This is a genomic window from Clostridium sp. DL-VIII (assembly GCF_000230835.1).
Lineage (GTDB): Bacteria > Bacillota > Clostridia > Clostridiales > Clostridiaceae > Clostridium.
The window spans coordinates 4,428,779-4,486,449 of sequence record NZ_CM001240.1 but is presented as its reverse complement, the minus strand read 5'-3'; the positions used below and the strand labels follow the sequence as shown (position 1 = coordinate 4,486,449).

Sequence of the window (57,671 nt, the reverse complement as noted above, 5' to 3'; positions counted from 1 at the left end):
TCTTCCTATAATGGCGATTGCTATAGGATTTTATTTACCTATATCTACAACTACTATAATATTAGTAGGAGCATTACTTCGTTTATTTGTAGAGAAAACTTCTAAATCTGAGAAAGAAAAAGATGCTAAGGTTTCAAATGGAATAAGTTTATCTTCAGGATTAGTTGCTGGAGGTTCTATACTTGGGCTTGTAGGTATAATATTCCAGATAACAGGACTTATAAGTGGATTTGAGCCAAGTGGATTTGCTGCTTCTAATGGGATGGCATTTATACTATTAATAGTTTTAGTAATAGCTACCGGAGTGCCTATCTTAAAGAGTAAGGTAAAAAATGCTGAAGAATAATGAAGATGTTTTAAATTTAATATATAAAATATCTGCTGATTTAAAGTATGAAGTAGATAATGATACTATTGTGACTATACTTGTAAAACAAGATCACAAGGTTCAAAGTTTTTTTAGAAAACTTAAATTCAGGATTCCAGAATATAAAAAGATTACTTTAGATGAATATGGAAGCTGGATATTATTGCATGTAGATGGCAAGAAAAATGTAAGAGAAATTGGCGAAAGTCTAGAAGTAAAGTTTGGAGATAAAGTTCATCCACTTTATGAAAGATTATTATTGTTTTTAAATCATATAGATGTTAATTGTCACTATATAGAGAAAGTGAATATCTAAATTTTAACATCCCTCAAGCTTAAGATAGTTTGAGGGGTGTTTGTTTTATAACAAATATCATAAATTTTTACTTATATTATGTATTTAACTTAGATAAAAGCATTTCCCTAAATATCTAGGGAGATGCCTTTTTTGTAGAATTATTTATACTTGAGGAAGTTTACAATGAGCTTCAGTGTTAGCTTGAGATATACAGGCAAGTGGAATTTTTACCATCAAAGGAAAATTTGAATAAATACAAAAAATATGATAATATGTTTATTAATATATAGATAAATTAAATATATGTTTGTTAATATGTACTTAAATGTAAAAAAATAAATTTGAGGTGATTTTATGAATAAGATAACAGAGTATATCGAAAGCTTTATTAACAATGACAACAAATATCTTGAGGAAATTTTAAGACAGGATGAAAAAAGAGATGATATTCAGCCCTCTGTAGGAATACAAGCAGGAAAGCTATTGGGATTATTAATAAGGGCAACTGGAGCCAAAAGAGTATTAGAATTTGGTACATGCCTTGGATACTCTACTGTATGGTTAGCACAGGCATTAAAGGAAAATGGAGGGAAACTGGTATCGGTTGAATACAATAAAGAATTATATGAGACAACAAAAAGAAATATTGATGAGGCAGGATTGTCGGAAGTTGTAGAATTGATATTAGGAGATGCCGGTAAAGTAATTGATGAGCTTAAAGGCCCGTTTGATATGATTTTACAGGATTCAGATAAGTCTTTATATTGTGAGATGCTAGAAAAATGTATAAACTTAACTCGTAAAAATGGATTCATAGTTGCTGATGATGTTCTTTTTAAACCAATGGGGATACCAGAAAAATTTAGTGATCCTGTACATGAATATGTTGAAAAAATTTTTAAAGATAAGCGTCTTTATAGTACAATACTTCCAATAGGTGATGGTGTGGCTATTAGTGTGAAGCTCTGTGATTAAATAGTTATAGCATTAAATAAAGAATAAAAGGTATTATTACCAAAGATGATTCAGTACATTATGAAAAACTCTCTGGAAATATGTAACTTTAATTTGTAAAAAAAATCAATTATAGTACAATATAGGTATTGGCTGTAACGTAAGAGTAATTTATTGCAAATTAAGGGGGAAAAGTTATGGAAATTTATAAAATTGATTCTAAAAATATTTTTGCTGTATCTGAATTCATGGCAGATATTAAACCAGAATGGTGGGATGTGGAAGGAGCAAATGAACAATTAAGAAGCGGAATAGGATGGTATTGTGGCTCAAGTGAGTACAAGCCTAATGGATGGATACTTTGTAAGGCGTATGATTGCTACAAGACTGCTGAAATTGAATGTCTTGGATATGATAACGGAGGAACTTTTGAGATTGGAAAAGAATTACAAGCTTTAGTTGAAAAATCAGAAGATTGGGCAAGAGAACAAGGCTTTGTTATTATGAGATTTACAATTGGAACAAGGGGACTTTCTTGCCATGACAGAGAATTAAAGCAGCCCTGGGAAGAATTAAGAGAACTACATGCTATTGATAGGGAAGAATATAATTGGTTTTTAAGTATGGGGTATGTACCATCAGGTGTTCTTCCAAACATTTATGGTGAAAAATATCATGGTATATTATTAGTTAAAACTTTATGAATTAAGAAAAGGAGGAGAAAAGTGGAGATTATTGCTTACCATATGCAATACTTTGGAAATACAGTTGTTTCAAACATAGATGTTGTTGCTTATGAAGATAAATATTATAATTCATATAAGATAATTTATGAGCAATGTTTTTATGAAATGAGAAAAGCGTTGGAATTAACTCCTTACAATTGTTGCGACTCTAGAAGACAGCTTTCTGAAAAAAAATCAAATACTTTTTTGTTAATTGGTAATTATGAAATAATAGGTTCTGTTGTAATTGATGGTAATGAAATTGATGACTTGATTGTAAATCCTAAATATCAAGGTCATGGATATGGAAAAGAACTTCTTTTATTTGCAATCAATTATATGCAGAAAAATAAAATAGAACCTATAAAATTATGTGTGCTAAAGTGGAATGAAAAAGCTGTGAAATTTTATAAAAAGTATGGATTTCAGTGTGTTAATTCAAAGAGAATTAAAGAATAGAAGTGTCATAATTAAACTAGTTATAAAGTTAAGTAAGAAGAAACAGTAAGATTATAAGGCGTTTCAGATATTTTTAATATATGATTTGAAAACTGAATTACTTAATAAAATTTTATAAGAATAGTCACCTCTTAAGTATAAAAGCATCAAGTTTCATATTGTATATACGAATATAAAAATATGAGGTTATTTCCTTATATTGGATATATTGTAAAATGAATTCTGATTTGTATATAATTAAAAAACTATAGTAAGAGGTGATATATATTATGTCTAATATAAAAAGTTTTTCAACATCAACAAGCTTTAGCAATAATTTAATTAATAATAATACAGGAACTTCTTTAACAACTAATGATTCTCAGATTAAAGCATTGACTGAAGAAAAAGAAAATTTGGAAAAACAAGTGAAAGAGTTAAGAGATGGTTCTAATAAGAGCAAGAGTGCTACTAATATAAAAATTGTTGGTGATAATAGTACAGATGCTTTAATTAAGAATTTACAAGAGCAAGTAACTGAAATAGAAAAGCAGATTACAACATTAAAAACTGAAAAGATTACAAAGAAAGCTGAAAATATGGAAGCAAATACAAATCAGAATAGCAGCAGTTCTGGTGAAAAATTAATTTTCCTTGATACAAGTATGAACAGTATTAAAACCCAATTTTCTGTTAAACAAAAACTTACAGGCAGTTCTAAAGTATTAGAAAGTGAAATACAGATAGATAAAGGGCGAGGAGTAGATACAACAAAGAAAGAAGAAACTTTATCAAAGATAAAAGATAATATTAAGAAACTAAATGATGATATTGGAAGCAGATTAAAGTTTATTAACAATAATGCTGAAACGTCTAATGTAAATAAAGAGGAAGAGGATGAAAAAGCCGCTAATAATACTGATGGTAAAAAGTTATCTTCTCATGAAGAAAATAATCAAAATACATCTAAGAGTAAAACAGATGATAATTTGATTGGTAATTTTGTAGATAAAAAATCTTAAATTTTAATTTTTGAAAAAGTGCGAATCTTTGTGGAGTGGAGCACTTTTTTATATTTAACAAATCATACTTATATTCGACATATATAAGCAATAAGGTTAAAGAAAATCGAAAAATACTAATTAGCTGCATGGAAAACGTTGGTTTTGAAAATTATCCAACTGAATGGTGGCATTGGTCCTATGGAGATTGTTACTTTGCATTTTTAAATAATAGAGATGCATTCTATGGGCCAGTTGCTGAAAATGAAATATAATTAAAAAGAATTAAGACGCCTCATTATTCACATGAATTTGAGGTGTTTTTTGATTGTTTTAACTTTTGCATCTCCTTAATGCATGTTATTTGAGTTAAATTGCATCTTAAATAAAATCTATAGTTTTAAATTATATCCTTTAATAAAATAAAACTATAAAAAAATTGGAGGTATTAATTTATGAAGATAATTATTTTAAATGGGAGTCCAAAGTTAGAAAAAAGTGTTACAATGCAGTCTATGAAGTATTTGGAACAGAATTATAAAAAGCATGAATTTCAGTATGTTAATATTATAAAGGAACTAAAAGGTTATGAAGAAGATATTGAAAAATTAGAAGCTTTATGCAAAAAAATTCAAGAAGCAGATGCAGTTATCTGGGCATTTCCACTATATCATGCCTTAGTACATTCAGAGTATAAAAGATTTATTGAATTAATATTTGAAAATAGATTAGAAGACTATTTCTTAAATAAATACACTAGTGCATTTTCTACGTCTATTCACTATGCAGATATTCATGCTCATAACTATATTAGAGCAATTTCTGAAGATTTTGGTATGAAATATGTAGAATATCTATCTCATGAAATGAATGACTTAACAAAAGAAAAAGGAAGAAGGGAACTTAAGTTGTTTTTTGAAAACTTGGTCACTTACGTTAATGAAGGTTTAGTAACAGGAAAGTTATTTAATTCATTAAGTAAAAATACCTTTGAATATAAGAGCAGCATATCAGATAGATTTCTTGAGACGACTAAAAAAATAATCATTATAACAGATTCAGCTAAAGAAGATATTAATCTTAATGAGATGATTGATAAATATAAAAGCTATATACAAGGCTCAGTGGAAGTCTTCAATCTTAATGATCTAGATATAAAGGGACCATGTCTTGGCTGTTGCAGATGTGCTTCTGAAAATAAATGTGTCTATGATAATAATGATGACTATAGGGAATTCTTAGATTATGTTATTGAGAATGGAGATATAATAATTTTTGCAGGAACTATAAAAGACAGATATTTGTCTTCGAAGTTTAAGCTCTATTATGATAGAAGTTTTTGCTATAATCATGTCCCTATATTTAAAGGCAAACAAATTGGTTATATAATTTCAGGCAGATTAAGTGAAAATCAGAATTTAAGACAGATATTGGAGTTTCACACTCAAGGGGCTAATTTGATTGGGTTTGTTACCGATGAAGCTTATGATAATGCTGTACTAGATAATCAAATATATACTTTTGCCAAAATGAGTATAAGTTACTGTGAAAAAAACTATTTTAAATTAGAAACTTTTTTAAATGTAGCTGGTAACAAATTATTTGGAGATGCTATAGAGGGATTTTTAGGAGCCATCTTTTTAGAAGATTATAAGTATTATAAGAAAAATGGAATGCTGAATAAAGTATCTTTTAAGGAGAAAATACAAGGAAAAGTTATGAGATATTTTATGAAAAGAGAAAAATTTAAGAAGGCTGTACAGAAAAACATGCTTGATTTTATGATCACAGGGCATAGAAAAGCACTAGAAAAAGACAGGATGAAAAATAATGCGTAGCAATTTAAAAGCATTTTTTAATGTAAATCTAAGTTTTGTACCATTAATATTTCTTTGGAGTATTTCAAGCCAATTCGGAATAGCTTTAGGTTTTATATCTGTAATAGTATTACTTATAAAAGAAGTAATAAATAAGAATGTAGGAATTATGTCACGAGTATTATTCGTTTACTTTATTATTTATAATATATGTTATTTTTGTTTTAAAATAGATTCGGTCATTCAGTATAAATATTTAACATCTTATATAGTATTAGCTTTAATGGGATTCATTTCAATTATGTTTGGAAAACCTTATACAATGTATGAGGCTAGAAGCGGATATAATAAGGAATTTGGAAAGTCTTCATTATTTATAGAGGTTAACATTGTAATAACAAAAATATGGGCTGTAATTTATTTAATCAATGCTATTATAGAATTAGCAGGACATAATGTAATAACGATTATAATTATGAATGGACTTGTAATTATAGGAATAATATTATCCGTAGTGATTCCTAGTGCATTTCCTGAAGTTTAAGATAATAGGGGATGGTTATATGGAAGTAGAGTTAATTTGTAACGAAAGCTTAAGGAGAATGTTAGAAGAAATTCTTGAAAATCGTAAAATAAAGATACGTGAAGATTCTGATATATGTATAATTGAAAAAGATTTTGAATTGAAGAAAGGGAAAATAGGGATATATTTCGATATAGAGACAATAAATGTTTTAATTAATTATTTGGATAAAATATCTGGAAGTAAAGAGGAAGCTAAAAATATAATTACAGGAAAATGTGATGAGGACGAACTTAAAATACTAAGTTATGATGACATATATTACTTTGAAGCTATGGGAAATGATGTTTTTTGCATGACAAAGGATAAGAGATATAAGGTCAAAGAAAAGCTCTATGAGTTGGAAGAAAGATTAGAACAAAAAGGTTTTATAAGAGTAAGCAAATGTTTCGTTGTAAATATAGTAAAAGTAGATCGGATTATTTCATGGTTTAATAGTAAGCTTATATTAAAGCTCATAGATATAAATGAAGAAGTATACGTTACTCGAAAATATTTAAATGATTTTAAAAAATATCTTGGATTTTGAGGTGGAAAATTATGAAACAGAATTTAAAAGATTTTTTATTTAATCTAGCAATATCCATGGCTATTGGTATATTTGTTGGTATGATTCAAATTACGATAAAAAATATAAGTGAAGGGATTGTAAAAGAATTAATAATGTTCTCTATTATTGGAGGAGTTATTGGGACTATTTCTAGGTTTATTTTTATTTATATGGTTGCAATAAAGCAAAAACGTGCAGTAATAGCATATATATTGGTGTTTATTACAATAGGTGTTATTTCGTGTATGCCATTCTTTTATTATTATTTTCTCTACAGCACTGATATTTCTATAACAGAATTAGTATCAATTTTGATAACAGCAGAGTTTTTGGGAATGAGTTTTTGTTATTATTCATATAAAAAATATAAGGATATTAACTTTAAGCTTACAAGTAAGAAAAAGCAGCTATTAAGAAAAAATTAAAATATAAAGATAAGTTAAATATGGTATTATTTATATATGGAAAAATTTAAGAAATTATCATAAAAGAATAGTTAGATAAGTAAATTATTATTCAAGTTAATAATGTATTATGGTGTAAAAGAGGTGGAAAATATGATTTTGTTGGAAAGAATAAAAGAATTAGGTGATATTCACGGAATTGACTTTATTGGTGTAGCAGGAATTAGTCAGGTTGAAAATGAGATTAAAGCAATTGGTGGCGAATTGGTATCTGATTTCCCAAGGGCGTTATCTATTGGAATAGTATTACCCAATAGCATTGTAAATCTTTTAAATGATAGGGATACGTATGAAAATGTACTTCAATACAAAACTCATGCGTATGACGTAATAAATGATCGACTAGATAATTTTGCTTCAGTTGTCAGTTCTGTAATACAACGTAATGGTTATAAAGTAATGCCATTACCAGCCGCAGAACGTATTGATAGTAATAGAGTTTGCGCCTCACTATCACACAAACTCACCGCTAGACTAGCTGGATTTGGATGGATAGGGAAGAGCTGTCTTTTAATTAACCCTAATTATGGTCCTCGTATAAGATGGACTTCAGTATTAACTGATGCTCCTTTTGAAGAGAATAAAGAAATATTAGAAAGTAAATGTGGTAATTGTGATAGATGTACTAAAATATGTCCGGCTCAAGCAATACTTGGTAGAAATTATACAGAACATGAACCGCGTGAGTTAAGGTTTGATGTAAAAAAGTGTGAAGAGTATTTTTATAAGCTTAAGGAAGAAGGCAGACTTGAAATATGTGGTATGTGTCTTTATGCTTGTCCGTTTGGTAAAAAGTAATGCAAGATTTATTCACTATAGGAGAAATGGCAAGTCTGTTTGAAATAAATATAAGAACATTAAGATACTATGATGAGATAAATTTGTTAAAACCGGAATTTATAGACTCAAGTTCTAAGTATCGTTACTATTCAACGAAGCAATTTGAACGTTTGAATACTATTAAATATTTACGCACACTGAATATGCCTTTGAATAAAATTATTAAGTTTTTTGAAAATAGAGAAATAGAGACTTTAGTTTCTATGTTAAAAGAACAGCATGAAGAAATCACTAAGAAAAAGTATGAGTTAGAATTAATAGAACGAAAAATTAAAACTCGCATTATTCAGATTGAGGATGCAATTAGTACGGAATATAACAGGATAGAAGAAAAGTGGCTTCCAAAAAGAAATATAGGAATTCTTAAACGAAATATAAAAATTGGAGATGATATTGAATATCCAATTGCTGAACTTGGAAGAAAACATCATTTAAATACGGCGATTTTTTTAGGTAAGATAGCGTTATCTATTGATAAAGAGAATTTATTAGCCAATAAATTAGATGAATTTACTTCTGTCATTGTTATTATTGAAAAGGAAGATAAGAGCGGCAAAAAGAGTGAAAGTATCTTAGAAAGCAATTATCTGACCTTAAGGCTTGTTGGAACACATAAAGAAGCAAAGGAATATTATTTGAAAATGCTTAAATATGCAAATGAAAAGAAGTATATTATTTCTGGAGATGCTCTTGAAATAACAATGATTGATTACGGAATGACAAATGATACTCATAAATTTGTAACAGAAATCCAAATTCCATATAAAAAGGGTTGACTCTCCAGCTACTGGAGGGTTTATTTTATCTATATAAAAAACTTTATAGAGGTGGTTTAAATGCTAGGAACAATTGTTAATACGGGAGCTATTATTATCGGAACTACTGCAGGGTGTGTAGTTAAAAAAGGAATAAATGATAAACATCAAGAAACACTTTTTAATGCTATGGGATTTGCGGCAACAGCACTAGGTATTAATGCTATTGTAAGTCATATGAGTGGCAGTAATTATCCAGTATTATTTATAGTAAGTCTTGCAGTTGGCTGTTTCATAGGTTCTATACTAAACATTGATGAAAAGTTTCAAAAAGTGATAGGAAAATATTCAAAGTCTAACCTAGGACAAGGACTATCAACAGGAATATTACTTTATTGTATTGGGACATTATCTATATTAGGCCCAGTAATGAGTGCCATTTATGGAGATAATACTTATTTGTTTACCAATGCTACATTAGACTTAGTTACTTCAATGGTATTTGCATCTACATATGGAATAGGGATGATATTTGCAGCCCCTATTCTATTTATGTGGCAAGGAGGAATTTATTTGACAGCTAATTTTCTATCAGGCGCATTTTTCTCAGATGATTTGATAAGAGAACTTTCAATTGTTGGTGGAGTTCTAATAGTTAGTTCTGGAATCAGTATTTTAAAAATAAAAGATTGTAAAACTTTAAATATGCTGCCATCCTTATTTGTACCTATATTATTTTTTATCCTAAAAGGAGTTATAGGCTTCTAGAACAGAATTAAACATAGTCATAGTTTAAATACTCTTCTTTGAATATATTTAACCAAAACATAATGGATTCCTAACAAAGTTAAAGTAAAATTAGGATATGTAAAGATTAATTAATAATATATTTTAAGGAGCATCGTTATTATGGAAGATAGTATTGAAACCATAATTATTGACAATTTAATGTTAGATATTAATAGCGGTAAATATAAAGCTAATGAAAAATTACCATCTGAAAATGAATTGGTTGATAATTATGGGGTTCCTACAATTATAGAAAGAGAAATTTTAGATTGCTCAAATCTAGTGCCGCTTCTCATTTTAGAATGCAATTCCATTGATGATAACACAGGTAAGATCCTTCAGCATACAAAGATATTTTATAGAACTGATTGCTTTAAATACATAGTTTCATATGCATAATTCACTACACCTCTAAAGCCAGCATGTTTACTATAAATATTTATATATATGTTGCAATTAATTTTATGCATTTTACATCGAGATATCTACTTAGCCTATAGCCATTCCAAATGTAATTTTATTATTGCAACATATATATTTACATATTTTTATATGAAAATAATTTTCTTTGTATATATATTTCTAGATAAGTATGTTCCTAGAAAACAATTTATATAGAAATATTCAAACATACTTTCAAATAATCATAGCTTTATATGAATCTTTAAAAATGTGAAAAAAGTTTAAATTTTTCCTATTTAAGTATTTATATAAATTTCAATGATAAATTTCTATCACATATTTATTAAGTTCCAAAGGAAAAACAGTTAATCTATTGATTGGCTGTTTTTTTATGGAATTTAATATTAGATTTTAAAATAGCCTAATAAAAGTTGAAAATATGTTTAAACAAAAATTTAAATATTTAAAAAAATGCATAATAACGCCTGTTACATTAAAGAATATTATATGGCATTATAAGCTATTATAGCGCTATAAATTAAAGAAAGAGGTGTTCTTGTGTTTAAAGCTATTAGAAATCCTGATATTTATCATGGAAAGAATAAAAAGTTGAATTTTTTTGAAGGCTGGTATTTCAAGGTTGTGCAGCCATATACAGGTAATACATATTGCTTTATTCCAGGTTTATTTATTTCAAATAAAAAAGGATTTTCACATAGCTTCATTCAAGTACTTAAAGGAAATGAGAACAATTTTAAATATTTAAGATTTATGGAAGATGAGTTTAAAGCAAGTAAATCTAAATTTAATTTAAATGTAGGAGAAAGTTCTTTTTCAATTAATTCAATTAATTTAAATATTAGCCAGCAGAATGAAAAGATATTTGGAACACTACATTTTGACAACATTATAAAATGGCCAGATAGCATTATTAATCCTGGCAGCATGGGGTTCTATAATTATTTAGGTTTTATGCAATGCTATAGTCAGGTTTGTGCTAATGACGGAACTGTACGAGGGAAGCTTTGCATTAATAGTAAAGACATTGATTTCACTGGAGGAAAGTTATATATTGAAAAAAATTGGGGGAAAGCTTTTCCGTATTCTTATATTTGGGCGCAGGGAAATTCTTTCGAAAATGGAGATGGAGCAGTTACATGCTCTATAGGACAGGTACCACTTCCATTTAAACTCAAAAGTTTTACAGGTTTTTTAATAGGATTATATGTAAAAGGCAGATTTTATAAATTTACAACAATAAATAGAAGTAATCTCTTAATTAATTGTGAAAATGAAAAAATTATTTTAGAAACTTATAATAAAAAGTATTCTCTTAAAATTGAAGGATCTTATAAAGAAGAAGATTTTATGAAGTTATATGCACCTTGCAATGGCAGTATGATACCTATAGCAAGTGAAACTCTTCATGGAAATTTAAAGGTAATGCTTTATGATAAAAAAAGAAATTGTATAATTTTTAATGATACTTGCACTTCATCAGCTATTGAATTCTCTAAGGATTATATGAATTTAGTGGATAGATATTGAAAGAAAAATATTTAGTGATGAAGAAGTAAAGGAAGATATAAAAGCTATTATAGCAAATGGTGAAGGTTTTAGAAACAAAATTGCTTTTGATGGAATGGATTATTCGAAATCTAAAGAAGGTATTGATCCAAAGCTGGTTATGAAAATGCTTGGCTGGCTTACTGATGGATATATGAATCAATTATCAAATAAAACAGAAGTTAATTACGACGATTTTTTTAAGGAATTTGAGGAGTGTATTAATCTGTTTAGAAACAATTTTTATAAGGAGGAATATGAGCTTATATGTGTTAAGCTTCAAGGAAATTGATAAATCAAAACTTTCAGTAGTAGGCGAAATTTTGATTAGGCAATTTTTTAAGGTTGAGAAGTAACTAAATACATATTTTTTAAAATTATGTAAGTAAGTAAAAAAATATTAGATTCAAATATCACATTGCTTAGAAATGAGTTGTGATATTTTTTTATTTAAGATAATACTTAATTCTAATATTAAGAGGAGTCATTTATGGAAAAAATAGTGCTATACCAAAGAATTAATAAGCTATGCGTACGGTGTGGAAAACTGTTAGATAGAAAAGGTATTTACTGTACAGAGTGTAATGAGATTAGCAATATAGGTGACAAAGACAGTTAATGAGACACATGCACAAGGATTATGCACGGGCTGTAAAAAACCATTGGATAGTGAAGGTTGGTTTTTTACGAAATGTAATGAACAACTAAAGCAATGGGGAAAGCAAAGAAGATATAAACGAAGAGCCGCTGGTATCTGTGTTTGGTAAAGCACCAGATGTAGACGGACGGATTAGATGTCAATCATGCCTGGACAAGAATAGAATTTCATCAGAGAAATATAGGGCTAAAAAGAAGGTAGTAGCCTTTTAATTAGAAAAATTCAAAAAGAACAAAAGTAATTTACAATACTACTAAGAATGGGTGTAGATCTCTGAATCCAATGTAGATTTGACGAACTAACTTAAATGAAAAGTGATCTTTGAAAATTAAATAATATAATTTTTACAAAAAATGTTATAATTTATTCGTGATAGTAAATAATCTCCAGGTGATTAGATAATAGGAGGATATTAATTTGGGAAAGATTATTCTAATTATTAACAGTAGTTTTAGAAAAAAGAATACATATAATGTTTTATTGCAAATTGGACAACTATTGAAAAGAAATAATTTTGTCTTTGAAGTGATTAATCTATTCGATTACAAAATTAAAAATTGTTTAGGCTGTAGAAAATGTGTAACAGATGGAAAATGCTATTTAAAAGATGATATGAATTATTTGATGAAAAAGATGATAAATAGTAGTGGTATAATTTTAAGTTCCCCGATATATGTGGGTACTATAAGTGGTAAGTTAAAAACAATGGTTGATAGGACATGTATGTGGTATCATAGGCCAGAACTTGCAGGTAAACCAACTCTCTTTGTAGCAACTACAGAGGCAACAGGAATAAAAGAGACAAAAAAATGCTTTGAAAACATTGCAGTTCAATGGGGGACTCAAAGGGCTGGATTTATTGCAAGGTCATCTCGAAATATTACATCTCCTGTAGAAGAAAAGGAATTAAGTCAACTTCTTAAATTGCTTAATGAGAAAAAAGGTTACTACAGACCATCTTTAATAGAAATAAATATATTTCAGGTACAAAAGGTGTTGGCACTTAAAACCAATGAACGGGACAAAATATTTTGGAATGATAGAGGATGGCTTGATAAAGCCTATTATTATGACTGCAAAATGAACCTTATTAAGAAAATATTTTCAAAAGCAATTTTTAGACTCTTATATAAGGTTATGAATTAGTAGTATATATGTAATAAAATTATGTTTATATTTTACCTCGGAATCTTCTTATATCGTGAATCAAAAAAATAGCAAATTGTAAAATCGCATTATTCAAGAAGGATTGAATCTGCGATTTTCTTAATATGCAATTCTAAGATTTCATGCATCAATATAACAACTCTAATTCGACATTTATCAGTACATTTTCTGCATTACTTATAATTGAATGTGAATTAAAACTTTATAAGCATCCTTATTACCACAACATTCAGAAATGATGTTGTGGTATTTTTGTTACTAAATTAAAAATAATCCTATTAAAGCTTGACTTGGAAAAGATGATAAAATATAATAATGATATTCATTATCAATTATTATTACAAGGAGTAACAAAATGAATTTTATTTGTACATTAGTCTTAGTAACAGTTTTAGCAGTATTTTTCACAGAATCTATTAGAAAGCGCTATTATATTTATTACACAATAGCGGGAGTTATTGCAATAACCACATCTATCTATGAAATCTTAAGAATAACATCTAATGCAAAGCTAGATGGATTTCTTCTTGTACTTGAAAAAGTATCGATGCGAGGCTTGATATCTATAGCATTTTTTATTTTAGTAATGTATGCTGGAGCTTTGAACTCTAGATGGCAAATAACTAAAAAATTGAGAAGCATAAGAGCCGAGTTGGCTATCTTGGGATGTATTACCATATTACCGCATGGAACTATATATTTTGTTCGATTTCTAATATTGAAACTTCCTAAAATCATGAGTGAAGGTACATTTCCTATATTGTATTTAAGTTATATTTTAGTTGGAATGATAGGATTTATTTTGATGATACCATTGTTTGTAACATCATTAAAAAAAGTGAGACGAAAGATGAAGGGGATGCAATGGAAAAAGCTGCAAAGATGGGCCTACTTATTTTATTTGCTTGCATATGTTCATATAGTATTTATATTACTAAATGATAAGGAAATTGATTGGCTAAGATTAGCAACATATACATTAATCTTTAGCAGTTATATGATTCTCAGATTAATGAAGTATAGAAGCAGGAGTATATCAATAAGCCCTCTAGAATTTAGTAAAAGCAGCAATTAAAGTTACATATATATTAACTATTAATACCACATTATTCAGAAATGAAATTGTGGTATTTTTTATTAATTCCGCCGTTACTTTGATATTTTTATAGCATCTATATAAAAAAATAAAGTTACTATTATTATCAGAATATTATTAAGACTAATGAGGAAGAGGTGTAGTAATATATTCATAATGGAAAATATAAGAATGTACGACCATAATAAAAATGAGAAGAGACATTAATATAATGTTTCCTCTTATTTTTAAATTTATACTTAATAAATACAAAGAAGTTTCTGTTTGGGTTCTGATTAGTCATAATCAATTAGTATATCTATTGTAAGTTGAATATGTGTATTAAAAAGATCTACTGCATTATTGATATCACGATCTAGTGCAGCTTGCATTAATGCCTTATGTTCATTAGCAATAGGTCGATTATTATCACGGGGAACGGACCAGCTTCTGTAAAGTTCACTCATATTCCATAAACGATCACAGATATCTAGCAATATTTGATTATCACAAGCCTCAATTAATGTACGGTGGAATTTACTATGTAGTAAAGACCAATCATCACTTATACGAGTTTTATCATTTTGAGAATATTCCGGGGTTTGCTCTAATTGGTGTTGGAGTGCTATTATATTAGATTCCCATAAAATATCACCTTTGGAAATAGATAGCCTTAGAGCCGCCCCTTCGTTAATTTTACGTGCTTCAATAATGTCTTCTAAATCAGACTTAGAAAGTGTCATTACGGTAAATCCATAGTTTGGGCTTTGCTTAGCAAGTCCCTGAGCTGCTAAACGTGTTAATGCTTCACGCACAACAGCAATGGATACGTCAAAACGTATCTTTAATTCTCCGGGCATCAGTGGTGAGCCAGGGGAAAGGCGACCAGATAATATATCAGTACGAAGCTCAGAAAAAACACTTTCAGTTAAGGTTAATGATCCATTTCGTCTTGCCATAATTTATAAACCATCCTTTTGAATAAAAAATATTGTTTTAAATATAAAATAAACCGTAAGTACTACATATTTGTTCTAGAAATAAGATTTATATTATATTTGGTAATTTCATTAGACATTTTAAAGTATACACAATATTTCTTCAAAAGTCGATTATCGATTAAGAATCGATTTTGGTTGACTGAATCGATTTAAGAAAGTATACTAGTTATAACAAGATGAATATTGTAGTTTTTAGTTGCAATTAAAAAAAGTTAGGAGGAAAAAGACATGAGTAAAGATTTTTTTGAAAAGTTACCAAAGGTAGCAAGTTTTGAAGTTACAAGTAAAGATGTTAAAGATGGAGAGGCATTTGCGTTATCTCAATATTCTGGAATATTTGGTATCGAAGGAGGACAAGATGTCTCACCACAATTATCTTGGTCTGGAGCACCAGAAGGAACAAAAAGTTATGCAGTAACTATATATGATTTAGATGCGCCAACTGGTGCTGGATTCTGGCACTGGGCAGTTGCTAATATCCCTGCAATTGTTACTGAATTAGAAACAGGATCAGGAGATGCAGCTTGTTCAGTACTGCCAAAAGGAGCAATTCAACTTCCTAATGACGCACGTGCTGCAAGATATATAGGAGCTGCTCCACCAGCAGGACATGGAAAACACACATATGTAATTGTTGTTTATGCATTAGATGTTGAAGATATAGGTATACCTGTTGATTCAACACCAACATTTCTTGGATTTAATATGGGAGGTCATACTCTTGCTCGTGCAGTTATGACCGCAACAGCAGAATTATAATATAAAAGTTATAATAACTAGGCCTATTATAAAAAAAGGTGATGATAAAAATGAAGTTGATTAATTTTAAATTGGGAAAAGAAATACGATTAGGAATTAAAGTAGAACAAGGCATTATAGATGTAGAAAAAGCAGCAGCTATTAATTCATTTAATGTACCTAATACTATGGAAAAAGTAATTGAAAATGCAGAAAAAGGCTTATTACAATTAGAAGAATTAATAAAGAAGGAAGTAGAAATTATACCAGAAGAGCAAATAATTTATGCACCATGTGTAAATAATCCCGAAAAGATACTTTGTGTTGGTTTAAATTATTTAAGCCATAGGGAAGAATGCAATATCGTTACACCTGAGTTTCCAGTTATTTTTAGTAAATTTAATAATACATTAGCTGCTCATAATCAATTGATTAATCTTCCTAAATCAGCAGAGAAATTTGATTATGAAGCAGAACTAGTTGTTGTTATAGGAAAAGAAGCTAAAAATATTTCTAAGGAAGATGCACTTTCCTATGTTTTTGGATACACTGTTGGAAATGATTTAACTGCTCGTGATCTTCAATTCCGTACAGAACAATGGCTGCTCGGTAAAACCTGTGATGATTTTGCACCAATTGGCCCGTATTTGATGACAGCTGACGAAGTGGATCCAAATAATCTAGACATAAAATGTGAAGTAAATGGAGAAATTCGCCAATCTGCAAATACCAAAGATATGATCTTTGATTGTGCAACAATTGTAAGTTATATTTCTCAGCATTTAACATTAAAACCAGGAGATATTATTTTCACGGGAACACCTAGTGGGGTTATTTTAGGCTATCCTGAAGCTGAACAATGCTGGCTGAAATCAGGAGATAAGGTTGAAGTATCTATTGAAAAATTAGGAACTTTAAATAATGTATTAGAATAGTTATATTTCTTGTGACTATAATGATTTTAATAATAATATTATATAATAACACCACTTTACAAGTAATTAGATTCCCATAAAATACAATGAACCAAACACCGATTTCTTGCACAAAATAATCATAGTTCCAATACGATTCTTTAACAAGGACGGTGTTTGGTTCTATGAATAGTATTGGCAGTAATTCAACAATTAATACATTAAAGAAGTATTTAAATGCATATAAAAGTATTTTTTATAAACGAAGTTTTGAAAACTTTCAGATACTTATTTTTTCAATTTTCTATATGCAGGAAGTAAAATCTATAAAGCTAATTTATGATAAATTTATAAAGAAGTATTGGAATGTATGCTTAAATAGATTTTACTATTTCTTATCAGAGAAAAATTTTAAGTATGCTTAGCAATAGCAATTCCTATACTGCATAATAACAAAATCAAATATATCAAATTTCCTATACAGTATAGGATTTATGATAAATCTAGAACAAAACTTGAATTAGCATCTGAAATGATATTATCCGTTGCCCCTGCGTTAGCAGAATATTAAGTTATAGTCACATGTGATTCGTGGCATAGCAAAAAGCCATCTATAAGTGAAATCGAAAAATTTTCAAACATACATATTATAGGAACTCTACGCTCAGATACAGCAATATTTGAAGTAAATTTTGAAAAACATACTGGTAAAAAAGGACGTCCAAGAAAAAAGGAAAATAAAATTAATTATAGGAATCTTAAATACACTAAAGAAGGTGAATTTTTTATAGCATATACAAAAGCCAAAATTAATTTAACAAATAAAAATGTCTATATAACTCTTACCACCACGGGTATAGAAAATTTCAAATCTGTTAGGCTTTATATGAGTACTATAAAACCTAAGAAAATTAAAAGCTTTGATAATGTACCTTCTGATGATAAACCATAACTTAATAAAAGTATTTATAATATTTATAAAATCCGTTGGAATATTGAAGTTATATTTTATCAATATATAAAAATATGAAATTATATAGAATTTTTTATGTTATAATGTTAATATTGTAAGTGTATTAATAATTTGATCATTATTAATAAAATATGTAAATTGGAAGCTGTGAAAAACTTTCTTATTTTGGGCACATTGAGAGTTTAGAGCTAGTTGTGCAACCGACCAATTAAATTTACTAATCTTTTAAGATTAGTAAATTTTAATTGGTCATTTTTATTTATAAATTAAAAGGTACTAATGTGAAAAATTATACTACAATATTAAAATTTGAGGTGATCTTATGATTAAATGGAAAGAAGAATATGCGCTTGGAATAAACCATATTGACGAACAACATGAAAAATTATTTGAAATTGCAGAACGTGCATATGAATTATTGAATAATAATTTTATTACAGATAAGTATGATAAAATTATTGAGATACTTGGTGAGTTAAAAGACTATACTGTATTTCATTTTAAATCAGAAGAAAAGTATATGTTAAGTATAAGATATAAAAGATTTCTTTCTCATAAAGTAGAGCATGAAAACTTTATAAATGAAATTAATAACATTAATTTAAATGTAATTGATTTAGATCAGGATGAATGTGTAAAAGGATTATTAGAATTTATAGTAGATTGGATAGATAAACATATTTTAAATCAAGACAAGCTTATAGTTGGAGATTAAGATATTTAAACTTTAATTTTTGTTTATTTAGCTAATATTAAGAAAAAGAACTGCTTAAGAAAAAACATACAATAGTGCTATTTTATGACTGTATTTATATGTTTAAAGAAAAAAGTATTTTTTTCTTTAGTCATTGTGATAATATTTATACTGTAAATAGCCGGTTATCTATAAAAATGATTGTAGAGTTATTAAGAAGTTTTCGTGATTTATTTAATTTTAGTTTATTCTGGATTTTAGTATTAAAAATTTGTGTGCACGAGTTTTAATGATTTAACTGAGTTAAGTATGTAGAGCTGTTAAAATAAGTGAAGTTTAAAGAATATCTAAAAATAAAGGTAAATTAGGTAGAAATACTTAGTCTACCTTCATTTTTTTACATACAGATAATAAGCAGTAGCTAAGAGCAATTCAATTACTGCTTTTAAATTATTTCTTAATGTATTCTTTATAAGGAAATGGAATAATGATCTCTCCATTAACAATTTTATAGTTTGTATTTTCTATGGGATTTAGATTTTGAACTAAGTTAATGCCAATATTATAGAAAACTTCAGGTAAAATTTTTGGATCTTGAAAAACAGTGCCTGCCATAAATCCTTTATCAACTAAAGCTCTTGCTTCAGGGAGCGCATCAATCCAAACAACTGTGATATTTTTTGATGTATCCTCTTTGTTGTAGCCATATTTTGTAGTGTTTTAATAGCACCTAACAGTAAAAGATATGATTATCTAAATAACTATTCAATTGTATCCAAATTGAAATATGGTAATACAAGTTTTCTATTTACAATATAAGATAATAGTAGTAAAATGTACACGAACACTAGTTCGCATATGTTTTATATAATAATGACAATAAGGAGATGACAGTATGTTGACAGAAAAGCAAAAAATGATTTTAGATATTATTAAGGATTATATAGAGAAGGAAAAAATACCACCAACAGTCAGAGAAATATGCAAGATTGCAGATATTAATTCAACATCATCAGTACAAGCTCATATAGATAGATTAGAGAAAAAAGGATATATAAAAAAAGACAAGGGATGTAATAGGAGTATCAGAATAAAGGAAATAATTTAGTTGGAAGTTTTTGATTACTAAATTAACGTAAAATGATATTACATAACAAAAAATTATAAAAATTATATTCTGTGTTAAAATAAATAAAAATTTAGAGTTTTCTTAGAAGACACCCAATAACATAATGTTAAAATCCCCGGTATATGAGATGATATACATATGATAAGAATTTATTTATCGAGAGTATTTGGGAAAAAAGATGGAATCAATCAGGCTGACTTGGCTAGGAAAACAGGAATAAGGCCTAATACTATTTTAAAATATAAATCATACATAGAACTTTTCGCATATAATTTTAACAGTATAATTTGTATAAATTTATTCTATAATATAGATAAGAAAAGCTTAGTACTGCAAATACTAAGCTAATCCTAGAACGTTTTTTGTTTTAGGGATATTAGATTGAATTATTGATTTAAGAAAAGAGTACTACTCTTTGGGAGAAGGTGGGGCACTCTTTTCTTTTATACTTTTAAGTGTGTAGTAGGCTGATCATTACCGAAAATTTAGAGTATGCATAATTCTTCACCTTGATCAGTTTTCACATAATACGATATAAAATTGTTTTTTTCATTATTGGTTTTATTTATGTCTATTACTTTATACTCTATTTTTTTTCTATCCTTTTCACTTGCATATTGATCTCTTGTATTATCAACTGTAAGTTTAATACTATTATCATTAACAATCAAATCACTTATTATAACGCCTCCGTCAATCGTATAACTTATTATTCTTACCATATCTCCTACATTTGATTTTTTATTTTTATAGTTTTCAATAAATTTATCAAGTTTTTCTATATTATAATATTCATCAATTGAACTTGATATAACATCACCATCTTCTTTAGCCGTATCAATGCTATATTTCATTTGTATCTTATCTAGTTCTTTGTAAGAATTTTGAGCTATTTGGATCCATGCACCATCAGAACCTAATGAATAACCTTCAATAGTAGTATTTTTAACCATGCAACCATCGCTATCCAAATAGTACCATTTACATTGATCAAATAACTACCCCGTTTTCATATATCCATTATCATCAAAATAATACCACTTTCCATCAATTTCTTTCCAACCAACTGACCACGAACTTCCTTCTGAATTCCACCAGCCATTATTATCTTGTTTCCATTCTGCATGTGTAACAATTGGATTCATTGTCAATATGGATATTAATATCATTGTTAAGATTATTAACTTTTTCATTTTTCACCCCAAAATCTTTCTTATAGTACACAATAATATATCTCTATAAAATCATTTCCATAAATAATTAAAACAAAAAAACAAATTAATGTTAATAGACAACAATATTACTACGATATTATTGTTGTCTATTAATTTCTATTTTTTATAAGTTTTCAAAATAAAACTTGTACTAGCTAAAGTTGGTTTTCTATTTCGATAATGAAAGCTTTATATTGCTAATGAAATTATCGCTACTAAGACCTTTTTTGTATTTATTTTTTAATTGTTCATTTAATTGAACATTATCCCCTGTTAATTTAAATCTACCTTGATGCGAACCTGTTACATAATATTTACCATCAGAATAATTTAAAAAGAATAATGAATCATCTCCTTTATTAAAATTATCAAGCCCGTCTACAACTTCTTCAATTTTTTAGAACTTACATTATCATTGTCAACAACTGACTTTCCTAGTGTTCGCATGCTAAATTCTTTTGCATTTTTCCCTTCAATGGTACCCCCATGAAGCTTGACATTAATTACATCCCCAGTTTTTAAAGTTCCAGCCAAACTATCTTCAACTTTAATTGAAACATTAGTATAAATGCCATCTTCATCATAAAAAGATTCTGCATCTTGGATTTTTTCTTGTATTATAGTACTAGAATTATTAGTCAAATCATTAATATCAGTATAATCTTTAATACTATCTTCCGTGGTTTCTATATACGAAAAATCCGAATTGTTCGAATCATTATCATTGGTCGCTGCAGCTGATGTAGTTGATACAGCTAATGAGTTCAAACTGTTACCATATAGATGTTTTATACCAGCAATATCATCGCTTTGTGGGAGATAAACACCAAGCATTTTAGGATACATAAGATCTGATGTATCATTAACATGAGCCAATCCAAATGCATGTCCAAGTTCATGTGCTATTGTTCCCAGTTGCTGATCATATGCTAAATTTTTATACATGCCTGGATTTACTATAATATGATTCTGAGTCCAATTAACATTAGGAGTAGCTCTTGTCCATTTATCAGGCCTTGTGATATTTGGTAAATAAAATTTTGTATAAGCAATGATTCCATTTGCCGTATCCTCATCTTCATCATCATAAACCACTATTTTATTTACTGATTGACTATGCTCATTTTTTATTAACGATACCCCACAATTAGCATTATTCCAACCAGACACTGCTGAATCTATTGTGCTCTCAATCGAGGAAGCAGAATCAGCTATATGATATTTTATCCCGTTAACTCCACCAATTAATACATGATCATTGTATGTATTATATGCAAATGCAGGAATTGCGTTTGATACGACTACACTAGAACAAACAAGTAAAGATATTATAAAATTTCTTCTTTTCATAAATCAAACCCTTTTTTAAAAAATTATTTACAAATTATATTATTTTCCAAACAATTAAAACTGTAAATAATTTTGGAATAAAAGGTAAATATTGTGGTAATGATCCTATACTGTTTTTTAAATTTGTAATTTAAATTGCAAAAACTAAAGATTTTTATACAGTTCTACTAATATTTTTTAAAATCAGGTCTTAATTAAAGAAATAATAGCTTAAGTTGAAATAAACCTTAAAAAACACTATAATACAGCATTTAAGAAATTTTTACATAAATATATAGCATCTTAATAAAAATATTTTTTTGGCAAATTAAATGTTTTTATTAAACATTTTTTAGAGACTGGGGTTGGTTCAAAAATTCCTGTTTTCCATGCATAAATTGTATATTCACATCTATTAATCATTTTGCTCTAAAATTTATAATATATTCAAGGATGAGTTTTTGTAAAAAGAAAGGTAACAAAACATTGAATTGAAAAGGAACGAGGCATAACTTTTATTATTATTTATAGATTAGAAAAAAGTTTTTTTAATCTCCCTAATTATATGAATCTTAAAAAAGCAATACAAAATACAGTTCAAAATAGGTTTAATAGTTTATAATTATTATATATTTTTAGCAAACTACTTAAAGACATAAAGCTTAAGAGAAAGAAGGCGTTATTATATGGTGGTAAAGCAAACGTTATTTTCAAGTTATTTTAATGAATTCAAAGCAATATTAGATAGTGTATCCAACGAAATAATTGTAATTGATCGTAAAAATAAGATATTTTTTATTAATGAACCGGCTAGCATTCTTTTTAGAATGGATAGAAATAATAGCTTAGGCAAGGAGGTCAATGAATTAATACGAAACTCTGAACTATCTTACTTTTTGTCTGAGAAAAAAATGGAGCCTAAAAAGCCTATAATAATTAACAATTTAAATTTGGCATTAAGAATTATACATTTGTGGGAAGATAAAAATATAATAGGAACTATATTAATTTTTAGTAATATAGAAAACTATAATGAATTGCTTCATAGGCTTGATGAGGAAAAAAACAGTAGTGAAATATTAAATACTGTAATTGAAACTGCGTATGATGGAATGGTTATCATTAATAAAATGGCGATAATAACAATGATTAGTAAGGCTTATACAGAGTTTTTAGGAATAAAAAGAGAGGATGCAATTGGCAAACATGTAGCAGAAGTTATTGAAAACACTAGAATGCCCATAGTATTAAAGACAGGTAAAGAAGAAGTGGCACAGCTTCATAAGATTAAAGGAAATTATATGATAGCATCAAGAATACCAATAATAAAAAATGGTGAAATAATAGGGGTAGTAGGTAAGGTATTATTTAGAAATGTAAAAGAATTAAATAATCTTTATAGAAAAATAAGTGTTATAGAAAAGGAATTGGCAAGTTATAAATCAAAGCTTAGAGAATTCAATACAGCCAGTTATTCTCTTAAAAATATTATAGGTGAAAGTGATCCGATTGTTTTGGCTAAAAATATAGTGAAGAAGGCTGCACATACTACTTCAAATGTACTCATTTTAGGAGAAAGTGGTACTGGTAAGGAAATCTTTGCTCATGCCATCCATTCGGAAAGTAAACGTCATGAAGGGCCTTTTGTTAAAGTAAATTGTGCAGCAATCCCAAGTGATTTACTTGAATCAGAATTGTTTGGCTATGAAGCGGGAGCTTTTACGGGAGCTAGAAAAGAAGGTAAAATAGGAAAATTTGAAATAGCAAATGAAGGTACAATATTTCTAGATGAAATAGGAGATATGCCTCTTCACATGCAGGTGAAGCTTTTAAGAGTTATTCAAGAACGGGAAGTAGAAAAGGTTGGCGGGGTTGCCAGTAAAAAAATTAATATAAGAATAATTGCTGCAACAAACAGAAATCTTGAAAAATTGGTATCAGAAGGAAAGTTTCGTGAAGACCTGTACTATAGGCTCAATGTCGTAACGATTGAGATTCCTCCTTTAAGAGAACGTGGAAATGATATAATACTTATTTCTAATCATTTGATCAAAAAACTTTCACTTGATTTAAATAAGAAAGTTACAGGAATTTCAAAGGAGGCTGAACAATATCTTAAAACCTATGAATGGAAAGGTAACGTAAGAGAATTAGAGAATATCTTAGAAAGAGCTATTAATATTATGGAAGATAATGAGATTATTGATATAAAGGATTTACCTAAAGAACTTACTGGTAAAAAGATTGAAATAACACCGAAAAAGCTTCAAGATGTTATTGCTGAAAGTGAAAAAAATGCTATTATTTTGGCTCTTAGAGCCGCGAAGGGAAATAAGACAAAGGCGGCCAAAATTCTTGATATAGGACGGACTAGTTTATATGAGAAAATAGAAAAGTATAAGATACAGGTGTAGTTGTACGAAGAATCGTACAACTATTTTTTTACGCGCAATATAGTTGTACGAAGAATCGAACACTGTGTAAATGTTTACGTTAAACGTGTACGAAAAAACGAACATAAATTTATAAAATTAATAAAAATCTTTTAAATATATAGAGAAGAAAGCGCATTATTGTGATTGTTTCTTTCTTAAAATTTTGGCATAGATATTGCTTATATAAATATATGTAAACGAAATCATAAATAAAATATTAAGTTCTTGTTTCATTTAGTATATAGAAAGGAGGATGAGATATGAACAAGATAATGTCATTTGAACAGGCAATCGACCTAATTAAAAATGGAGATACTGTTGCATTTGGTGGGTTCATTGGGGCTGGGCATGCTGAGGGAATTTCTAAGAAACTAAAAGAAATTTACCTAGAGCATGGCACTCCAAATAATTTAACGCTTGTTTATGCAGCTGGGCAAGGAGATGGAAAAGAAAAAGGTTTAAACCATCTCGGTCAAGAAGGTCTTATTTCAAAGGTAATAGGAGGACATTGGGGATTGGCTCCTAAGATACAAAAGCTTGCAATTGAAAATAAAATAAAAGCTTATAATCTTCCACAAGGAGTTATATCTAGTCTTTATAGAGATATTGCAGCCGGTAAGCCTGGAACAGTTACTCACGTAGGGCTTAAAACATTTGTGGACCCAAGAGTAGAGGGGGGAAAACTAAATGAGAGCACAACTGAGGATATTGTAAAAGTAATTGAAATAGATGATAAGGAATATCTCTATTACAAGGCATTCCCTATTGATATAGCTGTACTTAGAGCTACTTATGCAGATGAAGATGGAAATGCAAGCCTTCAAAAAGAAGCTGCAACTCTTGATGGTCTTGCAATGGCACAGGCAGCAAAAAATTCTGGGGGAAAAGTTATTCTTCAGGTTGAAAAGATAGTATCTAGAGGAACTTTAGATCCTAAGCTTGTAAAAATTCCTGGAATACTTGTCGATGCAATAGTTGTTGCTGAAGCAGAAGATCATATGCAGACTTTCTCTGAAATGTTTAATCCAGCTTTTTGTGGAGAAATAAAGATGCCTGCAAATTCTATCAAATGCCTGCCAATGGATGAAAGAAAAATAATAGCAAGACGTTGTGCAATGGAGCTTATACCAAATGCAGTCACTAATCTTGGAATAGGCATGCCAGAAGGAATTTCAATGGTAGCAAATGAAGAAGGTATAGGAAATACTATAAGATTAACCATTGAATCAGGTCCTATTGGAGGCATTCCAGCGGGTGGATTGAGTTTTGGAGCAGCTATAAATCCAGATAGTATTATAGATCAATCATCTCAATTTGATTTTTATGATGGCGGTGGATTAGACATAGCATTTTTGGGATTAGCTCAATGTGATAAAGAGGGTAATATAAATGTAAGTAAGTTTGGACCTAAAATAGCAGGCTGTGGAGGATTTATAAATATTACCCAAAATGCTAAGAAGGTTGTATTCTGTGGAACTTTTACAGCAGGAGGACTTAGAATTAATATTACTGACGGTAAATTAGTTATTGAAAATGAAGGAAAGTCAAAGAAATTTATTGATAGTGTTGAACAAATTACATTTAGTGGAGATTATGCTAAAGATGTTAATCAGCCGGTGCTTTATATAACTGAAAGAGCAGTTTTCAGCCTAACAAGAGATGGAATAACTTTGGAGGAAATAGCTCCTGGAATAGACTTACAAAAGGATATTCTTGATCAAATGAATTTTAAACCAATAATTTCAAGTGACTTAAAGATAATGGACCAAAGGATTTTTGAGGATAAGCTCATGAAATTAAAATAAAAGATCCATATAAGTAAAATGGAGACATGGATAAAATAATTAAAATGAAAAATAATAAAATAATGGAGGTTTTATATATGGCAGTTATAGGAATTTTATTAAGTTTAGGACTTTTAATGTTTATGGCCTATAGAGGCTTTTCAGTTATTGTTTTTGCACCTATATTTGCAATAGCTGCAGCTATATTTTCTGGAATGGCAATTATGCCGACTTATACAGAAATCTTTCTACCGAACTTAGGTAACTATGTAAAAGTTTACTTCCCTTTCTTCTTATTAGGTGCTGTATTTGGAAAAGTTATGGAACAATCTGGTGCAGCAAAATCTATTGCAAAATTCATAGTGGAGAAGTTAGGTAAAAAACGTGCTATGTTGTCTGTAATTTTGGCAGCGGCTATACTAACTTATGGCGGGGTAAGTCTTTTCGTTGTAGCATTTGCTGTATATCCTTTTGCAGCATCTATATTCAAAGAAGCAGATATACCAAAGAGACTTGTTCCAGCGACTATAGCTGTTGGTGCTTTCACATTTACTATGGATGCACTTCCAGGAACACCGCAGATTCAAAACTCTATACCAATGAAGTTTTTTAATACAGATCTTTATGCTGCTCCTGTATTTGGAACACTAGGTGCAATTATAGTTTTAGTTTGTGGTGTATCTTATTTAGAATGGCGCAAACGTGAGGCTCAGGCAAATGGAGAAGGATATGGAGAAAATCATAAACAAGAACCAGTGCTTGTTGAAGATGAAAATTTACCAAATCCATTTTTGTCGGCATTACCGCTAGCATCTGTACTTGGACTAACTTTAATTTTACAAAAGTTAGTGTTTCCTAAGTGGGATATTGTATCTTGGGTAACAAAGGCACCTTATAACATTCCAGAAGCAAGTGTTGTAGGCTCAATGAATAACTGGGCACTTATGATTGCACTTGTATGTGGTATTATTCTTGCAGTTTCTATCAATCCAAAACGTATGAAGGGTAATTTAGCAACAGCAATTAATGCGGGTGCAATTGGATCACTTTTAGCTGTTATGAATACAGCATCAGAAGTAGGCTTTGGTAATGTTATAAAAACTTTACCAGGATTCCAATCTATAGCTCACGCTTTAACAAATATTAATTCAAATGGAAGTCCATTACTTTCAGAAGCGGTTACAGTAAATACTCTTTCAGGGGTGACAGGTTCTGCTTCAGGTGGAATGAGTATAGCACTTGATACATTTGGTAAACAATATTTAGAGTGGGCAAATAATGCTGGTGTGGATCCACAATTACTTCACCGTGTTGCCGCTATGGCATCAGGAGGAATGGATACATTGCCTCATAATGGTGCAGTTATTACTTTACTTGGAATTGCAGGCTTAACTCACAAACAATCATATAAAGATATTTTCGCAATTACTTGTATTAAAACGGGAACTGTATTTTTATTAATTATACTACAAGGCATATTACATTTTGTTTAATAAGAGTATAAAAAAATAGGTGAAATCTACTATAGTGGATAAAGTATAAAGGGAGGAATTATAAAGATGAAAGGTTTGACAATAAAGGAGTTAAATATTGGCGATAAAGCATCTTTTCAAAAGACAATTACAGAAACAGACGTGTATTTATATGCTGGGATAACTGGAGATTTAAATCCAGCGCATATAAACCATATCGAAGCAGAAAAAACAATGTTTAAAGGTAGAATTGCTCACGGTATGTTAACGGCTGGTCTAGTATCCGCAGTATTAGGTATGCAGCTTCCAGGGCCAGGTTCTATTTATCTTGGACAAGAACTAAAGTTTTTAGCTCCAGTAAAAATAGGAGACACAATTAAAGCAGAAGTAGAAGTAATAGAGAAGATTGATGAAAAGAATAGGATAAAACTAAGTACCATATGCACAAATCAAAATGGTGTTGAAGTACTTAAAGGTATAGCTACTATAATGCCACCAAAATAAAGACAAGCTTCTAAAAAATTGGTGTTTTATGATTAAATTCATATGTTTTAAGAAAAAGCTATTATCCTTGTTTTGATATGGTGATATAATTTAATTTGCAAAGAATATAGCCAATTTATATAAACGAATTATGTTTATATTTTAAGAGATAACGAATTTTTTAAAGTGTAGAAAACAATAGAATTATTGTTTTCTACCTTTATTTTATTTGTGGGAAATAAATATCTTTACTATAAATTAATTATGAATTCCTAGTTATTATATAGTTTGATTAGCATATGTCTATAAAAATTAAAATGAGAAGAGGCGAATTATATGGAAGATATAATAGACAATTTGTTAAATAAATCTAAGGAAAATTTTATGATGGCTATTGAAATATATAATAAGCCTACAATTCACTATAGAGTTGAGGGTTTTTGCTTTTTTATCTGTAATTCATGGGAGTTAATGCTTAAGGCACATATGATTGACAAGCTTGGTGAGGTGAGTATTTACTATAAAAATAATTCCAGTAGAACCTTGACCCTGAAAAAGTGTATTAGCATTATTTTTACTAATGAAAAAGCGCCTTTAAGACTTAACTTGGAAAAGATAATTGAATTAAGAAATACAAGCACATATTTTATTACAGAAGAGTATGAGATTATATATCTACCACTATTTCAATCGTGCATTTTTAATTTTATGGAGAAAATGTATGAGTTTCATAATATAGATATGACAGCAATTACACCGTGGAGTTTTTTGATGTGGACGATGAACAGAAATATGATAAATATTAATGAAATAAGAGCAAAGTATACAGGAGAAATTGCCAATAAATTAATTAATGCTAGTACTGATATCTCAAGTTTATCATCACAAAATAACCATACTTTTTCTGTAAAAGTAGAATGTTTTAACTGCATCACTAAAGATAAAAATAAAGGAGGAGGTATTACTTATATTAGCAATGAAACTAAAAACGAAATTAAAATGAGACAAGAAGCAGAGGATCCTAATAGTACACATAAATACAATATGAAATCCTGTAATAAGGAAATAAATAAAAGGCTTAAAACATTAGGAATAAATTTGAAGTTTAATAAATATCATTTTGAACTATTTTGCAAGTATTATAGTTTGAAGAAAAATCCTAAATTATGTTATACCTATAATGTAAATTCAAGCCCTAATTATAGTTATTCTCTCCAAACTATAGACTTTATTGTAGAGGAAATAAAAAAAGATCCTAAAAATGTTATTCAAAATTTGAGAGAAAAAATAAAAAAATAAGCCAACCCTAGGGGCAAAGGATTCTTAGCACTATGCCTACTCTCATTCGAGAACCCAGCCTTATTCCTTCACGAGTCAACTTATTTATATTATAATATATTAGAAAAACTTGTCAAATATTCTTTGTTAGTTAATGTCCCAAAGGATGCATTATACTTTATAAGTAATTAAGATGATAACTAATAAATAAAAAAGCCCCATGTATTAAAACAATAGAGGCTTTTTCATTTATTAAAATATACATAAGTATGCTCATTTTTGATTTTTGGAAAGATAATCATAAACAATTTTAGGTGTTCCAAGAGTTAAATCTGTAAGTATATGCGATGCAGATATAATTTCTAATACTGGTAAGTCAGCTAAAGGAGCTAGTGCGTGGCTAAACAATTGTAGACGAGCGCTACCAGTCCATGCACCATGTATTGTTATATCAGTATTTTCTGCGCATATAAGTTCACAAATTCTTGGCTTACCATCATAACCTTGAATAACTTTTAACATAAAATTAGGTCTTGAAATTTGTGAATAAGCTTCTTTAAGATCTAGAGGTTCATGTTTATATCCCATTGTGGCAGTGGCAACTGGCAATGTGCCATATTTTAATGTCCCAACCAATGTATCTGAATCAACAAATAACTTCGGATTTCCAAGTTTTTTAGGATAAGCGCTACTTTCTCTTCCAACAGCTATAGCTGGCTCATTATCAAGGTACATCATATGCAAGTAATCGCCGCTAACTCCATTGAATGTTACTGGGATAGCCTGACCACATTCTGTATATGAGCCCAATCCGGTTGTATCCGGCATAGCCATCATTTCAAATCTCACATAAGGGCCGTCTAACTCAAGTGGTTCTGGAACTATTTTTCTAAGAGCTTCTAAATCAGTACGATAAATGATATTTAAGTATTCTCTATTATGAAATTTATATGGTCCTCTAGGAAATGCTGGAGCAGATATGGGAGTTGTAATTTGTTTTATTACTTCATTTTCTAGCATAGAATTATCACACTCTTTTCTTATTTTTTAATTATATAGAGAGCCTAAGCTTAAGAGACTATGACTTTAAAATAAAAGATCTATATGTCCATAATTTCTATGTTATTTGGGATAATTAAATTTGCATCTGTTAAAGACTTTATTTCATCAACAGTCGTATCTTTGTGAATTTCTCTTAAAATTAATCCGTCACGTGTTACTTTAATTACGCATAATTCTGTAATTATTAAATCTACTTGAGCTTTTGCAGTAAGTGGAAGAGTGCATTTTTTTACAATCTTGGGTTTGCCTTTACCAGTATGCTGCATTGCTACTATTACTTTTCGTGCTCCTATTGCTAAATCCATAGCCCCACCCATGCCTGGTACAATTTTACTTGGGACAATCCAGTTGGCTAAATTTCCTTTCTCATCAACTTCTAAAGCACCTAGAACAGCAACATCTACATGCCCACCTCTAATTAATGAGAAAGACATTGAGCTATCAAAAAAAGCACCTTGAGGCAGAAGAGTTACATATTGGCCACCGGCATTTATTATATCAGGATCATATTCACCTGAAGCTGCTAATTCTCCCATGCCAACCATGCCATTTTCGGATTCAAAAGCGATATTCATTTCCTTGGGTATATAATTAGCAACTAAAGTTGGAAGTCCTATTCCAAGATTAACAAGTTGCCCAGCTTTTAATTCCTTAGCAACTCTTTTGGCGATTATCTCTTTAGCTAAAATTTTATTGTCAATCATTTAAACCACCTCTTTTACTATATAATCTACTAATATACCTGGAGTCATTATATTCTCTTTGTTTAGTTCATCAGCTTTTACTAACTTATCAGCTTCTACTATAACTGTATTACCAGCCATTGCCATGTATGGATTGAAGTTTTTTGCAGCGGCTCTATAGAAGGTGTTTCCAAATTCATCTACTATACTACCTTTTATTAATGAGATATCAGCTGATAATGGAAGTTCTAGCAAATATTTTTTGCCGTTAACATTAACTTTCTGCTTACCTTTTTCTACAATAGTGTCTACCCCAGTTGGCGTTAATACACCTCCAAGGCCAGAACCACCTGCACGAATTCTTTCTATTAAAGTTCCCTGAGGAGAAAGCTCAACTTCGAGTTCACCAGAAGTCATTTTTTTTCCGGTTTCAGGATTTGTTCCAATATGGGAAGCAATTACTTTAGAGACCTGACCATTTACAATAAGTTTACCAATACCCTTATCTGGAAAAGCTGTATCGTTGCATATAACAGTTAGATTTTTAATGTTTAAGTTAACTAGAAAATCTATAATATTTTCTGGTGTTCCGCAATTTAAGAAGCCGCCAACCATAATTGTCATGCCATCTTTAAATAAGTTCTTTAAATTTATTAATTTAGTTATTTTGCTCATTTTAGCAACTCCTTTCTGAATATTTTTCTGTGATCTCATAAATAAACTTGTAAATTCAAGAATGAAGTTAACCGGCTAACACACATCTTCTTTGACGTGTGAAGTTTCTTGCAGAGGTTATACCTTCACCAGTACAGCCGGCAATAGTGAAAGTTGTAAATCCTTCAGCATTATAACCTACTCCAGCAAAGGATTTTGCATTTTTTACAAAGATAGTAGTGTCTATTTCTTTCTCAAATCTATTTAAGTTATCTATGTTTTTGGAATAAATATAGGCACTATGTTTTCTGCTTTGTTCTGCTATTTTTGCATATTGTATAGCATCATCTATATTTTTGACTCTCACGATGGGTAGTATTGGCATCATAAGTTCTGTCATTACAAAAGGATGATCTGGCTCTACTTCGCAGATTATACATCTAACACTTGAAGGAGCTTCAACATCTATCTCATTTAAGAATAATTTTGCATCTTTTCCAACCCATTTTTTATTTATGTTATATTCTTGAGTTTCATTATTTTTCTGTAATATTAAATTCAATAGTTTTGTTATTTTATCTTTATTTATAATTACAGCATTATTTTTTAACATATTATCTATTAAATTATCTGCAACATTGTCAAAAACAAATACTTCTTTTTCAGCAATACAAGGTAAGTTATTATCAAAAGAGCAGCCTTCAATGATATTTTTTCCGGCTTTTTCAATGTCAGCAGTATCATCTACAATAACTGGAGGATTTCCAGCACCAGCCCCTATAGCTTTTTTACCAGAATTTAAGAGAGTTTTTACCATTCCAGGACCGCCAGTTCCGCATAAAAGTTTTATTTCTGGGTGTTTTATAATTGCATCTAAGGATTCCATGGTTGGATTTTTTACAGCTGTTATTAGATTCTTAGGACCTCCACATGAAACAATAGCTTTATTTATCATATCGACAGCAAAAGCAACACATTTTTTTGCACTGGGATGTCCATTAAAAACTACAGCGTTTCCAGCAGCTATCATTCCTATGCTGTTGCAGATAACAGTTTCAGTTGGATTAGTAGAAGGGGTTATTGCGCCTATAACACCATACGGAGCCATTTCAACTACTGTAAGTCCATTATCTCCTGACCAGGCTGTAGTAGTTAAATCTTCTATACCAGGAGTATATTTAGCCACTAATTCATGTTTTAATATCTTATCTTCATATCTTCCCATATGTGTTTCGTCTAAAATCATTTTAGCTAAAATTTTTTTGTTTTTTAATGTTGCCTTCCTTATTTCAGTTAATATTTTTTCTCTTTGTTCCTTTGTATAATAAAGAGAAAATTCCTTTTGTGCAGTTATAGCTTTATTAATAGCAACTTCAACATCTTCGAAAACTCCAGAATATGAAGTGCTATTTTCGTAGTTTTTTAAATCGGCATTTTTAATGTTTGTTTTAAATTTTAAATTTTCAGTTTCTGATATTGTTGTGTCTTTGTTCATAATTATTCCTCCTTGTAATTTAAAAAATAATTTACATTAGAAAATAACTATTTCATATAGGTAAACAGTAAAATCTAATGAGTATATACAGTATAATAGCCATTGCTTATTACAAAAACAACCTATAAATACAAGAAAATCAATATAAAGGAAATAAAACGTTACCAAATTACAAATTTGTAACATATTTTTATTAAATAAATTATAGAAACATAGAATTAGAAAATTTGGAGAATATTCTGAAAATATAAGCATATCATAAATTAATTAATATATTTATGTTTTAGTAAAGGATGTAAATCTATATGAAGAATATTAATATAAAAAAGCCTTTAAAAAACTATCATACAGGAAAAATTATTATTCTGATATCTTCAATGGTACTAATTTATTTACTTATTTCATTATATTTTGTTAATCATTACTTTTTTAATACAGTAATAAATGGAGTAAATGTATCATTAAAAGCACATGAGGATGTAAGTGATATAATTAAAAATTACATTGAAAATTATAAGTTACAGTTAATAGAAAGAGATGGAGAAACAGAAGAAATATTAGGACAAGATATAGGATTACAATATAATGAAAAAAATGATCTTTCTAAAATCAATAAACTTCAAAGTTCATATAAATGGATAAGCTCATTATTAAAGGAACAAGATTATTATGAAGATGATTTATTTTTTTATAATAAAGATAATCTGGAAAATAAAATAAATCAATTAAATTGTTTGAATAAGGAGATTATAGAACCACAAAATGTGAGCTTTAAATACTCAAGTGGTTTATATGAAGTAGTTAAAGAGGTATATGGGAACAAAATATATAAGGACAAGCTAAATGAGGTTATAAAAATGAGTATATCGCAAGGAAAAACAAAATTAAATTTAGATGAGAATCTTTGTTATGAAAATCCTAAATACACTACTACTTCTAATAAGACTATGGAAGCTATTAATTTGCTAAACAAGTATACATCGACAAAGATAACCTATATATTTGGAAATAAGAGTGAAGTTCTGGATGGAAGTATAATAAATGGGTGGCTTGGCGTTGATGATAACTTAGATGTAGAAATAAACGAAAAAGCAGTTAATGAATACTTGAAAAACTTAAGCAAAAAATATGACACAGTTGGTATAACAAGAAAGTTTAAAGCGTCTATAAATAAAATAGTAGAAGTTAAGGGTGGATTTTATGGTTGGAAAATTAATTGTGTCTCTGAAACAAAATCACTATTAGAAAACATAAAACATGGGGATATACTTCAAAAAGAACCGATATATACTCAAAAGGCTTTATATAGAGATGAAGATGATATAGGAAAAACTTATGTAGAAATTAATCTGACAAGGCAGCATTTATGGTTTTATAAGGAAGGGAAGCTTATAACTCAAGGTGACATAGTAACAGGTAACCCTAATAGAGGAAATCCTACTAAGCTTGGAGTTTATATGCTTAATTACAAAGAAAAAGGATCAACATTAAATGGAGAAAATTATGAAACAAAAGTAAGCTATTGGATGCCGTTTAACGGAAATATAGGTATACATGATGCAAGTTGGAGATATTCTTTTGGTGGAGATATATATAAGATCAATGGATCTCATGGATGTGTAAATGCTCCACTATATTTAGCCAAGAAAGTTTTTGAGAATATAGAAGCTGGAACTCCTATTATTTGTTATGAAGAATAGAAAAATGATCAAATGCTTCTTTTGATTATTTCTTTTATGATATTAATAAAATTTTCTGCATCAGGATTAAGAGTGCGGTAACTACTTTTTATCCAACCCATTGAGAGTTTCATATTACAGTTTTCTCTGATGCTAGAGGAAAAAACATCACAATAGTTTAAAAAATGATGAAGAGTACATTGCTTAGTAACTTATAAATATATATTTGATATTTACAATTGATTGAAAAAGTGCTAATATTATTTTCAAATAAGAGGAAAGTGCACGAAACTCTTAAAGGCACATTCAAAAAATAATAAGTTAATTTTAATCCATTGCATTTTTCTATGTGCCTAAAATTAAATATTAATTGAGCAATGAGAGGGAAAAGTATTATAGAATACAGTTTTCAGAGATGGAGTGTCAAAAGGCTGTAAGCATTCCTAAATATGACTATAAGAAAAACTACCCTGGAGCTATGGCTGATTATCAAAATTTTGTGAAAAGTCATCGGTGGAAATCGTTAAAAATTATAGAGATGAATTGGATTATTTTAATTCAATTTGGGTGGAACCACGGATATTATGCATTCGTCCCAAGGCTTGGGATGAATGCTTTTTTTGTACAAAAAATTAAGAATGTTTATATAACAAATAAATTAGTTTAGTAAAAGGAGGTAATTAGTTATGATGAATATAAAACTTAAAGATGGATCAATAAAGGAAATTTCAGAAGACTCAAGCATTTATGAACTTGCAGGTTTAATCAGTAAAAATTTAGCTAAAGTTGCAATAGTAGGGGAAGTAAATGGAACTTTAGTTGATTTAAGTTATATATTAAAAGACAATGATGAGGTAAATATTTTAACTTATGACGATGAAAAAGCAGTTGAAGTAATAAGACATTCTACTTCGCATATTATGGCTCAGGCAGTTAAAAGACTTTATAAAAATGCAAAACTTGCTATAGGCCCATCAATAGAAAATGGTTTTTATTATGATTTTGATATAGAAAATTCATTATCTGCAGAAGACCTAAGTAAGATTGAAGCGGAAATGAACAAAATAATAAGTGAAAATTTAAGTTTTGAGAGAATTGATGTTTCAAGAGAAGAGGCAATAAAGTTAATGGAGGAAAAAGGAGAAAACTATAAAGTAGAGTTAATTCTAGATCTTCCAGAAGGTGAAAAAATATCTTTATATAAGCAGGGAGATTATATTGATCTTTGCAGAGGACCTCATATTCCTTCTACAAAATATTTAAAAGCTTTTAAATTAATAAGCATTGCGGGGGCATATTGGAGAGGAAATGAAAAAAATAAAATGCTTCAAAGAATATATGGTGTTGCATTTTCCAATAAAACATTATTGGAAACTCATTTGCACAATTTAGAAGAAGCAAAAAAGAGAGATCATAGAAAATTAGGAAAAGAATTAAGATTATTTACTTTTGCTGATGAGGGACCAGGCTTTCCATTTATGCTTCCTAAAGGAGTAATTCTAAAAAATACTTTAATTGATTTTTGGAGAAAATTACATTATGAAGCGGGATATATAGAGATAGAAACACCAATAATGCTTAATAAAAAATTATGGGAAACTTCAGGGCATTGGTATCATTATAAAGAGAATATGTATACTTCAATGATTGATGAAGAAGAATTTGCTTTAAAACCTATGAATTGTCCAGGCGGAATGTTGGTGTATAAGTCAGAAGCACACTCTTATAGGGATTTTCCAATGAGAGTTGGGGAACTTGGAAGGGTCCATAGACATGAACTTTCAGGGGCATTACATGGACTTATGAGAGTAAGAGCCTTTACACAAGATGATGCGCATATATTTATGCTACCAAATCAGATAAAATCAGAGATAAAAGGTGTCATAGAGCTTATAGACAAGGTGTATTCAAAGTTTGGATTTAAATACAGTCTTGAACTTTCTACAAGGCCAGAGGATTCAATGGGAAGTGATGAGGATTGGGAGCTTGCAGAGAACTCGTTAAAGGGTGCGTTAGATGAATTGAGCCTGGATTACAAAATAAATGAAGGGGATGGAGCCTTCTATGGACCTAAAATAGACTTCCATCTTGAAGATAGCATAGGCAGGACATGGCAATGTGGAACAATTCAATTAGATTTTCAGCTTCCTCAAAGATTTGAATTAGATTATATTGGAAGCGATGGAGAAAAGCATAGACCTATAGTAATCCATAGGGTTATATTTGGAAGTATAGAAAGATTTATGGGAATATTAATAGAACACTTTGCAGGAAAGTTTCCAACATGGTTAGCTCCAGTTCAGGTAAAAGTACTTCCAATATCAAATAAATTCAATGATTATTCAGAGAAAATAAAGAAGCAGCTAAGTGATGCAGAAATAAGAGTTGAAGTGGATTATAGAGATGAAAAGATAGGTTATAAGATAAGAGAAGCTAGAAATGAGAGAGTTCCTTATATAATAGTTGTTGGCGAGAAAGAAGAGGCAGAAAATAAGATTTCATTGCGAAGCAGAAAAAATGGAGATGAGGGAATCTTAGAACTAGAGAAATTAATACAAAGAATTAGTGATGAAGTGATAAATAAGAAATTATAGTAATTTCAACAAGATTACTATATAATTTACTATAAAGAAGAACAATAAAAGCAAAGTAAAGCTTTAATTGTTCTTTTTTAGCATGGAAGTTTATTCAAAAATTTGACATAGAGTTAACTTTAAGTATTATAATATATACGTCGTAATTAAAAATTTACAATTATGGTTGAAATCTTTTTTCTAACATAAAGGCAAATAAGGAAAAATAGTATTTAGGAAATATAAGAAAGGTGATGGTAATGTGGTAAATGTCACATTAGGAAGAACAGAAATTACAGTAAACAGAAATGGCTTTGGTGCTCTTCCAGTTCAACGTGTTTCGAGTGAGGAAGCAGTAAAGCTACTCAGAAAAGCTTATGATAATGGTATTAATTTTTTTGATTCAGCAAGAAGTTATACTGATAGTGAATATAAAATAGGTCTTGCTTTAAGTGATGTAAGGGATAAAATAATTCTTGCGACAAAGACACCATCTACTATAGTAGAAGGCTTTTGGAGTGATTTAGAAAAGAGCCTTGAAATGCTCAAAACAGATTATATTGATATTTATCAATTTCACAATCCAAATTTTTGTCCAAAGCCAAATGATGGAACAGGACTTTATGAAGCAATGTTAGAAGCAAAAAAGCAAGGAAAAATTCGTTTTATAGGTATCACAAATCATAGGCTTCCAGTAGCCATAGAAGCCGTTGAATCAGGACTTTACGATACTTTACAATTCCCATTCAGCTATCTTGCGGATAAAAAGGAAGAGGATCTAGTAAAGTTATGTAAGGAGAAAAATGTTGGATACATTTGTATGAAAGCTTTAGCAGGAGGGCTTATTACAAGAAGTGAGGTGGCTTATGCATATCTTGCTAAGTTTGATAATACATTGCCTATTTGGGGAATTCAAAGAGAAAAAGAACTTGATGAATTTATTTCTTATATAGAAAATCCTCCTGTAATGACAGGTGAGATTAAGGAATATATTGAAAGTGAAAGAAAAGAACTTGCAGGTGAATTTTGCCGTGGCTGTGGTTACTGTATGCCTTGTCCAGCAGGTATAGAAATTAATAACTGTGCAAGAATGTCGTTGCTTCTTCGCCGTTCTCCATCAGCAGGACATCTTTCAGAAGAAGGACAGGCTAAGATGAAGAAAATTGAAGACTGTATAGAGTGTGGTAATTGTAAAGCTCATTGTCCTTATGGTCTTGATACTCCAAATCTTTTAAAGAGAAACTATGAGGATTATAAAACCTTTCTAAAAAATAGAAATTAGATATAGAGATAAATTAAGCCTTTCTGAAGCTTTATAGCCCAGGAAGGTTTTTTTGTGCAAAAATATAAGAAATTTAAATCTCAAAGTCTAGTGGTATGGGAAAAGGAAGATAAATTAATTGCTTCTTTAACTAGCTATTTTAACTAAAACTTTACCTGATTATAAAGTGAAATATTACAAAAGATTATTATAATATAGATAATACAAATTTCGCTAAAAAAACCAAAGTATTAATAAATTATGATATAAATCATACTGTAAGTATATCACATGAGTGATATTAATTGCTCTGAAATAGTTATAGTATTAATTATTTGGTGAAACAGTATTGGTCTATATTAATTAATGAATTGGATTGGAGATAAGCAAAATGAAAAAAATCAGATCTAAAATAGGGCTCAACATCAAAATATGTTCTTGACAGCTTAAGCTGTCAAGAAATGGTTATTACATTCTAATAAAATTCTTCCTTTGTAGTAGTCTTTATTCCTTGTAAAATAGTGTCTGCGTTGAATTGCTTTAATTTTACCGTTTCTACCTTCAACAGCGGCATTGGTATATCTACAATGATGATAGTTAATTATTTCTTGTCTCCAGTTTTCAAAAGTAACCAAAGCACGTTCTACCTCAGGTATATTTAGTGAATGTCCTTTTTTACACCATTTATCAAATACATTTGTTGCCTGTATAACACTTGAACAACAGTCATACCACTCAATAAGTTCCTCTTTCCACTCATATACTGCTTTTAGGTCAGGTGATAATGACAACAACTGCTGGAGCATCTCAACCTCTTTTGATGTAAGATATTCATTCCGTTTTTCAAGTACTGATTTATTTCTTTTCAATACTGTCCGTGCCGCAGGAGTTAAATCACAACTTATGCGTTTTCTTACGCCTCTAAGAGCTTCCATAGCATAGCTATTAACATGAAACCTATCCGCAATACGTATAGCATCTGGGTATACTTCTTTTGCAAATGTGTGATAATATGGAGCCAAATCCATTACTATAGCAAAAGGTCGGAGCTCAAAAAGTTCTGGATTTACAGTCTTATGACTTCTAAGCTCTTCAAGTTTTCTTCCTGGAATTATTTCAAGTAATGTTCCGTTACGAAGGTCATGAATTCCAGTATTATAACTATGTCCTTTCCTTATAGCAAAATCATCCATTCCAAGTATAAGCTTGTTAGTGTTAGAACTTTCTAATATAACTTTTGCTTGCAATTGTGGAACAACATAGTCAATATAATTTTTATATATTCTTTCAACTGTAGAATATGGTATTTTCAATGTTCTAGCACAGTGAATAACCGTTGCTCCTGGTACTTTAGTTGCAATAAACTCTTGAAATTCATTAGTATAACGACTCTTTCCAGTCAGGAATGAATATTGCCATGAAAAAGAGGCATTACAATCCTTACAGGACATTCTTATTTTAGGAACCTTTAATATTACCTCGTTTTGAAATATAGGAAGATGCCTTACTCTTCTAATTCCAGATGAGCCTCGTCTTATTATTTTAAAACTCTTACAGCACGGACAAGGTTGAGTATATTCTGTAGGTTGGATTTCAATACAAATTCTATCTTCAAAACCATAGATAAAATTGATAACATTTATTCCTTGTAAATTTAATATATTAGTGATATCCTGTAATTGCATTTAAACTCCTTCAATTCTATTGGATTAGTCACTTATAGAATACAGGAATTTGAATGCATTTTTCATTTAATTTTATAATTATTTTATGTCAAGCACAGTTTTTAGTGTTGAGCCTAAAATAGCTTTATTAATTATTTTATGCATTTCTATTTTTTTGATAGGATGCTCAAGGGGAAATACTCAAAAGGATTTAGATTTTCAAGGAAATGCTAATTCAGATCCACTTAATATTGGGATAGTAACAGATATTGGTGGAATTACTGACCATTCATTTAATCAATCTGCTTGGGAAGGCCTTCAAAAAGCACAAAATGATTTAGGTATAAAAGCAAATTATATTGAAACTAAGGATACTAATGATTATATTAAAAATTTAGAAACTTTTTCTGATAGGAAAAATGATTTAGTATGGGGAATTGGATTTATGATGGCAGATCCTATTACAGAAGAAGCTAAAAAACATCAGAATCAGAGATATGCCATAATAGATAATACTTATGGAGATGAAACGCCTTCAAATGTATTGGGAGTAACTTTTAAGGAAAATGAAAGTTCCTTTCTAGTAGGTTACATAGCGGGAAAAATGACTAAGACTAATCAAGTTGGCTTTATTGGAGGAATAGAGAGTCCTGTAATAGAGAGATTTGAATCAGGCTATATGGCAGGAGTGAAATATGCAAATCCAAACTGTCAAATTATAAGTGAATATGCAAATTCATTTTCTGATCCAGTAAAAGGAAAAGAGATTGCTACAAAAATGTACAATGCAGGAGCTGATATAATATTTCATGCATCAGGATCAACTGGAGATGGACTTATAGAATGTGCTAAAGAAATGAATAAGTATTGTATAGGGGTGGACTCTGATCAAAGTATTTCTGCACCTAATAATGTTATAACTTCAGCGATGAAAAGAGTTGATACTGCTATATATAATACAGCAAAAGATTTAAAAGAAGGAAAATGGAATGGTGGAGCTACAATAGAATATGGCTTAGCAGAAGGTGGAGTTGATATAGCACCAACAAGCGATAAACTTGTTCCAAAAGATATTTTAAATGAAGTTGATAATATTAAAGCACAGATAATATCAGGAAACTTAAAGGTTCCGGCAACAAAGGGTGAATATAATAAATTTTTAACAGATAAAAATTAAAAAATGGGGAGCTAAAGTTATGAAATTTAAAGATAAACATGATTTACAGGTTAATAAACGAATAAAATTATTAAATATACGTTCATTAAATGTAAAAAAAGATTTTAAGGCACTGTTGCTTATTATTTTTATACTTCTTGTCCTTGTGCCTCTTATCTGTATTGGTACATATAGCAGTATAAATTCTTCGAACTTAATTAAAGATAGTGTATATAGTTCAAATGAGCAGACGATAGGAAGAATAAATGATAATATAAATCTTAATCTTAACCAAGTTCAAATTCAAATTCAATCAATAGCAGATAATCCAAGTATCAAAACAATGGATGTAGACAGAATACAAAGTATCCTAATTCAAGGTGCAAGGTCTAATTCATTTATAAATGGTATACTAATTGCTGATGTAAAAGGCCATATTCTTTATAATACTTCAGGTATTTATAAGAATGTTTCTAAAGATGAGTATTTTACTAGTGCAATGTCTGGAAAATCACAATATTCAAGTGTAAAAATTTCGGAAGTTAATAATAAGCCATTAGAATTTTATTACAGTGTACCTGTTAAGGTAGGTACAAATATTGTAGGCTGCATAACTGCCACTATTGACGTGAATACATTAAGTAACGTTATAGAAGATACACAAAAAAATGAAAATGCTAATACTTTTATAGTGGATAGCAATGGAATAGTAATTGCACATAAGGACTGGACAGACTTCAATAATACCTCTATATATAAGGATTTTTCACCAGTAAAAGATGCTGCTGTAGGAAAAAGCGGTCAAAATATTTATAGTTACAATAACCAGAAGTTATTGGCAGTTTATTCATCTATTCCAAATCTTAATTGGGGGATTTTAACGACTATTCCTTATGACATTGCTTTTGCCGATATAATGACACAGAATACTATTTTTCTAATACTAGGAATATTGATGTTTGCTATTAGTATATTAGCTGCATTATTTATCTCGGGATCTATTACTAAGCCTTTATATAATTTAACTGAAGTTATGGAAATTGTTTCAACTGGGGATTTTACAGCTAAATTGGAAGAGAGATTTTTGAAACGTCAAGACCAGTTTGGAGGTATAGCAAGGCAATTTAATGATATGATGTATAAAAATTGTACACTTATTGACAGAGTAAAAAATATGATTGGAACAGTACAAAGCACTAACAAGGATACAAGTAATCAGATAGATGAACTGATTTTAGCAAGTCAGAATGTAAGTAAAGCAATGGAGGAACTTGCTCATGGTACAGGAGAACAAGCTAATGATATGGAGACAATAATGAATAAATTTTCAATGTTAGAGAAAAGTTTGGATACAATGAATATAAATATAAGTAAAATTAATAAATATACTGAACAAACTAAAGAGAAAAATGAATTAGGAATCAGTTCTGCAAAAGAATTAAATGAAGAATTTAACAATAATTATCAAGCTATACAAAATGTCGCAGCATACATAAAAAAATTAGCAGATAAATCCGAATCTATAGGGAATATTACATCTTCAATAACAGAAATTTCTGAACAAACTAATCTATTAGCTTTAAATGCAGCAATAGAAGCAGCAAGAGCAGGAGAATCAGGGAAAGGTTTTGCCGTAGTTGCTGATGAAGTAAGAAAATTAGCAGAGCAATCTTCACAGTCTGCTAATGAGATTCGGGGAATAATAACTGAAATGAGTTCTGTTGTAAATAATATTGAAGTACAAATGATTGATACGACACAAATTGCTGAGAAATCTAATGATAAATTGGGAGTGACTATAGGAATATTTGATTCTATAATTAATAATTCTGATGAACTCATAAAAGGTATTAAATCACTTAATAATGAAATAAACAATGTAGAAAATAGTAAGAATGAAGTTGTTAAGTATCTAGAAAATACTTCAACTATTATAGAAGAAGGTTCAGCAACTACTGAGGAAGTTAGTGCTACAATGGAACAACAGCTAGCATCTATGGATGAAATATGTAATCAGATGCATAGTATTAATGATATGACTACAGAATTACAGGAATTTGTTGAAGTTTTTAAAACAGCAAAATAAATTTGTTGATATAGAGAACTAATAAAAATAAACTGCCATATGTCTACTTGATAGATGGCAGTTTAAAAGTGTTGTTATAAGTTACTTTATGTTTTGATAATCATGATAAATTGTTTTCTGATTTCAATCAAAGTGAAAAAAATATTGCAATTATATTGGAAATGTAATAGTATATAAATGTAAAATTTAATATTTTAACAATAAAATTTAAAGTTCAGATGAAGATAGCGGGAGAGCAGTAGCTGCGGCTATTCACCGAAGAAGTAAATCTTTCAGGTACCTAATTTTAGGCAGAATAACATTTTAATCACATGCTTTAATTAGAGATGACCGTTATTGGATGAACCCTTGGAGAGACTCTTAGAGGCAGAATAAGAAATAACAAATCAGTATGTTTTCATATTGAGCCCATTATTTTTTATGTGCTAAAATAGAGCACCGAAGGAGAAAGCTTAAAAGGCGAAACTCTCAGGTAAAAGGACAGGGGAAAGATAACATATCTTACAAAAGTAATAGGTTAATTATTACTTCATTTAGATCTTATCTATTCCCATTTGTATCTCCAATCAAAAATATTTATATAGTAAAAGTCATTTGAGTATATGGCTTTTGACTAAGATGGAGGAATAAAATGGATCAATTAACATCAAAAAATCAAAACTTATCAAGAGGACTAAAAAATCGTCATGTCCAATTACTTGCGATTGGAGGTGCGATAGGGACTGGATTATTCTTAGGCTCAGGCAGGTCTATTCACTTGGCTGGACCATCTATTTTATTTGCGTATATGATAACAGGAATAATTTGTTTTTTTATTATGCGTGCCCTTGGTGAATTATTGCTTTCTAATTTAAATTATCATTCTTTTGTAGACTTTGTATATGAGTATTTAGGAGATAGAGCAGCATTCATCACTGGATGGACTTATTGGTTCTGTTGGATTTCACTTGCTATGGCTGATTTGACTGCAGCTGGACTTTATATACAATACTGGTTCCCAAGTATTGCTAAGTGGGTTCCAAGTCTTATAGTTCTTGTAATCTTATTAATTATGAACCTTACTACAGTAAAATCATTTGGTGAAATGGAATTCTGGTTTGCTTTAATTAAGGTTGTTGCAATTATGGCACTAATTATAATTGGTACATTTATGATTATTAAAGGATTTTCTACAGATGCCGGTGCATCAAGTTTTGCAAATCTTTGGAGTCATGGAGGCTTGTTTCCAAATGGAGCAAGTGGCTTTATCCTTTCTTTCCAAATGGTTGTATTTGCTTTTACAGGAATAGAGTTAGTAGGACTCACAGCTGGTGAAACTGAAGATCCAGAACGTGTTATTCCAAAGGCTATCAACAATATTCCAATTAGAATTATTATTTTCTATATTGGAGCATTACTTGTTATTATGAGTATATATCCTTGGAATTCAATTAATCCAGATAAAAGCCCATTTGTACAGGTGTTTTCTGCAGTAGGAATTGTAGCAGCAGCTAGTATTGTAAATTTTGTTGTATTAACTTCAGCTGCATCTGCCTGCAATAGTGGTATTTTTAGTACAAGCCGTATGGTTTATTCCCTTGCTAAAGAAAATAATGCGCCACAGTCAATGAAAAAATTAACTTCGACTCAAGTACCTTCTAATGCTACGGTGTTTTCTGCAACTGTAATATTGATTTCGGTTATCTTAAACTTTATTATGCCAGAAGGGGTATTTGTGCTTATTACAAGTATATCAACATTCTGCTTTATATTTATTTGGGCAATTATAGTTATCTGTCACATGAAATATCGTAGGACTAATCCTAAGCTTGCAGCTAAGAGCAAATTCAAAATGCCTCTTTATCCAATTATTAACTATATAATTTTAGCATTTCTTGCTTTTGTTATAGTTACACTGGCGCTTAATAATGAAACTCGCGTAGCATTATTTGTAACCCCTGTATGGTTTATAATGCTCGGGGTAATTTACAATGTACTTAAATCAAAAAGAAAAAATGAAGAAGCAGCAAAATGTGATATGAAGCTTCAAGAGGACTAATGAATGATTATAGTTTATAAGAAAGGTTGAAAAATCCAATTATATTATTTTTAAGAATAAAATATATTTAGAAATTTAGTATAATATGAAAACCCTCGATTTTTTGAGGGTTTTTTATAATTTAATTAAATTTATTAAAAATTTTAAAGGTATAAAGAATCATAAAATTCTAGCTTATATAAAATATGGAATAGTTAATTAAAGGTGTAATAATGATACAATTAGCAATGAAGTTGTGAGATTGAAAGAAGGTTTTAAAATGAAAATGATAAATTTTCAATAGAGATCGAACGCACAAGTTTGAATAGAATTAATAAAATAGAAGTAGATTTATTGTAATTAGGAGAAGTGGCACTTATGGAATACAATAGCAATTCAGAAGCTGATAATAGGATATTTCTAGAAGTAATTGAAAATATGAATGAAGTGTTTTTAGATGAACGAAGGGATTTATTATATTATGAATACCTTGCTAGTTTAGCACCAACAGCTAAAGAAAGAGAAGCAATATATTCTATCACGAAAGAGAAGCGTTTATTTAGAAAGATGTATGAAGAACTTACGGGCATTGATATTTCAAATAAAGCTGAGGAAACGTTAGTAATGTCAGAATCATATTTAAGTGGGATAAGTGAACTTATAGATAGAGAAGAAATAAAAGTTAGTCGATATAAAGAGATTGGAGAAGGATTTCCAGCTGGATCGCCATATAAATATATGATGTGTAATATAATTGCAAATAAACTAAATCATATTACACAGCTTAATTCTATACTTTACGTGAATAATATGATTAATAACTTGATAATGAACGAAAATCATATAGATGGAGATATTGACCATTGTACTTTAGATGATTAGTTTAGAATGAAATAATTAGAACACTAATTACTCTATATATGTAATTGAAAATATAAAAGCTGGTAATTATTATTACTGGCTTTTCCATTTTCAATCTAGTAATACAATGCTATAATAAATAGTTTTGAATTTCATTCAATGACTAAAGACATTTGTTGTGATATTTACACAAAAAGTTAACTATATATAATTTACTTTTCTATTTTATTTTTGATCTGCTCAATTTCGGATGTTAACTGATTTATACGCAGCTCTAATTCTTTTATTTTATCAAAATTATTTTCAATAGATGAGTTTGTATTGGAATCATAATTTGCTCTCTTTTCGTTATTTGGGTCCGAATTATTATTATTCCATGAACTAGTGTTTTTAGTATTGCTTGTGGAAGTAGTTGTACAGAATGGATTTGCTGAATTATAATATTTAGGATTATAGAATGTTCCAGGCCCTCCTTGAAAATATTGTTGCTGGGCATTGTATGTTTCAATTGCTTGCCCGACTAGTTGTAGCCAGTTTCCAATCGCATTCTGAACATTAAAAGGAAGACTTCCGGATATTATATTTCCGAGGATTTCTCCTATTATTATGAATAATTCAGGATTTAAAGATTGAAATCCTGACGGTATATCGTAACATCCTGCATTATCAGAATTATTTGTTGAATTAGTATTATTTTTTTCACTTGTATTATTAGTATCTTTGTGACAATTAGTATATCCACAAGCCTTAGCTAAATCCTCAAAACTATTCCATCCCTTAAATTCCATTATTTCCTCTTAATATAAATACTTTTATTTATTATACTATTTTCTTTTTATAACTGATACCATTAAATATAAAACGTGGGTAATATAAAGATGGTGAATAAAAATTAGAAAAACAGATATTTTTTGCCAATTAGACAGTATGACACTAACACAATATGCTATAATCAAATAAAAGATCAATTTGGATTTAAATCATAATTATGGGAGGTAAAGATGTTTCCAAGTAAAGAAATTGCAGAAGAAGAATTAAGGTTAGCTGGAGAATTAAATAAAGGACCATGGACAGAGCACTCTATAAATGTAGGATTAGCAGCTCAAATAATTGCAGAAAGGTGTGGAAATCTGAATTCAGATAAAGCGTATGTGTTAGGAATTCTTCATGACATTGGAAGAAGATATGGAGTAAGTGCAAGGAGACATGGAATTGATGGATATAATTTTGCAATGCAAAGAGGCTGGGATGAAGTGGGGAGAATTTGTATTACTCATTCATTCCCAATTTCTGATTTTGACAAAGAAATAGGCAGAAATGATATGAATTATGAAGAAAGTGAATTTATTAGGCAGTATTTAAAAAACATAATATATGATGATTATGATAAATTAGTGATTATTTGTGATTCACTGGCTGATGCTCAAGGTTTTTGTATGTTGGAAAAACGTTTTGTCAATACAACAAGGCGCTATGGAGTATTTGATTTTACTGTTGAACGTTGGAATGCAACTTTTGAAATAAAAGAATATTTTGAACATCAAATTGGATGTTCTATTTATGATATACTTCCCAATATAAAAGAAACCACATTTGTTGACGCACCATTATGGAAGCCTTCAGAAAAATAGTTAAATAAGAATTTATTAGTTAGTTTTTACTATTTCGATAAGCAACATATCTAGTAATTGCCATAGTGTTTTCTTCACCAGGAAAATATACAGGATTTTTCTCTGTTTTAGTATATAAATCTATTGCGTCTATAACATCTAATACTAGTTCTTTAAAATTCATTAATCCATACATTCTCGGTGGAAGAATATAAATGGGCTTGTCTGGATTAGAGGTTTCTACCAGTTTTTTAACAGGCATTATTAGATGAGGGCAGCATACAATAATATCAAATTCAGACATTTTCTTATTTACCAGCATGAATGGAGAAAATTCAATGTAATAATCATTTTGCATATTATTATCAAGTATTTCCTTATTCATCTTATTAGATAATGCACTTGAAGAAAAGCCACCAGCACAACATAAAAGAATTTTTATCATTTTAAAGCCTCCATTTTAGAATACATAATTAGTTATTTGATAAGTATATAGTATCGAAATTAATACAATAATTCAATAAATAGGTATAATTGAATGGATAAAAGTAACTAAAGCTGAATCTATGTGAAAATTTTTAGATAAGTTAATAAATGCAATAAATATTAACTTTTAATTATACTTATGATATTTAAATCTAAAAATGACTAATAGACTATTAAAAATAGGAAGTGAAATATTGAATAATAAATTCAAAATTTATAATGCTGAGGCATTGGATATTTTACAGCATCTTTTTAAGGTTAAAAAGATAAATGATCATACACTTCATTTTGTAGCAAAATTTTTGGGACAACTAGATTTAGGACGTTTTGGTAAGGCCGTTAATGCTTCAATAGATGTATTTAATTTAATAAGATGTGAATATAATGAATCTAAGGGACATCCATATTGGAAAGACAGAGGCTATACCGCAGATGATATTATAGAAGTTGTAGAAGCAGAAAATACTGATAAATGCATAGCTAAGTATATTTGTGAAGAGATAAATGAATTTAATGGTCCACAATTGAAGATTAAAATAATCAGAAGTAGAAAAAATGATGCCATATGCGTATTAATGAACCACATGCTATGTGATGCAGCTGGTTTTAAAGAGTATTTGTATATGCTGAGTGATATTTATACTAATGCAAACAATGAAACAAGGGGAGATTATCAAATAACAGCTATGGGCAATCGAAAAATTGGAGAAATATTTAAAGTTTTTTCATTGCTAGATAAACTAAAAATAATATTTAGCAAAATTGATATGTCTAAACATGATTCTGCAAAGTTTGAGTTAGAAGGAGATCTTAATAATCCTTTTATTGAAATTCGTACTATTAACGCGGAGCGATTTTGCAGGCTTAAAATTTATGCTAAAGAGCATAGTGCCACAATAAATGATATTATGCTCGTGGCTTATATACGTGTTTTATTTCAATTATTTGGCCGAACATTGACAATACCATGTGCTGTTGACTTAAGAAAATACCTATCAAATCATAAAGCTCTTGGCATTTGCAATTTGATTACAAATATTAATTGCAGCATAGGACCAGAAATTGGTACAACATTTGAAGAAACTGTTTGTAAGGTAAAATCGACGATGGATAAACAAAAATCTGACATAAGCTGTGTTAAAAGTTTAATCGTTCTGGAAAAGGTTTTTGATATTTTTCCATATAAGATTGCAGAAGCTATTGTAAATAAGAATTTTTCGAACCCACTTATTGCAATCACAAACATAGGAATAATTGATAAGAAGCGTATTATTTTTGAAAAAGTTGAAATTGTAGAAGCATATATAACAGGTTCAATTAAATACAATCCGTATGTTCAGCTAGCTATATCAACATTTGATAATAAGATAACACTTAGCATTAATCTATATGGAACTAAAGCAGATCAAAATAAGATATCTTCATTTTTGGATAGGTTTATTAATGAACTACAGGATGTTATATAATAAGCAGTATCAATTAGTAGAGTTTTTGTCAGTGGACCAGTGACAGCGCTTATAGTATTTGCATTACCAGTTAATAGAAACAAAACTAAATTTTAATTTAAGTATATTATGTAGAAACAAAATAATTAAAAGGTTGAGAAAAATTTATTATAAATAATCTCAAAAATATCTAACGATACAGTCATTAATTTGGCTGTATTTTTTATTGTTTTATATAAACGGAAATAAAAGGATGGAAAAATATATATAAAAATTAGTATAAAATATATAATTTTATGGGTTTTGAAATAAAAGTAAATTTAGTAAAATAATCACAGAATAATTCGAATTAATCGTAGGAATGAGGTGAAGGTTAGAGATTAAAGGAATATGACAGAGGATAAGTTATGCATTACAAAGAAAAATACTCAACAAAAAATAAAATAGAGTAATTTACAAAAGGTAATATTCAAGTAGTATGCAGGTAAGTAATAACAAATAAAAATATTTCATATTTTAAAGTAACTGAGTAGTTACAATGAAAAAGGGGTAATTTAGAATGAAAAAAAAAGGATTAAAATTATTTTTAGCATCTTTAATGTGCTGTACACTTGCACTTTCTATTGTAAACGTAAACGCACATGCAGCGACCACAGATTATTGGCAAAATTGGACTGATGGTGGTGGAACAGTAAATGCCACTAATGGATCTGATGGTAATTACAGTGTTTCATGGTCGAATTGCGGAAATTTCGTTGTTGGTAAAGGCTGGAATACTGGATCGCCATCTAGGGTGGTAAACTACAATGCTGGAGCCTTCTCACCATCTGGTAATGGATACTTGTCTCTTTATGGATGGACAAGAAATTCACTTATAGAATATTATGTTGTTGATAATTGGGGAACTTATAGACCTACTGGAACTTATAAGGGTACTGTAACAAGTGATGGAGGGACATATGACATATATACAGCTACACGAACTAATGCACCTTCAATTGATGGTACAGCAACTTTCACTCAGTTTTGGAGTGTCAGACAATCGAAGAGATCGATCGGTACTAACAATGCCATAACTTTTAGCAACCATGTTAACGCGTGGAAGAGTAGAGGAATGAATCCTGGAAGTAGCTGGGCTTATCAAATGATTGCTACAGAAGGATATCAAAGTAGTGGATACTCTAATGTAACTGTGTGGTAGTAAATCAAATTCAATCGGCTGACTTATGTACATCTGATTGTTTTTAGAATTATTAAGAGTTTTATTTAATCATTTAATATTATTAGGGGTGGTTAGTTTAATAGCTGACGGCTTTATATATTAAAAAATTACATTTACCTGCATATTACTTAAATATTACCATCGTTACTATAATAGGCACATTATAATAGGATCATATGACTTTATAATATTTTATATCAGTAAGGGAGAGATATAAATGAGAAAACTACTAATATTTCTTTTAATGGTAATAATGATTTTTACTACCGCATGCTCGCAAGAAAACCTTAATAGGCTTATATTAGTTAAAGGAGGCACTTTTATAAATACGAAATCCAATTACTATGGGAAAAGTGTGCCAATATCGAACTTTTATATTGATAAATACGAAGTAACTCAAAAAGAGTGGTCTGAGGTAATGGGAAGCAATCCGTCAGAATTCAAAGATGATAATTTGCCAGTAGAAATGGTAAGTTGGTATGATTGTATTGAATATTGCAACAAGAGGAGTATAAAAGAGGGCTTAAAACCTTATTATAATATAGACAAGAATAAAAAAGATCCTAATAATAAGAATGATATGGATGATATTAAATGGACAGTAACGATTAATGATGGAGCTAATGGCTATAGATTACCGACAGAGGCAGAGTGGGAATATGCCGCGGATGGGGGGCAAATGAGTAAGGATTATACGTACAGTGGGAGTAACAATTCCGACGAAGTAGCATGGTATTGGAGGAACACAGGAAATAAATATTTATCAGGAGACTGGAACTGGCCTATGATAGAAAATAATAATAGTAAAACAAAATCTGTTGGAGCCAAGAAACCTAACGAGTTAGGGCTCTATGATATGTCTGGTAATGTAAGAGAATGGTGCTGGAACTGGTATGGAAACTTGGATAGTACTAATGGATCTGCCCGTGTTTGTAAAGGAGGAGGTTGGATTGGTGATGTTTCTTGTTGCGAGTCGTCTTTCAGAGGCAAATATGAGCCAAATAGTAAGGGCCCTGATCAAGGCCTTCGTGTGTGTCGCAACGAGTAAACTGAATCTACTGATATGCTGAACTATATTAAAATTAAAGGACGATAAATAAGGTTAATCAGATAGTAAAAATCATTATTTATTAATGTGTATGAATAATGGAAAAGAGCCAAATCAATAATGATATGGCTTTTTTCCATTTTAAAAAGATTGAATGGTGAATGATTTAATAAGATTTATAAACAAAAACTTAAAAGAAGAAGTGGAATAAATTTTAAGGAATTAGATATAAGTAAATATTATAATGTATTAGAGGAATTTAATACATAAGACTAAGATAATGTAATTAAAATTTATGTTAGCGTAGATAAATATAATAAATATATTGAAAATTTACATCTAGGTAAAGTTTTCAAAAGTGATATGAGAGGTGATTATTTATACTATATGGTACAATTATATTAACATAATATGATTTGAAAGGAGAAAAAATGAATTATTTAGCTCATATATATCTCTCAGATAACAGCGCAGAAAATATGCTTGGAAATTTCTTAGGTGATTTTGTGAATAAGTCCTTAGAAGATCAATTTAAATATTCTATAAAGCAAGGGATTTTTATGCATAAGAAGCTGGATACCTTTACGGATTCGCATTCAGATTTTTTAAGGAGTAGGAAAAGAATTTCAAGCATAAATAGGCGCCTTTCAGGTGTGCTAATCGATATATTTTATGATCATTTTTTAGCTAGAAACTGGAATGATTATTCTTCAATATCCTTAGAAGAATATGCAGAAAATTTTTATGGAATACTTAAAAAGTTTTATTACTGCCTGCCAGATAAATTAATAAGAAGGGTGCCTTATATGATAGAAGAAAATTGGCTTCTTTCATATAGAGATATAAATGGTATTGAAAGAACAATAGAGAGGATCGCTAAAAGATTTTCAAATACAAGGCATCCTTTAGTAAATCCTATGGATGAACTTATTAATAATTATGAAAGTCTTGAAAATGACTTTAAATGTTTTTATCCTCATGCAATTAAATATGCGGATGAATTAAAAGCGATGCTTTAGCAACGTAGTTTAATATTTTTTGACAAAGGAAAATTTAATAATCTTATGTAATATGGGATTTTTATGTTACCCTTACTAGTATTTTTATAGATTATAATTTATCATAGTGGTTAATCTATTACTACCAAATGAAATTCATATTTAATTAAGGGAGGTAGATATTATGTCTTCAAATAATAGTGGAAGAAACAGAACATTAGTACCAGAAGCAAAACAAGGATTAAAAAGCTTAAAAACTGAGGTTGCTTCAGAAGTTGGATTATATGACTATGAAAATCAAGATAAAGGGAACCTTTCTTCAAGACAAAATGGATATGTAGGTGGCTACATGGTTAAACACATGATAGAGAGCTATGAACAAGGTTTAAAATAAGTTGAGAACTTAGAAAACAAAATTAGTTTTCTTCAAAATTCATCTTACACCTTGTCCAAGGTAAATAGTGAAAAGGCTGTTAGAAGATTTTATACCATTGGTATAATTGTTCTGCTAGCCTTTTATTATGGTAAAAATAAAGCATGAACAAACAGAGAAATAATAGAAAATAAGATATAATCAGAGAAAACTATATTATATTTCTAGATATAAAATTTGAAACCAAGTGATAAATTCGTATTGAGAAAGCAAAAAAGCATATGAATAAATAAATTAGTAATTCACAAACTTACCTTAAAAACTATATTATATAAATTATAAATAACTCTATTGGAGGCTGCTATGGGATACTACATTAAAGTAGAACCAGATGTAAAGATTTATGTTGAAGATATTAACAAGGATGCTGAAAAAACAATTTTATTCATACACGGATGGCCTGGAAGTCATAGGTTGTTTGAATATCAATTTGATTTTTTTCCAAAGAAAGGCTATAGATGTATTGGGATAGATACACGAGGATTTGGAGAATCGGATAAACCTTTCAAAGGTTATAATTTCGACAGATTAGCAGATGATGTTAAGTGCGTAATTGATACATTAAATTTAGAAGATATAACACTTGCTGGACATTCAAACGGAGGTGGAATTGCAATTAGATATATGGCTAGGCATAGAGGCTATGGAGTATCAAAACTTGCTCTTTTTGCTGCTGTAGCACCAAGTCTAATTAAACGTAAGGATTTTCCGTATGGATTAGATAAAGAGACAGTCATGCAGCTTATCGAAGGAACATATGCCGATAGACCAAAAATGTTAGAAGGATTTGGAGATATGTTTTTCTTTCAACATATAACTGAACCTTTTTCACAATGGTTTTTTCAATTGGGATTGCAAGCAGCAGGATGGGCAACTGCATCAATAGCAACTGCATGGATAAATGAAGTTTTCTTTTCTGACTTGGATAAGATAAATGTGCCAACTCTAATTATTCATGGAATTCATGATAAAGTTGTGCCATTTGAATTAGGCCAAATACAAGAAAAAATGATTAAGAATTCAGAACTTATACCATTTAAATTTAGCGGACATGCATCATTTTACGATCAACGTGAGGAATTTAATAAAGTATTACTGAGATTTATTGAAAGATAAGCTTGTAGTTAAATAATAAAGGAGAGCCAAATCAAGAGAGAATAGGTTCTCTTTTTCTTTTTTACAAGATCATTTAGAAAGTTAAGAGCTTTTACAAATCAATTTTATACAAGTAAATTAGAAGAAAAATGGAGAAGGGCACATGCAGTAAAATATAGTGATTAAAGTAAAAAAAGATTTGCTAGCAATAATAAAATAAAAAGTTATAAAGAACAAGTTTTTAATATGAGTATACTTATTAAATCTTGGGCATATTAATAATGAAAAATTCACGGATTATTATATAAGGGAATTCGTGAATTTTTATTTTTAAATGTAAATCATTTTATATTTTAAATAAGTATATTATTTAAGACTGTTAATCATATAAACGTGTGTTTTTGCTTAAACATATTTGCATCAAAATATGCTACTTAAGTATGAATATAAATATAGAGATATATTAGAAAGGAAGATTGCGTTGAATGTTACTATTTTAAAAGGCGGTATTTTATATAATTTAGAAGAAGACAATTATAATAAGAAAGACATAGTTATAAAGGATGGGAAAATAGCAGAAATATCTAATAATTTAGCAAATGAATATGAAGATGCCGAGATTATTAATTTGAACGAGAAAATTGTATTTCCGGGATTTGTCGATTGTCATACTCATCTCGGAATTATTGAAGAATGTACTGGAAAAATTGGTGTTGATAATAATGAAACATCAGATCCAGTTACTCCTCATTTAAATGGTATAGATGCTATAAATCCATTTGATATAGCGTTTAAAGATGCAGTGGAATCAGGTATTACCTGTGTTATGAGTGGCCCAGGAAGTAATAATGTGGTTGGAGGAAGAAATGTTGTTATAAAAACCCATGGAACAATTATTGATAAAATGATAGTTAAAAATCCAGCAGGGTTTAAGATTTCTCTGGGAGAAAATCCATTGAGTACATATGGAATTAATCATAAATGTCCAGTAACAAGAATGGGAAGTGCAGCACTAATACGAGAATTATTTATGAGAACAGAAGATTACATAGTTCGTAAAGAAAATAAAAAAGTCGAAGAAAGAGATATAAGATTAGAAGCAGTTATTCCAGTATTAAAAGGTGAAATTCCACTTCGTGTTCATGCTCATAGAGCAGATGATATTGTAACTGCTGTAAGAATTGCGGAAGAATTTAATATTACTAAAATGGTAATCGAACATGGTACTGAAGCACATTTGGTAAAATCTTATCTAAATGAAAAAAATGTTCCGGTGGCTTATGGGCCGCTGCTCACTCCAAGAATAAAAATGGAACTTAAGGCTAGAAATTATGGTTCTATAGTAGAATTAACTGAAGCAGGTATCAAAACTGCACTTATAACAGATCATCCTTATAATTCAATAGATTGTTTAAGAACAGTTGCAGCTATAGCTTTGAGCCAGGGATTATCATTTAAAGATTCAATAAAATCACTTACGACGAATGCAGCAGAAATATTAAATTGTCAAGATAGAATAGGAAAACTAGAAATTGGGTATGATGCAGATATTGTAGTATATGATGGTAACCCACTTGATATAAAATCTAAAGTTAATCTTACAATGATAGACGGTGAAATAGTCTTTAAAAGAGATTACAATTAAGATAGCATAGAAATATTAATAACTTTTATTGGATAGTATAAATTTTAAAACTTTTTATATAGAAGGCTAGTGGAATATTGCAAAAGTATTTAAATGTTCTATTAGCTTTTTTATGCGTTAACCGTAAATAATAGACAATAATTAACTAATTTGCTATAATGAAAATGATGATATAAACTTAAGGTCATACATTAAGTTTATGTAGACTTCTATCATACAAGGAGGTATATAATGGCTGGTTGTAATGAGAAAAATTGTACATGCTCTAATATTGCTTGTGAAAGACATGGAAAGTGTTGCGAATGTGTTAATTTTCATCGTAATATAGGGAATTTAGTGAGTTGTATGAGAGATATTAAAGTTGAAAGTAAATAATTTATAGTTATATTAAAAAAGTAAGCAGTAGGTAGGGATAATCTAACTACTGCTTTATTTTCGGTTAATTTTTCTAAGCTTATTTTATTAAATGTTAAAAGTTACTTGTTTAATTCAATGATATAGCAAATAATAATATAATTTTTGGTGATTAAGGTTATAAAACTTAATATAATCATATTAATATATCATTTTAGTAAGGAGTGTTGCCAATATCTTGGAGAAATATT

60 protein-coding genes, 2 riboswitches and 1 other annotated feature (1 of these 63 cut by a window edge) are annotated in these 57,671 nt (G+C 29.4%); of the genes, 48 read left to right on the top strand and 12 right to left on the bottom strand.

The features are described from left to right. The 21 genes from CDLVIII_RS20635 to CDLVIII_RS20545 all read left to right on the top strand — a co-directional run. Positions 1-346 carry the 3' portion of an oligopeptide transporter, OPT family gene (locus CDLVIII_RS20635; RefSeq protein ID WP_009171411.1) on the top strand. It extends 1,577 nt beyond the left edge of the window, so 346 of the gene's 1,923 nt are visible here — the last part of the coding sequence; its start codon lies off the left edge, out of view; its stop codon occupies positions 344-346. Then, positions 333-683 (top strand): PqqD family peptide modification chaperone, encoded by a 351-nt coding sequence (locus CDLVIII_RS20630; protein ID WP_009171410.1) that lies wholly within the window; start codon positions 333-335, stop codon positions 681-683. Before CDLVIII_RS20635 ends, CDLVIII_RS20630 begins: the two co-directional genes overlap by 14 nt. A 336-nt stretch (positions 684-1,019) precedes the next feature. Beyond that, complete coding sequence (locus CDLVIII_RS20625) at positions 1,020-1,640, top strand: O-methyltransferase (RefSeq protein ID WP_009171409.1); 621 nt, start codon at positions 1,020-1,022, stop codon at positions 1,638-1,640. A 176-nt stretch (positions 1,641-1,816) separates the two neighbouring features. Continuing rightward, positions 1,817-2,323 (top strand): hypothetical protein, encoded by a 507-nt coding sequence (locus CDLVIII_RS20620; protein WP_009171408.1) that lies wholly within the window; start codon positions 1,817-1,819, stop codon positions 2,321-2,323. Positions 2,324-2,344: 21 nt separating this feature from the next. Further along, the gene (locus CDLVIII_RS20615) at positions 2,345-2,803 is read left to right on the top strand and encodes a GNAT family N-acetyltransferase (RefSeq protein WP_009171407.1); all 459 of its coding nucleotides are present in this window, start codon (positions 2,345-2,347) and stop codon (positions 2,801-2,803) included. Between the two features lie 269 nt (positions 2,804-3,072). Then, positions 3,073-3,804 carry a FlxA-like family protein gene (locus CDLVIII_RS20610; protein WP_009171406.1) on the top strand — a complete coding sequence of 244 codons (732 nt, stop codon included), beginning with the start codon at positions 3,073-3,075 and terminating at the stop codon, positions 3,802-3,804. A gap of 35 nt (positions 3,805-3,839) precedes the next feature. Next, complete coding sequence (locus tag CDLVIII_RS30170) at positions 3,840-4,058, top strand: M15 family metallopeptidase (RefSeq protein ID WP_035301869.1); 219 nt, start codon at positions 3,840-3,842, stop codon at positions 4,056-4,058. A gap of 180 nt (positions 4,059-4,238) precedes the next feature. Then, positions 4,239-5,621: an NAD(P)H-dependent oxidoreductase gene (locus tag CDLVIII_RS20600; protein WP_009171405.1), complete on the top strand. Its 1,383-nt coding sequence runs from the start codon at positions 4,239-4,241 to the stop codon at positions 5,619-5,621. Continuing rightward, positions 5,614-6,144: a hypothetical protein gene (locus CDLVIII_RS20595; RefSeq protein WP_009171404.1), complete on the top strand. Its 531-nt coding sequence runs from the start codon at positions 5,614-5,616 to the stop codon at positions 6,142-6,144. Before CDLVIII_RS20600 ends, CDLVIII_RS20595 begins: the two co-directional genes overlap by 8 nt. A 19-nt stretch (positions 6,145-6,163) precedes the next feature. Next, on the top strand, positions 6,164-6,712 hold the full coding sequence (locus CDLVIII_RS20590; RefSeq protein ID WP_009171403.1) for a LytTR family DNA-binding domain-containing protein: 549 nt from the start codon (positions 6,164-6,166) through the stop codon (positions 6,710-6,712). Positions 6,713-6,723: 11 nt separating this feature from the next. Further along, positions 6,724-7,158, top strand: coding sequence for a hypothetical protein (locus tag CDLVIII_RS20585; protein ID WP_009171402.1), 435 nt, complete (start codon positions 6,724-6,726; stop codon positions 7,156-7,158). 132 nt (positions 7,159-7,290) lie between these two features. Next, complete coding sequence (locus CDLVIII_RS20580) at positions 7,291-7,995, top strand: 4Fe-4S double cluster binding domain-containing protein (protein ID WP_009171401.1); 705 nt, start codon at positions 7,291-7,293, stop codon at positions 7,993-7,995. After that, positions 7,995-8,813, top strand: a complete 819-nt coding sequence (locus CDLVIII_RS20575; RefSeq protein WP_009171400.1) for a MerR family transcriptional regulator — start codon at positions 7,995-7,997, stop codon at positions 8,811-8,813. Before CDLVIII_RS20580 ends, CDLVIII_RS20575 begins: the two co-directional genes overlap by 1 nt. A gap of 60 nt (positions 8,814-8,873) precedes the next feature. Then, positions 8,874-9,560 carry a DUF554 domain-containing protein gene (locus tag CDLVIII_RS20570; protein ID WP_009171399.1) on the top strand — a complete coding sequence of 229 codons (687 nt, stop codon included), beginning with the start codon at positions 8,874-8,876 and terminating at the stop codon, positions 9,558-9,560. A 141-nt stretch (positions 9,561-9,701) separates the two neighbouring features. Continuing rightward, the gene (locus CDLVIII_RS20565) at positions 9,702-9,980 is read left to right on the top strand and encodes a GntR family transcriptional regulator (protein WP_009171398.1); all 279 of its coding nucleotides are present in this window, start codon (positions 9,702-9,704) and stop codon (positions 9,978-9,980) included. A gap of 561 nt (positions 9,981-10,541) precedes the next feature. Continuing rightward, positions 10,542-11,531: a tocopherol cyclase family protein gene (locus tag CDLVIII_RS20560; protein WP_009171397.1), complete on the top strand. Its 990-nt coding sequence runs from the start codon at positions 10,542-10,544 to the stop codon at positions 11,529-11,531. A gap of 94 nt (positions 11,532-11,625) precedes the next feature. Beyond that, the gene (locus tag CDLVIII_RS20555) at positions 11,626-11,841 is read left to right on the top strand and encodes a hypothetical protein (RefSeq protein WP_242835779.1); all 216 of its coding nucleotides are present in this window, start codon (positions 11,626-11,628) and stop codon (positions 11,839-11,841) included. Positions 11,842-12,039: 198 nt separating this feature from the next. Then, the gene (locus CDLVIII_RS32635) at positions 12,040-12,168 is read left to right on the top strand and encodes a hypothetical protein (protein WP_009171395.1); all 129 of its coding nucleotides are present in this window, start codon (positions 12,040-12,042) and stop codon (positions 12,166-12,168) included. Beyond that, positions 12,152-12,316, top strand: coding sequence for a hypothetical protein (locus CDLVIII_RS31535; protein WP_186005515.1), 165 nt, complete (start codon positions 12,152-12,154; stop codon positions 12,314-12,316). Before CDLVIII_RS32635 ends, CDLVIII_RS31535 begins: the two co-directional genes overlap by 17 nt. A 308-nt stretch (positions 12,317-12,624) precedes the next feature. Further along, a complete protein-coding gene (locus CDLVIII_RS20550) occupies positions 12,625-13,353 on the top strand; it encodes a flavodoxin family protein (RefSeq protein WP_009171394.1) in 729 nt (242 codons plus the stop codon). 376 nt (positions 13,354-13,729) lie between these two features. Beyond that, positions 13,730-14,449: a ferric reductase-like transmembrane domain-containing protein gene (locus CDLVIII_RS20545; RefSeq protein ID WP_009171393.1), complete on the top strand. Its 720-nt coding sequence runs from the start codon at positions 13,730-13,732 to the stop codon at positions 14,447-14,449. A gap of 296 nt (positions 14,450-14,745) precedes the next feature. On the opposite strand, the gene CDLVIII_RS20540 is transcribed toward CDLVIII_RS20545, so the two are convergent. After that, positions 14,746-15,408: a GntR family transcriptional regulator gene (locus CDLVIII_RS20540; protein ID WP_009171392.1), complete on the bottom strand. Its 663-nt coding sequence runs from the start codon at positions 15,406-15,408 to the stop codon at positions 14,746-14,748. A 270-nt stretch (positions 15,409-15,678) separates the two neighbouring features. Between CDLVIII_RS20540 and CDLVIII_RS20535 the strand changes: the two genes are divergently transcribed. From CDLVIII_RS20535 to CDLVIII_RS20520, 4 genes are all read left to right on the top strand, one after another. Further along, a complete protein-coding gene (locus CDLVIII_RS20535) occupies positions 15,679-16,209 on the top strand; it encodes a YbhB/YbcL family Raf kinase inhibitor-like protein (protein ID WP_009171391.1) in 531 nt (176 codons plus the stop codon). Between the two features lie 50 nt (positions 16,210-16,259). After that, the gene (locus CDLVIII_RS20530; protein ID WP_009171390.1) at positions 16,260-17,123 is read left to right on the top strand and encodes a fumarylacetoacetate hydrolase family protein; all 864 of its coding nucleotides are present in this window, start codon (positions 16,260-16,262) and stop codon (positions 17,121-17,123) included. Between the two features lie 164 nt (positions 17,124-17,287). Further along, positions 17,288-17,527, top strand: a complete 240-nt coding sequence (locus CDLVIII_RS20525) for a hypothetical protein (protein ID WP_035301868.1) — start codon at positions 17,288-17,290, stop codon at positions 17,525-17,527. 679 nt (positions 17,528-18,206) lie between these two features. After that, a riboswitch (cyclic di-GMP riboswitch) is annotated at positions 18,207-18,290 on the top strand. 107 nt (positions 18,291-18,397) lie between these two features. Next, positions 18,398-18,790, top strand: a complete 393-nt coding sequence (locus CDLVIII_RS20520) for a bacteriohemerythrin (RefSeq protein WP_009171389.1) — start codon at positions 18,398-18,400, stop codon at positions 18,788-18,790. A gap of 429 nt (positions 18,791-19,219) precedes the next feature. On the opposite strand, the gene CDLVIII_RS32250 is transcribed toward CDLVIII_RS20520, so the two are convergent. After that, the gene (locus CDLVIII_RS32250; protein WP_242835778.1) at positions 19,220-19,384 is read right to left on the bottom strand and encodes a hypothetical protein; all 165 of its coding nucleotides are present in this window, start codon (positions 19,382-19,384) and stop codon (positions 19,220-19,222) included. Positions 19,385-19,664: 280 nt separating this feature from the next. Here CDLVIII_RS32250 and CDLVIII_RS20515 point away from each other — a divergent pair, with 280 nt between their 5' ends. Together CDLVIII_RS20515 and CDLVIII_RS32245 are read left to right on the top strand one after the other, a co-directional pair. Next, complete coding sequence (locus CDLVIII_RS20515) at positions 19,665-19,877, top strand: winged helix DNA-binding protein (protein WP_009171388.1); 213 nt, start codon at positions 19,665-19,667, stop codon at positions 19,875-19,877. Positions 19,878-20,036: 159 nt separating this feature from the next. After that, complete coding sequence (locus CDLVIII_RS32245; protein ID WP_009171387.1) at positions 20,037-20,246, top strand: transcriptional regulator; 210 nt, start codon at positions 20,037-20,039, stop codon at positions 20,244-20,246. Positions 20,247-20,383: 137 nt separating this feature from the next. On the opposite strand, the gene CDLVIII_RS32240 is transcribed toward CDLVIII_RS32245, so the two are convergent. The 3 genes from CDLVIII_RS32240 to CDLVIII_RS20495 all read right to left on the bottom strand — a co-directional run bounded on the left by CDLVIII_RS32240 (position 20,384) and on the right by CDLVIII_RS20495 (position 22,462). After that, positions 20,384-20,869, bottom strand: a complete 486-nt coding sequence (locus CDLVIII_RS32240; RefSeq protein ID WP_242835777.1) for a DUF4362 domain-containing protein — start codon at positions 20,867-20,869, stop codon at positions 20,384-20,386. Positions 20,870-20,896: 27 nt separating this feature from the next. Continuing rightward, entirely contained in the window at positions 20,897-21,091 is a 195-nt protein-coding gene (locus CDLVIII_RS32235; protein ID WP_009171385.1) for a cell wall binding repeat-containing protein, read from the bottom strand. 399 nt (positions 21,092-21,490) lie between these two features. After that, on the bottom strand, positions 21,491-22,462 hold the full coding sequence (locus tag CDLVIII_RS20495; RefSeq protein WP_009171384.1) for a matrixin family metalloprotease: 972 nt from the start codon (positions 22,460-22,462) through the stop codon (positions 21,491-21,493). A 668-nt stretch (positions 22,463-23,130) separates the two neighbouring features. On the opposite strand from CDLVIII_RS20495, the gene CDLVIII_RS20490 reads away from it, so the two are divergent. From CDLVIII_RS20490 to CDLVIII_RS20470, 5 genes are all read left to right on the top strand, one after another. Continuing rightward, entirely contained in the window at positions 23,131-24,855 is a 1,725-nt protein-coding gene (locus CDLVIII_RS20490; RefSeq protein WP_035302479.1) for a sigma-54-dependent Fis family transcriptional regulator, read from the top strand. A 281-nt stretch (positions 24,856-25,136) separates the two neighbouring features. After that, positions 25,137-26,681 (top strand): acyl CoA:acetate/3-ketoacid CoA transferase, encoded by a 1,545-nt coding sequence (locus CDLVIII_RS20485; RefSeq protein WP_009171382.1) that lies wholly within the window; start codon positions 25,137-25,139, stop codon positions 26,679-26,681. A gap of 77 nt (positions 26,682-26,758) precedes the next feature. Next, positions 26,759-28,153: a GntP family permease gene (locus CDLVIII_RS20480; RefSeq protein WP_009171381.1), complete on the top strand. Its 1,395-nt coding sequence runs from the start codon at positions 26,759-26,761 to the stop codon at positions 28,151-28,153. 66 nt (positions 28,154-28,219) lie between these two features. Further along, positions 28,220-28,636, top strand: coding sequence for a MaoC family dehydratase (locus tag CDLVIII_RS20475; protein ID WP_009171380.1), 417 nt, complete (start codon positions 28,220-28,222; stop codon positions 28,634-28,636). A 315-nt stretch (positions 28,637-28,951) separates the two neighbouring features. Next, a complete protein-coding gene (locus tag CDLVIII_RS20470) occupies positions 28,952-29,914 on the top strand; it encodes a DUF3644 domain-containing protein (protein WP_009171379.1) in 963 nt (320 codons plus the stop codon). Positions 29,915-30,166: 252 nt separating this feature from the next. Here the strand turns inward: CDLVIII_RS20470 and CDLVIII_RS20465 are convergent, their stop codons facing one another. From CDLVIII_RS20465 to CDLVIII_RS20450, 4 genes are all read right to left on the bottom strand, one after another. Next, positions 30,167-30,913 (bottom strand): acetoacetate decarboxylase, encoded by a 747-nt coding sequence (locus CDLVIII_RS20465; protein WP_009171378.1) that lies wholly within the window; start codon positions 30,911-30,913, stop codon positions 30,167-30,169. A gap of 80 nt (positions 30,914-30,993) precedes the next feature. Further along, complete coding sequence (locus CDLVIII_RS20460; RefSeq protein ID WP_009171377.1) at positions 30,994-31,659, bottom strand: 3-oxoacid CoA-transferase subunit B; 666 nt, start codon at positions 31,657-31,659, stop codon at positions 30,994-30,996. Further along, complete coding sequence (locus CDLVIII_RS20455) at positions 31,660-32,313, bottom strand: 3-oxoacid CoA-transferase subunit A (RefSeq protein ID WP_009171376.1); 654 nt, start codon at positions 32,311-32,313, stop codon at positions 31,660-31,662. It abuts the gene before it with no gap. A gap of 67 nt (positions 32,314-32,380) precedes the next feature. Beyond that, a complete protein-coding gene (locus CDLVIII_RS20450; RefSeq protein WP_009171375.1) occupies positions 32,381-33,787 on the bottom strand; it encodes an aldehyde dehydrogenase family protein in 1,407 nt (468 codons plus the stop codon). Positions 33,788-34,092: 305 nt separating this feature from the next. On the opposite strand from CDLVIII_RS20450, the gene CDLVIII_RS20445 reads away from it, so the two are divergent. From CDLVIII_RS20445 to CDLVIII_RS20430, 3 genes are all read left to right on the top strand, one after another. After that, positions 34,093-35,487 (top strand): L,D-transpeptidase family protein, encoded by a 1,395-nt coding sequence (locus tag CDLVIII_RS20445; protein ID WP_009171374.1) that lies wholly within the window; start codon positions 34,093-34,095, stop codon positions 35,485-35,487. Between the two features lie 347 nt (positions 35,488-35,834). Continuing rightward, positions 35,835-36,067, top strand: a binding site (T-box leader). Positions 36,068-36,152: 85 nt separating this feature from the next. Beyond that, a complete protein-coding gene (thrS, locus tag CDLVIII_RS20435) occupies positions 36,153-38,060 on the top strand; it encodes a threonine--tRNA ligase (RefSeq protein WP_009171373.1) in 1,908 nt (635 codons plus the stop codon). Positions 38,061-38,301: 241 nt separating this feature from the next. Beyond that, complete coding sequence (locus CDLVIII_RS20430) at positions 38,302-39,321, top strand: aldo/keto reductase (RefSeq protein WP_009171372.1); 1,020 nt, start codon at positions 38,302-38,304, stop codon at positions 39,319-39,321. 425 nt (positions 39,322-39,746) lie between these two features. On the opposite strand, the gene CDLVIII_RS20425 is transcribed toward CDLVIII_RS20430, so the two are convergent. Beyond that, complete coding sequence (locus tag CDLVIII_RS20425; protein WP_009167586.1) at positions 39,747-40,985, bottom strand: ISL3 family transposase; 1,239 nt, start codon at positions 40,983-40,985, stop codon at positions 39,747-39,749. 85 nt (positions 40,986-41,070) lie between these two features. On the opposite strand from CDLVIII_RS20425, the gene CDLVIII_RS20420 reads away from it, so the two are divergent. The 4 genes from CDLVIII_RS20420 (at position 41,071) to CDLVIII_RS20405 (ending at position 47,105) form a co-directional block, all read left to right on the top strand. Further along, complete coding sequence (locus CDLVIII_RS20420) at positions 41,071-42,141, top strand: BMP family ABC transporter substrate-binding protein (RefSeq protein ID WP_009171371.1); 1,071 nt, start codon at positions 41,071-41,073, stop codon at positions 42,139-42,141. Between the two features lie 19 nt (positions 42,142-42,160). Then, positions 42,161-44,206 (top strand): methyl-accepting chemotaxis protein, encoded by a 2,046-nt coding sequence (locus CDLVIII_RS20415; RefSeq protein ID WP_009171370.1) that lies wholly within the window; start codon positions 42,161-42,163, stop codon positions 44,204-44,206. 338 nt (positions 44,207-44,544) lie between these two features. Then, positions 44,545-44,700: riboswitch (glycine riboswitch) on the top strand. Positions 44,701-44,837: 137 nt separating this feature from the next. Continuing rightward, positions 44,838-46,244, top strand: coding sequence for an amino acid permease (locus tag CDLVIII_RS20410; RefSeq protein WP_009171369.1), 1,407 nt, complete (start codon positions 44,838-44,840; stop codon positions 46,242-46,244). 357 nt (positions 46,245-46,601) lie between these two features. Beyond that, positions 46,602-47,105 (top strand): hypothetical protein, encoded by a 504-nt coding sequence (locus CDLVIII_RS20405; RefSeq protein ID WP_009171368.1) that lies wholly within the window; start codon positions 46,602-46,604, stop codon positions 47,103-47,105. 191 nt (positions 47,106-47,296) lie between these two features. On the opposite strand, the gene CDLVIII_RS20400 is transcribed toward CDLVIII_RS20405, so the two are convergent. After that, positions 47,297-47,872, bottom strand: coding sequence for a hypothetical protein (locus CDLVIII_RS20400; RefSeq protein WP_009171367.1), 576 nt, complete (start codon positions 47,870-47,872; stop codon positions 47,297-47,299). A gap of 213 nt (positions 47,873-48,085) precedes the next feature. Here CDLVIII_RS20400 and CDLVIII_RS20395 point away from each other — a divergent pair, with 213 nt between their 5' ends. Continuing rightward, positions 48,086-48,715: an HD domain-containing protein gene (locus tag CDLVIII_RS20395; protein WP_009171366.1), complete on the top strand. Its 630-nt coding sequence runs from the start codon at positions 48,086-48,088 to the stop codon at positions 48,713-48,715. Between the two features lie 19 nt (positions 48,716-48,734). Here the strand turns inward: CDLVIII_RS20395 and CDLVIII_RS20390 are convergent, their stop codons facing one another. Next, the gene (locus CDLVIII_RS20390) at positions 48,735-49,139 is read right to left on the bottom strand and encodes a PTS sugar transporter subunit IIB (protein WP_009171365.1); all 405 of its coding nucleotides are present in this window, start codon (positions 49,137-49,139) and stop codon (positions 48,735-48,737) included. Positions 49,140-49,374: 235 nt separating this feature from the next. Here CDLVIII_RS20390 and CDLVIII_RS20385 point away from each other — a divergent pair, with 235 nt between their 5' ends. The 8 genes from CDLVIII_RS20385 (at position 49,375) to CDLVIII_RS31530 (ending at position 57,441) form a co-directional block, all read left to right on the top strand. Further along, entirely contained in the window at positions 49,375-50,646 is a 1,272-nt protein-coding gene (locus CDLVIII_RS20385; protein WP_242835776.1) for a WS/DGAT domain-containing protein, read from the top strand. Between the two features lie 538 nt (positions 50,647-51,184). After that, positions 51,185-51,826 (top strand): glycoside hydrolase family 11 protein, encoded by a 642-nt coding sequence (locus CDLVIII_RS20380; RefSeq protein WP_009171363.1) that lies wholly within the window; start codon positions 51,185-51,187, stop codon positions 51,824-51,826. Between the two features lie 238 nt (positions 51,827-52,064). After that, a complete protein-coding gene (locus tag CDLVIII_RS20375) occupies positions 52,065-52,895 on the top strand; it encodes an SUMF1/EgtB/PvdO family nonheme iron enzyme (protein ID WP_009171362.1) in 831 nt (276 codons plus the stop codon). Positions 52,896-53,326: 431 nt separating this feature from the next. Further along, positions 53,327-53,914, top strand: coding sequence for an ACP phosphodiesterase (locus CDLVIII_RS20370; protein WP_009171361.1), 588 nt, complete (start codon positions 53,327-53,329; stop codon positions 53,912-53,914). 163 nt (positions 53,915-54,077) lie between these two features. Next, positions 54,078-54,287: an alpha/beta-type small acid-soluble spore protein gene (locus CDLVIII_RS20365; protein ID WP_009171360.1), complete on the top strand. Its 210-nt coding sequence runs from the start codon at positions 54,078-54,080 to the stop codon at positions 54,285-54,287. Positions 54,288-54,629: 342 nt separating this feature from the next. After that, the gene (locus CDLVIII_RS20360; protein WP_009171359.1) at positions 54,630-55,442 is read left to right on the top strand and encodes an alpha/beta hydrolase; all 813 of its coding nucleotides are present in this window, start codon (positions 54,630-54,632) and stop codon (positions 55,440-55,442) included. 406 nt (positions 55,443-55,848) lie between these two features. After that, entirely contained in the window at positions 55,849-57,066 is a 1,218-nt protein-coding gene (locus tag CDLVIII_RS20355; RefSeq protein WP_009171358.1) for an amidohydrolase, read from the top strand. Positions 57,067-57,297: 231 nt separating this feature from the next. Continuing rightward, positions 57,298-57,441 carry a hypothetical protein gene (locus tag CDLVIII_RS31530; RefSeq protein ID WP_009171357.1) on the top strand — a complete coding sequence of 48 codons (144 nt, stop codon included), beginning with the start codon at positions 57,298-57,300 and terminating at the stop codon, positions 57,439-57,441. Positions 57,442-57,671 lie beyond the last annotated feature (230 nt).

Excerpts from the sequence above, each read along its gene's own strand:
- CDLVIII_RS20630 (WP_009171410.1), top strand. The coding sequence starts at position 333 with ATGCTGAAGAATAATGAAGATGTTTTAAATTTAATATATAAAATATCT.
- CDLVIII_RS20625 (WP_009171409.1), top strand. The coding sequence starts at position 1,020 with ATGAATAAGATAACAGAGTATATCGAAAGCTTTATTAACAATGACAAC.
- CDLVIII_RS20620 (WP_009171408.1), top strand. The coding sequence starts at position 1,817 with ATGGAAATTTATAAAATTGATTCTAAAAATATTTTTGCTGTATCTGAA.
- CDLVIII_RS20610 (WP_009171406.1), top strand. The coding sequence starts at position 3,073 with ATGTCTAATATAAAAAGTTTTTCAACATCAACAAGCTTTAGCAATAAT.
- CDLVIII_RS20600 (WP_009171405.1), top strand. The coding sequence starts at position 4,239 with ATGAAGATAATTATTTTAAATGGGAGTCCAAAGTTAGAAAAAAGTGTT.
- CDLVIII_RS20595 (WP_009171404.1), top strand. The coding sequence starts at position 5,614 with ATGCGTAGCAATTTAAAAGCATTTTTTAATGTAAATCTAAGTTTTGTA.
- CDLVIII_RS20590 (WP_009171403.1), top strand. The coding sequence starts at position 6,164 with ATGGAAGTAGAGTTAATTTGTAACGAAAGCTTAAGGAGAATGTTAGAA.
- CDLVIII_RS20585 (WP_009171402.1), top strand. The coding sequence starts at position 6,724 with ATGAAACAGAATTTAAAAGATTTTTTATTTAATCTAGCAATATCCATG.
- CDLVIII_RS20580 (WP_009171401.1), top strand. The coding sequence starts at position 7,291 with ATGATTTTGTTGGAAAGAATAAAAGAATTAGGTGATATTCACGGAATT.
- CDLVIII_RS20575 (WP_009171400.1), top strand. The coding sequence starts at position 7,995 with ATGCAAGATTTATTCACTATAGGAGAAATGGCAAGTCTGTTTGAAATA.
- CDLVIII_RS20570 (WP_009171399.1), top strand. The coding sequence starts at position 8,874 with ATGCTAGGAACAATTGTTAATACGGGAGCTATTATTATCGGAACTACT.
- CDLVIII_RS20565 (WP_009171398.1), top strand. The coding sequence starts at position 9,702 with ATGGAAGATAGTATTGAAACCATAATTATTGACAATTTAATGTTAGAT.
- CDLVIII_RS20555 (WP_242835779.1), top strand. The coding sequence starts at position 11,626 with ATGGATTATTCGAAATCTAAAGAAGGTATTGATCCAAAGCTGGTTATG.
- CDLVIII_RS32635 (WP_009171395.1), top strand. The coding sequence starts at position 12,040 with ATGGAAAAAATAGTGCTATACCAAAGAATTAATAAGCTATGCGTACGG.
- CDLVIII_RS20545 (WP_009171393.1), top strand. The coding sequence starts at position 13,730 with ATGAATTTTATTTGTACATTAGTCTTAGTAACAGTTTTAGCAGTATTT.
- CDLVIII_RS20540 (WP_009171392.1), bottom strand. The coding sequence starts at position 15,408 with ATGGCAAGACGAAATGGATCATTAACCTTAACTGAAAGTGTTTTTTCT.
- CDLVIII_RS20535 (WP_009171391.1), top strand. The coding sequence starts at position 15,679 with ATGAGTAAAGATTTTTTTGAAAAGTTACCAAAGGTAGCAAGTTTTGAA.
- CDLVIII_RS20530 (WP_009171390.1), top strand. The coding sequence starts at position 16,260 with ATGAAGTTGATTAATTTTAAATTGGGAAAAGAAATACGATTAGGAATT.
- CDLVIII_RS20525 (WP_035301868.1), top strand. The coding sequence starts at position 17,288 with ATGAATAGTATTGGCAGTAATTCAACAATTAATACATTAAAGAAGTAT.
- CDLVIII_RS20520 (WP_009171389.1), top strand. The coding sequence starts at position 18,398 with ATGATTAAATGGAAAGAAGAATATGCGCTTGGAATAAACCATATTGAC.
- CDLVIII_RS32250 (WP_242835778.1), bottom strand. The coding sequence starts at position 19,384 with ATGGCAGGCACTGTTTTTCAAGATCCAAAAATTTTACCTGAAGTTTTC.
- CDLVIII_RS20515 (WP_009171388.1), top strand. The coding sequence starts at position 19,665 with ATGTTGACAGAAAAGCAAAAAATGATTTTAGATATTATTAAGGATTAT.
- CDLVIII_RS32245 (WP_009171387.1), top strand. The coding sequence starts at position 20,037 with ATGATAAGAATTTATTTATCGAGAGTATTTGGGAAAAAAGATGGAATC.
- CDLVIII_RS32235 (WP_009171385.1), bottom strand. The coding sequence starts at position 21,091 with ATGAAAAAGTTAATAATCTTAACAATGATATTAATATCCATATTGACA.
- CDLVIII_RS20495 (WP_009171384.1), bottom strand. The coding sequence starts at position 22,462 with ATGAAAAGAAGAAATTTTATAATATCTTTACTTGTTTGTTCTAGTGTA.
- CDLVIII_RS20485 (WP_009171382.1), top strand. The coding sequence starts at position 25,137 with ATGAACAAGATAATGTCATTTGAACAGGCAATCGACCTAATTAAAAAT.
- CDLVIII_RS20480 (WP_009171381.1), top strand. The coding sequence starts at position 26,759 with ATGGCAGTTATAGGAATTTTATTAAGTTTAGGACTTTTAATGTTTATG.
- CDLVIII_RS20475 (WP_009171380.1), top strand. The coding sequence starts at position 28,220 with ATGAAAGGTTTGACAATAAAGGAGTTAAATATTGGCGATAAAGCATCT.
- CDLVIII_RS20470 (WP_009171379.1), top strand. The coding sequence starts at position 28,952 with ATGGAAGATATAATAGACAATTTGTTAAATAAATCTAAGGAAAATTTT.
- CDLVIII_RS20465 (WP_009171378.1), bottom strand. The coding sequence starts at position 30,913 with ATGCTAGAAAATGAAGTAATAAAACAAATTACAACTCCCATATCTGCT.
- CDLVIII_RS20460 (WP_009171377.1), bottom strand. The coding sequence starts at position 31,659 with ATGATTGACAATAAAATTTTAGCTAAAGAGATAATCGCCAAAAGAGTT.
- CDLVIII_RS20455 (WP_009171376.1), bottom strand. The coding sequence starts at position 32,313 with ATGAGCAAAATAACTAAATTAATAAATTTAAAGAACTTATTTAAAGAT.
- CDLVIII_RS20450 (WP_009171375.1), bottom strand. The coding sequence starts at position 33,787 with ATGAACAAAGACACAACAATATCAGAAACTGAAAATTTAAAATTTAAA.
- CDLVIII_RS20445 (WP_009171374.1), top strand. The coding sequence starts at position 34,093 with ATGAAGAATATTAATATAAAAAAGCCTTTAAAAAACTATCATACAGGA.
- thrS (WP_009171373.1), top strand. The coding sequence starts at position 36,153 with ATGATGAATATAAAACTTAAAGATGGATCAATAAAGGAAATTTCAGAA.
- CDLVIII_RS20425 (WP_009167586.1), bottom strand. The coding sequence starts at position 40,985 with ATGCAATTACAGGATATCACTAATATATTAAATTTACAAGGAATAAAT.
- CDLVIII_RS20420 (WP_009171371.1), top strand. The coding sequence starts at position 41,071 with ATGTCAAGCACAGTTTTTAGTGTTGAGCCTAAAATAGCTTTATTAATT.
- CDLVIII_RS20415 (WP_009171370.1), top strand. The coding sequence starts at position 42,161 with ATGAAATTTAAAGATAAACATGATTTACAGGTTAATAAACGAATAAAA.
- CDLVIII_RS20410 (WP_009171369.1), top strand. The coding sequence starts at position 44,838 with ATGGATCAATTAACATCAAAAAATCAAAACTTATCAAGAGGACTAAAA.
- CDLVIII_RS20405 (WP_009171368.1), top strand. The coding sequence starts at position 46,602 with ATGGAATACAATAGCAATTCAGAAGCTGATAATAGGATATTTCTAGAA.
- CDLVIII_RS20400 (WP_009171367.1), bottom strand. The coding sequence starts at position 47,872 with ATGGAATTTAAGGGATGGAATAGTTTTGAGGATTTAGCTAAGGCTTGT.
- CDLVIII_RS20395 (WP_009171366.1), top strand. The coding sequence starts at position 48,086 with ATGTTTCCAAGTAAAGAAATTGCAGAAGAAGAATTAAGGTTAGCTGGA.
- CDLVIII_RS20390 (WP_009171365.1), bottom strand. The coding sequence starts at position 49,139 with ATGATAAAAATTCTTTTATGTTGTGCTGGTGGCTTTTCTTCAAGTGCA.
- CDLVIII_RS20380 (WP_009171363.1), top strand. The coding sequence starts at position 51,185 with ATGAAAAAAAAAGGATTAAAATTATTTTTAGCATCTTTAATGTGCTGT.
- CDLVIII_RS20375 (WP_009171362.1), top strand. The coding sequence starts at position 52,065 with ATGAGAAAACTACTAATATTTCTTTTAATGGTAATAATGATTTTTACT.
- CDLVIII_RS20370 (WP_009171361.1), top strand. The coding sequence starts at position 53,327 with ATGAATTATTTAGCTCATATATATCTCTCAGATAACAGCGCAGAAAAT.
- CDLVIII_RS20365 (WP_009171360.1), top strand. The coding sequence starts at position 54,078 with ATGTCTTCAAATAATAGTGGAAGAAACAGAACATTAGTACCAGAAGCA.
- CDLVIII_RS20360 (WP_009171359.1), top strand. The coding sequence starts at position 54,630 with ATGGGATACTACATTAAAGTAGAACCAGATGTAAAGATTTATGTTGAA.
- CDLVIII_RS20355 (WP_009171358.1), top strand. The coding sequence starts at position 55,849 with ATGCTACTTAAGTATGAATATAAATATAGAGATATATTAGAAAGGAAG.
- CDLVIII_RS31530 (WP_009171357.1), top strand. The coding sequence starts at position 57,298 with ATGGCTGGTTGTAATGAGAAAAATTGTACATGCTCTAATATTGCTTGT.